Origin of the sequence: Deinococcus roseus (assembly GCF_014646895.1) — a bacterium.
GTDB classification, from domain to species: Bacteria; Deinococcota; Deinococci; order Deinococcales; family Deinococcaceae; genus Deinococcus_C; species Deinococcus_C roseus.
This window is the reverse complement of the sequence record NZ_BMOD01000030.1, coordinates 1-49747: the sequence shown is the minus strand read 5'-3', so window position 1 is coordinate 49747 and position 49747 is coordinate 1. Positions and strand designations below refer to the sequence as shown.

The window sequence follows — 49747 nt, the reverse complement described above, 5'->3', positions numbered from 1 at the left end:
GTTAGGCCTGGGGCACCTGGTCAGAGTGCTCACCCAGCGGCGCTTTTACGCCCCTGCCATCAAAATTTTGTCCTGTACTTAGAGCGCAGAAATACCAGCGATAAGGAAGATTTTTTTCATACCACTTCATGATATTGAAAAATAAAAAACAAGCGACCATCAACCTATACAATTCAGCACGCGCATTGTGGATTGCTGGCTCTCAGCAATGAAATTGATTCTTCTTTTGGGTCAAATTCCTTTGTGGCATCACATCGAGCTGTTTCTATTGCATACAGATCCATGCAAGCAAGCTTTTGTTTTGCCCCAGATGCTGAATCATGGATTGTGCACATTAAATCATTCATCTTCACCGGGAAAACCAATCCCCACCATTGACATATGCTTTTTTGTGTCCAGAGCATCACTTTCTTTAAAACAACCCAGATCAATGGTCATGCTCAGGAGGGTCTTCAACACCAGAAAGCTCAAGATGTTGAGGTGAATGATCCCGCAAAACAGTTCATGGCTTCTGCATGGATGATGGCTCCATGACAGGGGACTTTCAGGGCTGGGTTGATCCCACATCATCCTTGCCCAGCCTGCACACCCACATCACCCTTCACCAGATCCCGGAGCCCTGGCACCAGACCCTCTGGCGTTTCTGGGAACGCACCAGCCTGCACCCTGTCCAGCACCCTGTGGACATCGAAATGGGGGAGGCTCAGGGCAAAGGAAGCCCGGTCACCCTGAACTGGATTCGCGGTCAGGTGACCGGCCTGCGAGAAGGGGGGGCGAATCAGCAGATGGCAGGGAATGCAGCTCAATGAAGGAGGATCAAACCGGTTCGAAGCCCAGGCTGATGCTGGTGGTCAGGTTTTGCCATTGCCCCACTTTCTACTGACCTGAGCAGATGTTGTTTAAACCTCGCTTTCGTGTCCTGACCTTTCCATTCGCTTTGCTCAAGCAGAAGTGAGTTAAACTCACTTCTGCTGAAAGCAGTAGAGGGTGGGAGGCTGGTAGGCAGGTCGGGGCTCTGCAGGGGAAAGGGCAAGTCCGTCGGTGCCGGATGGGGGTGGCCCTGACCCCCATGCTTTTCCTGATGGGCCTCTTCAGCATCGGGTTTTGCTCTTGAAGTTACCCTCTGGGTGCAGCCGTGGATTCCCGCACCACCAGTTCGGTGGGGAAAGGGCCAGGCTGTTCGGGGGTCTGGCCCTCGATCAGGGACACCAGCATTTGCACGGCCACCTCTCCCATCAGTTGCAAAGGCTGGCGAATGGTGGTGAGGGCTGGACGGGACGCGGCTGCAATGGGCAGGTCATCAAAGCCCACCACCGAGATGTCCCCAGGCACCTGAAAGCCCAGGTCCTGCGCCATGTGAATGGCCCCCAGCGCCATCTGGTCCCCGGAAACAAAAAGGGCTGTGGGAGGATCAGGAAGGGAAAGCAGATGACGGGCTGCTTCCTCTCCACTGAGCTTGGTGTAATCTCCGTGCCGGATGTAATTTTCGGGGACAGAAAAGCCTGCCTGCAGCATGCTGTCCAGGTAGCCCCTGTAGCGTTCGTCGGCGTCGTTGCGGTCCGGGTTGGGGGTGGGGAGCAGGGTGTCGGGTTCTCTGCCCTCGTCTTTCAGGCCGCTGATGAAGCCAATGCGGGTGTGCCCGAGTGAAAACAGGTGCTGCATGGCCTGACAGGCCCCACCGTAATTGTCCACCATGAGGGGGCGGTCTCCGGGTCCGTCCACGCTGACCACCTGATTGGGCAAATCGGTGTGTTTCCAGCGTCCTTCGCTGGAAGGCTGAATCAGCAGGGCACCGCTGGACAGGCGGGTCATCATGGAGAGGTCCGAGGTGTTGTTCTCCACCAGCATCATCACCACCAGGTCGTAATTGAGGGTTTCGGCTGCTCGGGCTGCCCCCTGCACCACTTCTGAAGCGTAAGGCTTGTTGAGCTGTGGGGTGAACACACTGATGATGCGGCTGCGACCTCCAGCCAGCGCACGGGCCATGGGGTTGACCCGGTAGCCGGTGGCCTGGATGGCTTCCAGCACCCGTTCACGGGTGGCGGGGCGCACGTTGGTTTTCCCGTTGATCACGTTGGAAACCGTCATGGGGGAGACACCCGCCTGTCTGGCAACAGCGTCCAGGGTCACGGGGGTGGAATCGGGAGGGGTCAGGGTCATGGCATCAAACCTCTTTCTCGGTCTGGCTGCATTCTCCCACAAACTTGAACGGTGCGCCAGTATTTTAGCGGTACAATTCCCCTCTTGCATTTTTTTCATTTTAGCGCTACATTACAGCAGTACACAGACAATTCTGCTTTCACTTTCCTGCCGTCTTTGCCCCTGCCAGCGGCCCGCTTTCATGCCCCAAATCGGCACCTTCAGACCTGCACTGCACTGGCCGGTCTGTGTGTTCCCTGAAAACACCAGTGTGTTTTTCAGACAGCTTTTTCAGCCATTCCAACAGGGCTTTGATTTGCCCTGAAGGCCCCTTCACGCCCATTTTTCTGCGCCCCCGATTTTGCGCACTTTTCTGGAGGATCCCATGCGTAAACACACCCTGCTGATGACTGGACTTCTCGCCCTGCTGGGCAGTTGCGGCACCCAGATTTCCCCCACCGACAGTGCTTTCAGCCAGCAAGCCGTCTGCAACACCGCCAACGTGGCCCTGGGCAAAACCTACTCTGCCTCCAGCATCGAAAATTCTGGGACCCCTGCCAATGCAGCTTTTGATGGCAACACCGGAACCCGCTGGTCCAGTCAGTTTTCCGATCCCCAGTGGATTCAGGTGGACCTGGGCAGCGTGCAGAACCTGTGTGAAATCAACCTCAACTGGGAAGCTGCTTACGGAAAGGCCTTCAAAATTGAAGTCTCCAACACCGGAACCGGCGGCTGGACCCAGATTTACAGCACCACCACCAGCACCGGTGGCAACCAGATTCTCAGTGTGACCGGATCTGGTCGTTATGTGCGCCTGACCGGAACCCAGCGCGGCACCCAATACGGTTACTCCCTGTGGGAATTCGGCATCAAAACGGCAAGCACCACCACCCTGCCCACCTCTGACACCCCGGACTTTGGCCCCAACGTCAGGATCTTCAGTCCCACCGAATCGGCAGCCACAGTTCAGGCAGCACTGGACAATGCTTTCACCCCTTACGTCAAGAATTCCAGTGCGCAATTCGGCAACCAGCGTTTTGCCTTCCTGTTCAAACCCGGCACCTACAATGTGTGGGCCAACGTGGGCTTTTACACCCACCTGGCAGGTCTGGGCCTGAACCCGGACGATGTGACCCTCACCCGCAACATCAACGTGGACAGCGGCTGGAACTTCGGAGACGAATCCAACGCCACCCAGAACTTCTGGCGCTCGGTGGAAAACCTCGCCGTGCTCCCTGAAAATGGCAGCACCCGCTGGGCCGTGTCTCAGGCAGCCCCCATGCGCCGCGTGCACATCCGGGGCAACATGGCGCTCGGTCCCTCCAACATGGACGGCGGACAGGGCTACGCCAGCGGTGGCTACCTGGCAGACAGCCGCGTGGATGGGCAAATTGTTTCCGGCTCCCAGCAGCAGTGGTACACCCGGGACAGCAACATCGGCAGCTGGGCAGGCGGCGTGTGGAACATGGTGTTCTCTGGCGTGACCGGAGCACCCGCCAACGCCTTCCCCAGCCCCGTGCACACCACCCTGGCCACCACCCCCGTCACCCGCGAGAAGCCCTACCTGTACATCCAGTCAGACGGCAAATACCGGGTGTTCCTGCCCAACCTGAGGACCAACAGCAGCGGAGCCACCTGGCCCAACACCGCTGGAACCTCTCTGCCCATGAGCCAGTTCTATGTTGCAAAACCCAGCGACAGCGCCGCCACCCTCAATCAGGCTTTGCAACAGGGCCTCAACCTGTTCTTCACCCCCGGCGTGTACCACCTGAACCAGACCCTCAATGTCACCCGTGCCAACACCGTGGTGATGGGGATTGGCCTGGCCACCCTGATCCCGGATGGCGGCATCAACGCCATGACCGTTGCAGATGTGGATGGTGTACGCATCTCTGACCTGCTGTTCGATGCAGGCACCACCAACTCTGCAGCCCTGCTGACCATCGGGCAGGCCGGAGCGAACACCAGCCACGCCGCCAACCCCACCAGCGTGCAAGACGTGTACTTCCGCATCGGGGGCGCAGTGGCCGGGAAAGCCACCACCAGCCTGATCGTGAACAGCAGCAACGCCATCATCGACCACATCTGGGCCTGGCGTGCAGACCACGGCAACTCTCCCACCGGCTGGAACATCAACACCGCAGACACCGGCGTGATCGTGAACGGCAACAACGTGCTGGCCACCGGTCTCTTTGTGGAACACTACCAGAAACACGAAGTGATCTGGAACGGCCAGGGCGGCAAAACCATCTTCTTCCAGAACGAAATGCCCTACGACGTGCCCAGCCAGGGCGTGTGGAGCAGCGGTGCTGGCACCAACGGCTACGCCTCCTACAAAGTGGCCAGCAACGTCACCAGCCACGAAGCCTGGGGGCTGGGCGTCTACTGCTTCTTCAACATCGGCGGAACCAGCACGGGCATTGTGGCTTCTCGCGGTGTGGAAGTGCCCAACAACGCCAACGTGAAATTCCACAGCCTGCTGACGGTTTCTCTGGGCAACAACGGCACCATCAGCAACGTGATCAACACCACGGGCGCAGCGGTGCCCATCCCTGGAACCAACACCGCCCCCAGCAACGTGGTCAGCTACCCTTAAGAAGTTTGAAGTTCACAGTTTACAAGTTCAAGCAGAAAGAGGCCCAGTGGGCCTCTTTTTTGTTCAGCATGTTGCTGTTTCCTGTTCAACTTTCTTTTCAGCTGCCTTCAGGACTTTTCCTGCGTGCTGGCTGGTTCCAGCTGGTCCGTGCCCGGCCTTCACGCTTGGACTGGTACAACAGCCCATCCACCTCTTCCAGCAGGGCTCTGGGACTGGAATGGGCCGCTGGCACGATGCTGGCCGCACCTATGCTCAGGGTCACCACATCGCTGACCTTGGACATTTCGTGTGGGATGGCGGCTTCCTGGAGGTGACGGTGCAGGCGCTCTGCCACGGTCAGGGCACCCGAAAGGCTGGATTCGGGCAGAATCAGCACAAATTCCTCGCCGCCATAACGGGCCACCACATCTTGCGGGTTGTGGGTGCAGCGCCGCAGCAGGGCCGCAATGTCTTTCAGGCACTGGTCGCCTTTCAGGTGGCCGTAATGGTCGTTGTAGAGCTTGAAAAAATCCACATCGCACAAGAGGACACTCAGCGGTTGCTGCCGTTCCAGATGGTCCTGCCACAGGCGCTGCAAATGGTCATCGAAAGCCGCCCGGTTGTACAGTCCGGTCAGGCCGTCCAGGAAAGCATAGCGTTGCAATTCAATGTTGGCTTCCTGCAGGCGCTGCTCGGCGTAGCGGCGTTCCCGCACTTCTTCTTGCAGTTGCCGGGTGCGCAGCAGAACCTGTTTTTCCAGCCCTTCGGTGTAATCGCGCACCGCCAGCGACTGGTCCAACCTGAAAAACGCGCCACTGAGCGCTTGACGGAACCCCTCCTCGTTGAAGTAGGGTTGTTCGGGCTGCTCGAAAAGCAAATAGCCAAAGTGCTCCTCACCAGAGAACAGGGCCGTCATCACCAGATGCCCTTCTTGCAGTTCTGACCACATGCTGCGTGGCAAAACATCACGGGTCACAAAAGATTCGCTGTCCAGTGAACCCTGGTGGCCTTCTGCAAGCACCACCCGCCCAAAAGGGGCAGGCTCCGGTCCGAAGAATTCATAGACCACCAGAAAATACCGCTTCAGGTCCAGGGTTTTCAGGTACAGACCCATCTGCTCGTACAGACCAGAGTAATTGCTCTGCGACATCAGGGCCATGTCCAGGTGCCATTTGGTGTCTGCATCGAAAGCCCGCAGCAACTTGTGGCGGGCCAGCACCATCTGCTGGGCATGGATCAGGAACTTCTGCAACTGGAAACACAACCGGTCAAAATCCCGCTGCTGCTGCACCGTGAGGGGCACAGCAGTGTCCTGGTACACCGCTTCCAGCCAGTCCTGCCAGATGTGGATGTCCTGCTGGCTGCGAACACAGGCCAGGATCATGCCTTTCCAGCGGGCCAGAAATCCCGCGTGGTGCACACCCTCGGTGAGGCAGGACAGCAGTTGCCGTTTCAGGTTGTCCTGCTCAAAAGGCCACTGCTGACCCTCAGCCTGGGCCGTGCCAGAACGCTGGTGACCGCAGGATTGACGCACCACCAGCTGGGTCTGGATGTGGGTGATCTCCGGGACAGACTGTCCATCCAGCACCTGCAGCAGAAGCTGCGCCGCCACTTCTCCCTGCTCATAAAAGGGAAGCCGCACGGTGGTGAGGGCCGGAATGGCGTAACGGAAATCCTCGTTGTCATCGAAACCCACCACCGCAATGTCTTCAGGCACCCGGATCCCCTGCTCTGTGAGGGCCTGGATGATGCCCTCGGTCATCTCGTCGTTGCAGGACACCACCGCCTCGAAGTCGCGGGTATGGACCAGCAGTTTCTGCATTTCCCGGTGGGCCAGAATCGACTGGAATTTCCCGGTGAGGATGTGCTCCGGGGGAACCTGCAACCCGTTTGCCTGCAGGTTGTCCAGAAAAACCTGTTCCCGCTCCTGAGAATCCACGTTGCCTTCAATGCCCCGCACAAACACGAACCTGCGAAACCCCCGCACCCGGATCAGGTGGTCCATCAAATCCTGCATCCCTGGTTTGTTGTCCGAAAGCACGCTGGGCATGCCCGCAAGCTCCACCCCGATGCTGATGGTGGGCAACCCATACTGCTGCAAGAACTGCAGGAAATCCTGATGGGTGGTGTGGGTGGAAAGAGACGCCGAGAGCGAAAGCAATCCACAGTGGTTTTCAGGGTTGAGCTGGGTGTACAGGTCGTTGGCTTTCAGCCATGAGGTGCGGGAGGTGCGCAGTTCCCGTCCCAGATACACCATGGAAGAGAGGCCCAACTGCTGCAACTGGCTGCGGATGCCGTTCAGGATGTGAATCTGGTAGTTGTACAAATGGTCCACCAGAATGGCAACGCTTCTGGGGCAGTCCGGCTGGGTCATGGCTTACCTCTGGAGGTCTAAGGCACAGTGCTGGAGTCGAGGGGAGATGCCTCAGTGTATGACAGCGTGGGAAAAGACACAATTGATAGACACAAGTCTTAAGATTCCGGCTTTTTCTTCTCAGCGGATGCTGGAAAAACGCTCATTCCAGCTCTGTTTTCTGTAAAAAACCTGAAGAGTGCATAAAATCCCGCTTTTGCAAATCAGCAGAGTCTATACGCTGAAACCAGCAAGCCAAACTTCAAGCATTGAATTCGTTCACCACACGTGAACACAGGAGGCATGACATGAACAACCGAATCACAGCCGTATTTCCCAGCCAGCAGCAGGCCCAGGAGGCCGTCAATGAGCTTCACACCCTGGGTGTGCATGAATCTGATCTTTCTTTCATTGCGCGTCAGGCCGATGGCACCGTCACCGATGGTCTTGTCGACCACTCCAACCATGAAGATGGCAAAGGTGCCGCCCGTGGTCTGGCCGTGGGGGCCAGTGCAGGTGCCTTGTTTGGTCTGGCCGCAGCGCTGATTCCCGGTGTGGGACCGTTCATCACTGCAGGCTTCCTGGCCAGCTCACTGGGTGCAGCCGCAGGTGGTGCAGTGGCAGGTGCCGTGGTCGGAGGCGTCACCGGAACCCTCGCAGGTTCCCTCGCAGATGCAGGTTACAGCCATGAAGAAGCCAGTTACTACGAACGCTCCCTCAACGATGGAGGCGTGCTGGTGGCCATTGAACCCCCAGCCCATGTGACCCGCGATCAGGTGACCGATGTGGTGACCCGCCACCAGGGCACCGTGCAGGGATGGAACGGAGAAACCAGCAACAGCCGCGCTTCTCTGGGCAACATGTCTGACACCCGTTCTGACACCTACACCGACACCAGCATGCGCACCGATACCCGCACCGACAACCGCAACGACACCAACATGCGCAACGACACCTACACCGACAACCGCAACGCCCCAATGGATTCCGATCTGGATGAAGCTGCCCGTCTGCGCCTGCACGAAGAGCGCCTGGAAGTGGACAAAGAGCGTTATGTGGCAGGCAGCGTGGAGGTGGGCAAACGCGTGGAAACCCGCACCGAGAATGTCGATGTGGATCTGGAACGAGAAGAAATCGTGATCGAGCGCCATCCCGTGACCGGAGAACGCCCTGTGGAAGGGGGCGTGCAACTGGGATCGGACCGCCAGCGCGTCCGGGTGGACCTGGAAGCCGAGCGTGCCGATGTCGAGAAACGCGCTTATGTCACCGAAGAAGTCGAGGTGGGCAAACGCACCGAAACCGAACGCCAGACCTTCACCGAAACCGTGGGCAAGGAAGTGCTGGAGGTCAACAAGACCGGGGATGTGGATGTGCGGGCAGACCAGACCGCCACCGGAAGCCTGCGGGAAAGCACCCGCGATCTGGACACCGAGCTGGAAACCGAGCGCCGCAACCAGCTGGACCGCGACAGCATCGAAGCCAATCGCCTGAATGAAGACGGCACCTTTCGCAAATGAGCCCTGAATCCAGAGAAGCAGCACATGTGCTGCTTCTTTTTGGTGTGAAGTTCAGGGTTCTATTCCTCATCTGGTTGTATCAGGCTGGCCACCAGGGCCGTCCAGCCTGTCTGGTGGCTGGCCCCCAGCCCTTTGGCATTTTCCCCATGAAAATACTCGTGGAACAAGAGCAGGTCTTTGAAATGGGGGTCGCTGGCGTACTTTTCCTGCCCTCCATGAATCGGGCGGTGACCGTATTCATCGGGCAGAAACATGCGGATCAGGCGGCGTTTGAGTTCGGCGGCCACCTCGCGCAGGTTCATGCGCTGGCCTGAGTTGGAAGGGCAATCCACCTGCAGGTCATCCTCGAAAAAGCGGGCATAATTTTCCAGTGCATCAATGATCAACATGTTGATGGGAAACCAGATCGGGCCGCGCCAGTTGGAGTTTCCCCCGAACATCGGGATGTCAGACTCGCCTGGAGCGTATTTCACGGTGTATTCCACATCTTCAATTTTGAGGGTGTAGGGGTGCTCCTCGTGGTACCTGGAAACCGAGCGGATGCCGTAAGGGGAGAGGAATTCCTTTTCGTCCAGCAGGTAACCCAGAACCCGTCCCAGGCGGTCTTTGCTTGGCAAGGCCAGCAGGCGGCGCGTCACCAGGTCCTGGGTGCTGAAGGTCATGTTGCTGATGTGGTCTCCCAGGTCCGGGCGGTTTTGCAAGAGCCAGTTCATGCGTTTGCTGAATCCGGGCAGGTGTTCCAGGGTTTTCTGGTCGAGTTGCACCACCGCAATCAGGGGGAGCAGGCCCACCAGGGAACGCACCTTCATGGGGAAGGTCACATCGCCAATGTTCAGGATGTCGTAATAAAAGCCGTCCTCCTCGTCCCACAGGCCGTTTCCCCCCAGGGTGTTGATGGCATCTGCAATCACCAGGAAGTGCTCGAAGTACTTGGAGGCCATGTCCTCATAGGCCGGGTCGTCTTTGGCCAGTTCCAGGGCGATGTTCAGCATGGTGGTGGCGTAAAAAGCCATCCAGGCGGTGCCGTCGGCCTGTTCCACCGTCCAGCCCTGCAAAGGCTTGCTGCGGTCAAACACCCCGATGTTGTCCAGGCCCAGAAATCCACCTGCGAACAGGTTGTTGCCGTCTTTGTCTTTGCGGTTCACCCACCAGGTGAAGTTGAGGGTCAGTTTCTGGAACACCCGCTTTAAAAACACGGTGTCCCGGTTTCCGGGGAGACCACTGGCCTGGTAGACCTTCCAGGCCGCCCAGGCATGCACCGGGGGGTTCACGTCGTTGAAGTTGAATTCGTAAGCAGGCAGCCTTCCGCTGAGGTGCATGTACCACTCGCGCAGAAACAGCACGATCTGCTCTCTGGCGTAGTCCCCATCGATCTGGGCCATGGGCAGCATGTGGAAGGCCAGGTCCCAGGCGGCATACCAGGGGTACTCCCATTTGTCGGGCATGGAGATGATGTCCCGGTTGTAGAGGTGTTCCCATTCGGCGTTGCGTCCCATCTGGTGCTTTAAAGGAGGGCGTGGCTGGGTCGGGTCTCCCTGCAGCCAGTCCTGCACCACGTACCAGTAGAACTGTTTGCTGTGCAGCAACCCTGCGTAAGCCTGCCGGGCCACTTTGCTCTCTGCTTCTGGCACCCCGTACAGCACCTGTCCGTAATACAGGTCGGTTTCCTGGATGCGCTGGGCAAAGACCTTTTCAAAGTCCTCTCCGAACAGCGCTGCTGGGGTTTCCTGGGTGTCGTGAAGCCGGAAGTGCAACACACGGGTTTCACCGGGGTCCAGTTCCAGGCGGTAATGGGCTGCAGCTCTGGTTCCGATCTGGTCCGGGTTCACAGCCTCTTTGTTCCCCTGCACCAGAAATTCGTGAAAGGCGTCTTTGGTGTGTGGGTTGGGGTTGGGTGTGCTGAACAGCCGCTCAAAATTGGTTTCGTTGTCGGTGAAGAGCCAGCGAAGGGGAGCATCCTGGGCATGCAGATGGAATTCTCCCAGGGTGGGATGTTTTGCCAGCAGGTGACCATCCTGCAAGGTCAGAGACGGCTTTGCCCAGTAGCCTTCTCCGGTGCGGCCCCAGGACCAGGTGTTCCTGAACCACAAGGTGGGCAGCACATGCACTGCGGCCCGCTCTGAACCCCGGTTGCTGATGGAAATGCGCACCAGCAGATCATCCGGGGTGTTCTTGGCATATTCTGCACACACATCAAAGTACCCCTGGTCAAAAATGCCCGTGTCCAGGATTTCAAATTCCGGGTCCTGGCGGGTGCGTTTGCGGTTCTCCTCCAGCAGCCTCTGGTAAGGAAAGGCCTGCTGCGGATACTTGTACAGCGACTTCAAATAACTGTGGGTGGGGCTGGAATCCAGGTGGTAATACAGTTCCTTGACGTCCTCGCCGTGGTTGCCTTCGGGTCCGGTGAGGCCATACAGGCGTTCTTTGAGGATGGGATCGTGTTCGTTCCAGAGGGCCAGCGCAAAACACAGGCGGCACTCCCGGTCGGTGATGCCCAGCAGGCCATCTTCCCCCCAGCGGTAAGCGCGGCTGCGGGCCTGGTCGTGGGTGAAACTGGTCCAGACGTTGCCATCTTCAGAGTAGTCTTCGCGAACAGTACCCCACTGCCGGTCTGACAGGTAAGGTCCCCAGCGTTTCCAGTTTTTTGTGCGTTCCCGGTCTTCGATCAGGCGTTTCTGTTCTGGCAGCAGCCGCATGCACAACCTCTTGCTGTCACCTTACCCTGCAGGTTTAAAAAACACCTGAACAAACCTCACGGTGTGCATGAGAGGGATCCGGGATGGCCGTCAAATGCCCCAGAGCGCCAACCAGAGCAACCCCTTTGAGTATTGGTTTGCCCGTTGAATCAGCAGGTGCATCAGGCGCTCTTTTTGCTCCAGATCCATGGGTCCATTGTACATCCCCGGGATTCTGGTCGGACTGAGGACACACACAATCATGAGAAAAACATGATGACCCAGAATGAACGACAGGGCACCTTCAGGCAATGCCCTGCACTCTGGGTCCATATGCAATGCAGAGTGCCTTAAAAGCCATTACAGCGGGAAACAGCACAAAACCCCGTGTTTTTCTACGATAAGATCAGTTATCGTAGAAAGAGCAGCTTTCCCATGGTTTTGAAACCATGGGAAAGCTGCTCAAATTTGAAATCACTTTTGTCGGAATCACTTCAGGGTGTTGATGGCCTGGGTGATCCACTTCAAAGCTGTGGGCACCTGCGCACGCATGTCTGCCACATCGGAACTTTTGCTCTCGTGGTTGAAGTAGCTGTAGGCGAATTTCCTGCCGCCCGGCAATTCCACATAACCCGTGAGGGCCATGAGCCGCCAGCCTGTTCCCAATTTGGCTCCCCAGTAATTCACCGGAAACGGCAGGGGTTTGGGTTTGCAACAGCCTTTGGCAAACGTGTCCCGGTAGAACTGCAAACTGCTCTGGCTGAGCTTGCCTGGAACAAAGGGATTTGCCACCAGCGTGGTGAATTCTCTGGGGGTGCTGACGTTCTGGGTGTTGAAATCAATTCTGGAATCGTAACGTCTGCGGAAATAACCGTTTTTGCCGTCCAGGGCTTCCAGCAAATCTTCTGCCTTCACATTGAAAGAGGTTTTCACCAGGTCCACCGCCATGGTGATCTGATCGGTGCGGCCAGCACTGGCAAAAGCCTGGGTGCTTTGCAAAAGGGTGACTTGCGGGAAATAGTGGCCTCCCAGTCCGGCCTGCGCGGTCCACCAGGCTTTGGTGGTGAGCATGATCCGGGTGTTGCAGAGCCCCAGGCTGTCTGCGGTCTCCTGAGGATGCAGGAGTCCGGTGGTGAGGTGCAGCATGTCGTTGGCGGTGTTCTCGGACACCCGAATGGCCTGTTCGGCCAGATGGGCGATGGTGTTGGTGCCTCTGGAGTAATCCAGAATGCTGCGCATGGCTTCGGTGGTGGTGAGGGTGCTGTTCAGGGTGTATTTTCCGGCATCAATGTCTTCCAGCACGTCATAAAGCACCACCTGCTTGTAGGTGCTGGCCAGCGGAAAAGCCTGGTCTGCGTTGTAGACCACCGCCCGCACAGGCTTCAGGGTGAGGCTGTCCAGCTCTGCCACAAACAGCCCGATCCGTCCGGTCAGCACGGCAGGCGGAGGAGGAGCTGCAAAAGTGGTGACCGGGGCTTTGTTGCTCAGGCAAGTTGAATTGAGGCCTGCAGGGCTGGTGGGTGCAGGAAGGGGAGCCAGGGTCGTGGGGGAATCCGCAGCTCTGGGCACGTCCAGAATCAGGCGCATGCCTTCTGTGGCATTGTCCAGGGTGCTGACCACGATGCCCTGCACCTGACCTGTCAGCACAATCTGGTTGCCTTTCTGCTGGTAACTCAGGTTCAGAATGCCCAGGGAACGGCCTTCTGCAGGCAGGTTGATCCCTGGCAGGATGATGGTGAGGGTGCTGGCGGTGCTGACCGTCTGGAAGGTGGTTTTCACATTCAGATCAAATACGATCCGGTATTTGTCCGGGTGCGCTCCAAGGCGTGGGGCAGCCTGTGCAAAATTCACCGTGGTGAGAACGACCAGAGGAACAAGAAGGGAAAAGGGGGCATTGCTCAACATGCAGCCCATTTTAGAGCCTTTGGCAGAAGAACAAGCGGCTTGCTTTCTGGGAGATGTTTTTTGAAATGGAAGAATTCCGTTGAATCCTTCCATTTCACCAAAAAAAGCAGTAGAGCCTTTGACAGAACAACAAGAGGTTTGGTCTCAGAACAGTGTTTTTTGAAAGGGACAAAAGCAGTAGAGGGTGCCTCCCTGCGCTTAAAGCCTCTCCTCCCTTCGACTTTCTGAAAGAAAATTCATGTTGACCGGTAAACCAGACAGGTGGCTCGCCTTTTTGTAAGAAATCTGTTATGGTCACTTCATTCCACATGGCATTTCAAGGAGGACCCCATGCACATCAGCACCTATGCAGCGAGCACCCATGCTTCAGCCCAGGCCGTCTGGCAGTTGTGGAGCAACCCCCAGAACTGGCCCCTTTGGGATCCCACACTGGAACGCATGGAACTGGGAGGGCCTTTCCGGCAACACGTGAAAGGAACGCTTTTTTACAAAGAGGGCAGACAGGTGCCCTTCGAGGTGGTCTCCTGCCACATGCTGGAAAGTTTTGTGGTCAGCATCCCCTACCTGCGCGGCACCCAGCTGGTCATCAAGCGCACCCTGACCCAGGATGGAGATCTGTGGGCCTTTGAACAGGAAACCAGCCTGCATGGCAGCAAATTTGATCTGCTGTTCCTGAGGGGCAAGAAAGCCGAGTTGCTGGAAGCCAGCGGTGTGCAACTCGGGCGGATGTTTGAAATTCTGGAAGAGGGCCTGCAGCCAGAAAGTGGCTCCATGCCTGCAGGACGCACCCAGAAAGGGTTCTGAATCTCTCTCTGGGTTCACCTGGATGGCAAATTCAGCTGGGTTATGAGTTCTGATGCTGCTGCCCGTCCTGCCCGGTTCGCCCCGATGGTGGAAGCAGAGGGACCATGGCCCACCAGATGAATCCTGGGGTCCCGGGCCACCTGGGTGGCCAGTCTTCCTGTGAGGGTGATGCCTCCCCCCTCTTCTCGCAAAAACAGGGGGTCCAGATGGTCCAGGCTGCTGCGAAACCCGGTGCACCACAAAATCACATCGGCCTGCAATTCACGGCCATCGTCCCACACCAACCCCTGTTCCGTGATGGCGCTGAACATCGGCAAACGGTGCAACACTCCCCTTTCCTGCATGGCCTGCACTGCTGGTGTGAAAGGCAAACCCGTCACCGACACCACCGATTTTGGAGAGAGCCCCTGCCGCACCCGGTCTTCCACCTGTTTCACTGCAGCCCTTCCGGCCTCTTCATCGAAAACCCCGCTGCGAAACCACGGCTCCTGGCGGGTCACCCAGGTGGTGCGGGTGACGTGTGAAATTTCATCCAGCAACTGCAAAGCAGAAATCCCACCTCCCACAATGACCACGTGCTGTCCTGAAAATTCTGCTGCTGTGTGGTAATCGTGGGTGTGCAGTTGCCTGCCCTGAAAACGCTCCCTTCCCGGAATGTCCGGGACGTAAGGGGCATTCCAGGTGCCTGTGGCATTGATGATGCCCTGGGCCAGCAGGGAAAACCGGTCGGTGCTGATTTTCAGGCGTTCCCCATGGCTGGTCACGCTCTGCACCTGCACAGGCCGGTACACCGGAAGTTGAAACCGCTCTTCGTACAGGGCAAAGTAATGCGGCACCGCCTGGCTGGCCTGCACGCTGGTCTGTCTGGACTCCAGGGTGTCTGCAAAAGCCAGCCCGGGCAGATCGTGAATCCGGTTCACCGTGCTGAGGGTCAAAGAAGGCCAGCGGAACTGCCAGGCCCCTCCTGCAGCAGGGTTTTCATCCAGCACCACAAAACCCCGTCCGGGTGCAAGACCAGCCTGTTTCAGGTGGTAGGCCGCAGACAGCCCGGCCTGTCCGGCCCCGATCACCACAATGTCCGTTTTGAAAGACACACCTGCAGGAGGAAACACACGGGTGGGGTTCTGCTGGTTGCTGGCCATGGGATCATGGTACCGGGAGGCGCGCTGCAGGATTGTGGGCACTGCACGCCCGCATCCTCCACAACGGGTATGCTGAAAACCATGCAAGCAGCCCGCATCCTGGTGGTGGAAGACGAACACAGCCTCGCAAGCATCATGGAAGCCTACCTGCGGCGGGAAGGCTTTCACACCGAGCGGGCCAGCTCTGGTAAAGAGGCCCTGCAACTGGCGCACACCTGGAAACCCGACCTGATCCTGCTGGACATCATGCTGCCCGAACTGGACGGCCTGGAGGTGCTGAAGCGCCTGCAAACCGCGCAACAGGACGTGCGGGTGATTTTGCTCACGGCACGCAGTGAACAGCTGGACAAACTGCTGGGTTTGAAGCTGGGGGCAGACGATTACGTGGTGAAACCTTTTGACCCCAACGAGGTGGTGCTGCGGGTGCATGCTGTGCTGCGCCGCTCCCAGCCACAACCCACCCCGGCCCTGCGTCTGGGCCAGCTGGAACTGGACCTGCAGGCCATGAACGTGCAGGTGTCTGGAACACGGGTGCACCTCACCCTCACCGAGTACCGCCTGCTGGAGGTGCTGGCCCGCCATCCGCAACGCACCTTCAGCCGAGAGGAGCTGCTGGAACGTTGCTGGGAAGGCGACGCCCTGGGACGCACCGTGGACGTGCACATGGGCACGCTCAGGCGCAAACTGGAACAGCACGGCATTGTGGGCATGCTGGAAACCGTGCGTGGGGTGGGGTACCGCCTGTGGATCCAATGACTGTGAATCCAGAAACTGTGAATCCAGAAACTGTGCATCCAGAAACTGTGCAACCAGCGAAGAATAAAAGCCGCTTTTTTCACAGCATTTCAGGGCAGGTGGTGGTGCTGCTGACCGGGGCCATGCTGCTCAGCAGCCTCAGTGTGATGGTGCTGATTTTGTTTGTGGTGCGAACCGAATTGCATCTGGTGGTGCAGTCTTTGCCTGCAGGGGTAAGGCAGGTCTTTGAGCAGCGCTGGCAGGCTTTGCAGCAGGGAACAGATCCCACCCTGGATTTTGACCTGCCCTGGTATGTGCTGGTGATGCTCTTGCTTCCTTTGCTGCTGTTGTTCTGGTTGTGGAAAAAAGTGCAGCAACACCTGGTGCGCCCCCTGCAACAGGTGTCCCGTGCCGCCCGCACCCTTGCCCAGGGAAACCTGCGCATCACAGGCCTGAACCCCACAGGCAGCGGAGAGGTGGGCCAGTTGCAGCAGGATGTGCAACACCTCAGCCAGCAATTGCAGCACCTGCAGCAGGAACGGGAGTACAGCACCGCCGCAATTGCCCATGAACTGCGCACCCCTCTGGCGGTGTTGCAGGCCAGATTGCAAGCCCATCTGGATCAGGTCTTGCCCCTGGACGATGAAGCCGTGGGGTTGCTGTTGCAACAGGTGCTGGCTCTGGGTCGCCTGACCGAAGACCTGCGAATCCTGTCCCTCTCAGAGGTGGGTCAACTGGATTTGAAGCCAGAGGTGCTGGACTTGAAAGCCTGGGTGCAGGGCTGGCATGCTGGCACGGCTTTGCACCTGCAGGGATCCATCGAACTGGTGCTTCCCAGAGCACCTTTGCAGGTCCGGGTGGATGCTTCCAGGCTCAGGCAAATCCTGGGCAACCTGTGCCAGAACGCTGCCGTGCATGGCGGGTCTCACGGCATCCAGATTCACCTGCAGCAAGACGGGCCTTTTGCCTGTTTGCAGGTGCTGGACCAGGGACCGGGATTTCCAGCAGGCGAAGAAGAGCGGGTGTTCCAGCGTTACCACCGCACAGATGCCTCCCGTTCCCGCCACACCGGAGGGAGCGGTCTGGGTCTCAGTGTGGTGAAATCGCTGGTGGAACTGCATGGAGGGCGCGTGCAGGCCACCAACCGCCCGGAGGGTGGGGCCTGTGTGATGGTGTGGCTGCCGCTGCACATGTGACCGTGCATGTGAATTGCCCAGAACCGTCAGGACAGGAAGGCCACATGCTGGAAGTTCTGAACCCACACCAAAAAAGGAGGGCATGGACCCCCCTCTGCTGACACCCTTTGAATCCTGCTAAAACCCTTCCGATTTCACATAACACCAGACGCGTTTCTCATCCACGCAGAACTGCGGGGCTCCGGTCCACCAGCGGAATTGCACGGTGGGGTAAAGCATGGAATTGAAGAACAGCCATTTGAAGGGTTTCTGGGTTTCTGTGCGGGCTTTGAGCAACAGGCCACTGCGGACCTTCCACTTCCAGTAACCGATCTGCTCCACTTTGCCATCGGCTTCCCGGTACACCCCTCCCCCACGCAAAGTGAACGAGGTGGCTTTGGGGCAGGTGCTCATGCAGGTCCAGGTGCCACTCAAGTCACTGCTGGTGGCCAGAAAAGTGTTGACCACCGGGAGGCCCATCATGGCAATCAGGATCACCAGTCCAATGGAGAACAACGCCCAGAAGGTGCGGTGGTCCCGGCGCGGTCTGGGAAGGGGTTTTTGCAGTGCAATCCCAGACATGTGTCACCTGCCCTTCTGCAGGCAGGTTCTGTGAAAATCAGCAGGAAAATTCAGAATCATCATGCCACCTCTGGGGTGTTCTGGCAGGCGCAACCCCCCTGACCAGCAAGAAACAGGCTTGTAAAAGTTTCGCAAAGGTCCTGTTTCCATGATGATCCGCTCTGGTCAGGCAAGAAAGGAGAAAAGCACTTGACAGATGGTCGCTTTGCAGGGTTTCTGTCAAGGTGGAGCAAAGCACAAGGTCAGGTGAAGGGTTCAGAGCATTTCTGTGGGTTGTCTGTGCTGCAAAGACAGCGGATAACGCCGCCACAGGGCCTGCAAATGGGCATGCACTTCTGCAGGATCGGCAGGTTTGTACACGCAATCGTCTGCTCCCAGGTCCAGCAGTTGAGCGGTTTTCGTGCGGTCCAGGCGGGAGGCCAGCAGCAGGATGGGGATGTCCCAGCTGGACCGCAATGCAGGCAGCCACTCTTTCAGGCGCAAGCGGTCCTGCACCTCCACAATCAGGGCATCCGGGACGGGAAAACCCTCCAGTGCATCCGTCTGGGTGCAAAGCATCACGGCCATGTTATGGTCTTCAAAATAAAGTTGCATCCTCAGGGCATTCACAGAGAGATCACCCAGCAGCACAATGTTTTTCATGAATCCTCGCTTCCGAACCCTCAGGAGGTCTGACTGTTCTGACTGTAGGGTAAAGTCAGGGTGTTAACATCCTGTTAAGGCCCAGCCGGGAACTCAGTCTTGCAGGTGCATGATCACGCTGTAGTTGCTGAGGATCACTTTGAGTTTGCCTTCAAAGGTGTGGTCGGTCAGGGTCCCAATCAACTGGGCTTTGACGGTGGTTCCGGCACTCCATCCAGCACCAAACAGCCTGAATTCGTTGCCCAGCACCTCGGCTTTGCTCTGGTAGGAGGTGCCTGCCCCGGCCCCCTGCGAGAGGGTGAGGTTGAAATCCAGCTTGCCACTGGTTCTCAGGGCGTAACCCGACACATCGTAATTGTTGTTGCCAGAGATGTTGTAAAAAACGCCCCGCACCTGCAGGTCTTCCTGGCGGAGCACCAGCACCATGCGGTAATCGGCACTGGTGAAGGTGCCGGAACCTTTCCCGGTGAATTCCAGGGTCTGGTAGGTGTACTGGCGTTCCTGGTTGCCCTGCACAGTGGTGGGGGCATTGATCAGGACTGGAGCGCAGCCCATGAGCACTGTGGCCAGCCCTCCGGCGGTCAGCAAAACATTGAAAATCCGGCGCATGGCTTCACCATAGCAGGCATCAGGAGCATCCGGGTGGAGGGATGATGAGGAAAATTCCCTCCCAGTCTGGAACCGGGAGGGGCGTGGGCAAATCGGGATCAGCAGCACTTCTCAGAAATACTTGACGGTTCCTGCAGCGTACATCTTGTTCAGGGCAGAGACATCTCCGGCATCCAGGGCCACCCGCTGTCCGATGGCGCTCAGGGCCACGCCGTTTTTGGGAACGATGGTGGGTTTGCCGTTGCTGCTGAAACCGTAAGCCCCGTAGTGCATCACGCTGTTGTAGTTGTAGGCTCCGTAATCGCTGACGGTGTTTCCGCAAGCTTTGTTGAAGTTTCCAGAGTAACCGCTCTTGATGTTGGCCCACTGAATGGTCACATAGTTGTCGCGGTCGCAACGGCTCTGCTCGTGGAAGAGGCCTGCTGCGTGGCCCATCTCGTGCTGCACCACACCCTGGCTGAAGCATTGCAGGCGAAGTTGTTGCACGCCCCCCTTGTACCCGATGCTGCTGTGACCGCAAGCGTTGGGGTCGGTTTCGCGGGTGAAGGCCACCCGGTTGGCTGCTGCAGGCTGGTAAATCCACTTGACTCCGGTCACCCGCATGTTCCAGTCTGCCAGGGCCACCGCAATGGACTGCTTCTCGGTCTGGGTGAAGGTGTTGTCTACAGAGTAGTAGATCTTGCCGTCTTTCCAGCGGGAGTCCTGGCAGGTGGTGAAGAAGAAGGTGATGTCACAGTTCTTGATGATGCCCACGCCCTGCGGACTCACCTTGTTGTTCTGCGCTTCGGGGTCCTGTCTGGCCACCAGAATTTCTTCGTACTTGCTGACCATGCCAGAGAATTCCTGCTCGGTTCCCACGATGATGTCATCCGAGATGATCAGGCCGTCCAGAACGCGGTAATTGAAGGTCTCTCCGTTGCTGAAAGTCTGGGTTTTGATGTCTTCGGCTTTTTCCTGCACGGCAGGTTTTCCACAAGAGGCGAGGACAAGGCTGAGGGTCAGGGTGGCGATCAACAGTTTTCCGGGGTTCATTTTGCTGGTTTTCATGGTGTTCTCCTGGGTGGTGCTCTGGATTTCAGGGGAGTGTGCGTGCTTCCCTTTTGATGCTTAAACTTTAGAACACCACCCCTGAAAGACCTTTGAACGAACCCTGAACGCTTTAAAGGGGTGTTCAGAGGCATTTCAAAATCACGAAAAGGGCTTCTGGGTCAGGCTCTGGAAATTTTCAAGTTTCAGGCCTGCCCACCCAGCGCAACACGACAACATCCAGCACTCCAGTCCAGACCCATCTAAACAACCCCTTCCGTTCAGACTTCTGAAAGGGTGTAAAACTTACTCTAAGTCCAGCGTTCCTGCTGCAGGAACCGACTTCACTTCCGGTTTTCGCCCTCTCTGCCCCAGCTTTTTCCCAGACGACGTTCCCTGATCCTTTCCATTCCCAGGAAGGCAGGCCGTTCAACGTGTTTTTCAGGCGAAAACCCCTCACAACCCTTCCCCAGCAGTTGCTGCCCAGGGCTGGCCTGTTGCAGGAGACCCTGAGCAAACTGCGCAGCAAGTGGGTTGTGCTGGAAAACATCCAGATTGACCACCTGCATTCCTGCACCGTGTTGATTGCCGGGCAAGGGTGTTTTGTGTTGTTCTTGCAGGACACCGCCGGGGTGATCCTGCACAATCCCAGATCCCTGATCGTGAACGACCAGAACCTGATGCCGCAGGTGGCCCTGGTCCAGCAGGGCACCGCCTCGCTGGAAACCCGTCTGGGGCATCGTGTTCATGCCGTGATGGTGTTCAGGCAGCTCATCGAACCTGCTGAACTGAAAAGCCGCAGCCTTTCCGCCAGTGTCACCCGTGAATGGGAAATCGACAGTGTGAAGATCGTCACCTGGGACAGTTTGCTGCCTTACCTGTCCATGTTCACCCGCAAAACCCTCTCTGAAACCGAAGTTCAGGGCATGCAAAGCCGCATTGCGAGATTGGAGTTCTGATGACCCGACTGACCCCCGCCACCGCTGGAATCCCTTTCAAACACGACCACCTGCCCACCTTCCGCATTCAGGGTCTGTCCAGATGGCAGATGGATTACTTTGCCCGCCTTGCCGACATCCACCAGTTCTTTCACCCGGAGGGTCCTGAGCCCATTGCTGCCGATCTGGTGGGTTATGCCTACCGGAACTTTGACATTTACGTGTCCAAAGAAACCGTGTATTCCTCTCAGGAGCGGCAAAACAGCCTGCTGAGGCAGATTCTGGACCGGGTGGCCCTGGAGAGAACACACGCACTGTATGTGCTTCCCAGCAAAGACCACCCTGGTGCAGGGTGCTGCTGCCTGATCAAACGCCGCTGGGAAGACGAGGTGTTCAGGCTGCTGGAGGAATTTGATTTGAAACGGGAGTGGGTGCGGTGAGCAGGGGGTCAGGCTTTTAGAAAACATGGAAGCAATGCCCTTATACTGAATTCCATGAAATGGATCCCGATTGTATTGCTGGCCTGCTTGTCTTGTATGGCCACAGCCCAGTGTGTTGAAAAGCCTGAAACGCCTCTGTTCGACCTGGGGCTCAAAGAGCCCCGCCTGGTCAAGAGTGTTTATGACTACAAAACCATCATCATTGATGAAAATGGAAAGTCTTTGAATGCAGCATACGCGGAGGATTGGACACTTCGAAATGGCAAAGTTGTTTCATATATGGCTTACAGGGTCTCATCCCATGAGAAAGTTGCCGTCAAAAACTACATCTACCAAAATGAACGCATGGTTCGTTACAGCGAGTAGTATGGTGATTATGAAAACCAATATACCGAATACTTATACGATGCAGCAGGACGACCAGTTAAGGCCAGTACTTATAGATTGAAAGTCGATAAAAAAGCCGAGTATATTTATTATCTCGCATGCGATTACGACAAAGACACCATCACAGAAATAAGATATGACCCTGACAAAAATTAAAAGTGGCAGATTTCTTCCAAAACCATTTATACCTATCAGGGAGATCGGCTTATCAGAAATATTGATCAATTTCCTGGTGGTGTAACCCCAGAATTGACTGTAACAACCGCCTATCAGTATGATTCGCAGGGCCTTAAAGTCAGAGAAACCACTGTCTTCTCCACTTCCAGCAAAGAAAAATCCACAACATTCCGCTACGATTCACAGGGGTTGCTGAGCACCTACGATTTCGTCAGTGTGGAATACCAGCTGGATGCACATGGCAACTGGCTCACCCGCACCACACTGCTCAAAGAGGGAGGCAAAGCCCAGGAGTCCCGCAAAATCGAGTATCTGAACAAATAAACGCCCCTGCACCCACAGGCTTTGCATTTTCGGGCGCTTCTTCCTATACTGAAACCGTGTTGATCCGTAGGAGTACTGTGGCGATCAGCCCCAGCGAGTCAGGGACGGTGTGAGCCTGACGGTCAGAGCCACAGGAAGGGCGACGGGGAGCAAAACAACTGCATAAAAGTGCCCGAAATTTTCGGGAACTGGGGTGGGACCGCGGGTGTCCTGTTACACATGACAGCATTCGTCCCCAGGTGGAACTTCAAGCCACCTGGGGACGTTTTTTTGTTTTCCGGTGAGAGATGCAAAGGAGAAACGGATGCAATACTTTCAGGACCTGATTCTGGAACTGGACAAATTCTGGGCCGAGAACGGCTGCGTGATCACCCAGCCTTACGACACCGAGGTGGGGGCAGGAACCTTTTATCCCTCGACCTTTTTGCGTGCCCTGGACAAGAAACCCTGGCGCACCGCTTATGTGGCCCCCAGCCGCAGACCTGCAGACGGGCGTTACGGCGAGAACCCCTACCGCTTCCAGTACTACTTTCAGTACCAGGTGATTCTGAAGCCCAACCCCAGCGACGTGCAGGAACTGTACCTGCAGAGCCTGTACCGCCTGGGCATCGACCCCAACAAGCACGACATCCGCTTTGTGGAAGACAACTGGGAAAGCCCAACCCTGGGGGCCTGGGGCCTGGGCTGGGAGGTGTGGCTGGACGGCATGGAAATCACCCAGTTCACCTACTTCCAGCAGGTCGGGAGCATCGACGTGTTCCCTGTGACGGCAGAAATCACTTACGGTCTGGAGCGCATCGCGCTGTACCTGCAGGGGAAAAACCATGCCTTTGATCTGGAGTACGCTCCGCCACCAATCACCGGAGCGCCTCCGGTCCTGATGGGCGACATCCGTCGGGATTTCGAGTGGCAGCACAGTGATTACAACTTCAACGGGGTGAACAAGGACCTGCAGCGCCAGAACTTCGAGAATTACGAATCAGAGGCCAACCGCCTGCTGGCTTCCGGTCATGTGTACCCCGGTTACGAGTTCGTGATGCGGGCTTCCCATTGCTTCAATCTGCTGGACGCTTCCGGCAGCATCTCCCATGCAGAGCGTCAGGCTTACATTGGCCGGGTGCGCAAAATTGCTGCAAAAGCCGCCCAGGCCTACGTGGACCATGAGAACAACAAAGAAGCCCAGAAACAGGCCAGCCAGGAGGTGCAAAAATGATTCTCTTGTTTGAAATTGGCACCGAGGAACTGCCAGCCTTCTATGTGGATGAGGGCCGTGAAGGGCTGGAAAACCTGCTCTCAGAACGCCTGAAGCAGGCCCGTCTGCAGTTTGACCAGATTGAGCTGTTCTCCACGCCGCGCCGCCTTGCTGCACGGGTGTCTGGTCTGCCCGAACGCCAGGAGCGTCAGGTCACCGAGCGCCGTGGACCCAGCGTGAAAGCCGGGGAAAAAGCCGCCCAGGGCTTTGCAGGCAGCATCAGCAAGACCCTCTCGGACCTGACCGAGAAAGACGGCTATTTTTACGTCACCCTGACCGATGAAGGCAAAACCACTGCAGAACTGCTGCCAGAGCTGCTGGCAAACGTGGTGCGCGATTTGCCAGCAAAACGCAAGATGCGCTGGGGTGCCGTGGAAGACTGCCAGTTTGTGCGCCCCGTGCAATGGCTGGTGGCTTTGCTGGACAGCGAAGTGCTGCCTGTAGAGGTGGCCGGATTGACCGCAGGCCGCACCACCAAGGGGCACCGCTTCATGGCCCCCACCCCGTTTGACATCCAGAGCCCTGCCTCTTACGAACAGCAACTCTCTGATGCCTATGTGATTGCCAACCAGCAGAAACGCCATGACGCGGTGATCGAAGCCGCAAAAGGAGCACTGGAAGAAGGCCAGGCTCTGGAATGGCACGCCGATCTGGTGGGTGAAATCGTCAACCTGGTGGAGTATCCCACCGCCTACCTGGGCCGCTTTGACGAGAAATACCTGAAACTGCCTGATGAAGTGCTGGCCGAAACCATGATGGTGCACCAGCGTTACTTCCCGGTCAAAGGCGAAAGCCGTCTGGTGAACGGTTTCGTGGTGATCTCCAACAACCGTGTGCCTGACGTGTCCGTGCCCATGAAGGGGTACGTGCAGGTGCTCGATGGCCGGTTGTCAGATGCACTGTTCTTCTGGAACAACGACACCCAGAAAACCCTGCTGGAACACCGGGACCGCCTTTCTGGCATGGCTTTCCAGAAGGGTCTGGGGAACATGCTGGACAAGCAGACCCGCCTGCGTGAACTTTCCCAGAAGCTGGCTGCACTGCTGGGGGCAGACTCCGGGGTGGTTTCTCAGGCTGCGGAAGTCTTCAAGGCAGACCTTGCCACCCAGCTGGTTTACGAGTACGCAGATCTGGCCGGAGTGGTGGGCAAAGCCTACGCCCTGAACGAAGGCCGCATCCCAGAAGTGGCAGATGCGCTGGAACAGGGCGTGAAACCCGTCACGGCAGAAGCCGAACTTCCAGCCACCCTGGAAGGCGCAGTGCTGTCCCTGGCAGACCGTCTGGACACCCTGGTCGGGTTCTTCTCCGTGGGCAAGGCCCCCTCGGGCAGTGCAGATCCTTTCGGGCTGAGAAGGCTGGGCATTGGTGCTGTGCGCCTGATTGCTGCTTTCGGGTTTGAAGTGGCTTTGCTGGATGTGCTGAAAACTGCAGCAGAGGTCTACCAGAACCAGAACATCGAGGTCAGCGAAGCCTCGCTGAATCAGCTGGAAACCTTCCTGTGGGAGCGTTTCTCGGGCCTGATGACTTCTGCCGGGTACAGCGTGCAGACCGTGCGGGCCGCCCGTGAAGCCGCCAGCAACTTCTATGGCGCAGCCTGGAGAATTGCCCTGCTGAAAGAGCTTTCCCAGCAACCCGAATTTGAAGACCTCGCCACGTTGTACAAACGCGCAGCCAACCTTTCCAGGGAGGTGGAGGTCAGCGAAGTCCGTCTGGACCTTGCAGAGCACGACGCTGAACGTGCCCTCTTTGCCGCCCTTTCCGAACTGCAGGACTCCAGCATCCAGTTGCAGAACGCGGCGAAAGCCTCCTTCCCGGCCTGGGACATCTCTGAAGTCACCGAAAGCAAACTGCCCCTGGATTCCCAGATCCGTCAGGTGGTGCTGATCAAACCCATCCTGGACGCCTTCTTCAACGATGTGATGGTGATGGTGGAAGACGAGCAACTGCGCAGCAACCGCCTCGCTGCCCTGGCACAGGTGCGACAGGCCGTGCAGGGTCTGGCCAGACTCGAACTGCTGTAATCAATCGTCCAGCTTCCTCTTCAGGCAAAAAGCAGCACCGTTTTTACACGGTGCTGCTTTTTGGCCCTTCACAGACCAGCCTCAAGCCTGCAAAAGGTAGTTCAGCACATCACGGGCAGTGTAATTCACCCCGTACAGGTCAAGGAAGGGTTTGAGGTGGGCCAGATCGTCCCCTGCAGTCAAAAGGGGGGCCTCGACCTCACCTCCTTTGCGCACCTGGGGCAGACCAACACTGGCAAAAAGGGTGTTGCACAGACACTTTCTGCCCACCGTGTCTTCCCGTTTTCCTCCTCTGGAGAGGTAGAGGTCCACAGGCTCAGCGGCACAGCGGAAACCCACTTTGCCTTCCGGGGTGGTGTAGGTCTGGCGCAGGTAGCCCAGATCGCAAACCCGTGTTCGCCCCTCGTAGACCTGCGGGTCGCTGAGGGTGCCTGCCTGTTGCACCGATTTGAAGGGAAATCCGGTGGGCGACAGCCTGGCATCGGTGTACACCTCAAGGGTGCCCTGCTGCACCTGTTGCAGAGCGGCCTTTTTGAGCCCTGAAGTGAGGCCAGAGTCCTGGCTGTAGGCGAAGAGGGTCCCCACCTGAATGCCCCTGGCCCCTTCCGAGAGGGCATGCTGAAGACCCGCAGGGGATCCGGTTCCTCCGGCCAGCCAGAAAGGCAAACCCAGGTCCCTGAGCACCCCAAGGTCCACCCGGTCCCGTTCACCATAGATCGGCTGCCCCTGTTCATCCTGGGCTTTGCCTCTGGCAGGTGCATTGTGTCCTCCTGCAGTGGGACCTTCCACAATGAAACCCTGGATCCCCCCTGGACAGGAACGGAAAAGCATCTGGGCGAGCGTGTGGGCAGAAACGATCGGGACGAACTGGGGCTTTTGCACCGGAAAATGTCTTCCGAAGGCCCTCTGGGGGTCAAATTCCAGCCTGAAATCCGTTCCTTCCAGACGGATGGAAGCCGCCTGTCCATGGGAAAGCCGCTCCAGGGCTTCCGGGATGTCTCTGGGGATTCCGGCCCCCATCAGGACCACATCCACTCCGGCCAGCATCGCACCGTAAAGGGCTGGCAGGGTGGGGGTCTGGATCTTGGTGAGCAGGTTGATGCCCACCTTCCCGGTGTGCCCTTCCCTGGCCAGCCACACCTCCACAAAGGTGGCCATCACCGTCAGGAGGTCCAGGTCTGAAGGCTCCAGGTTCTGCCTGAGCGGCAAGACCGGATAGGGTGTGCCCGCTGTTCTTCCCCCTGGACGGTGGTGTTTCTGATGGATGCTGCGGGCCAGGTCTGGATCTGGAAAGTGTTGCAGGGCACGCCAGATGTGTCCTCCTGGATCTCCATCTGCAAGCCGTCTGACCATCACGGTGTCGAGGCTGGTGCCTGACACCACCCCCAGCTGTCCAGCCTGCGAAACCGCACGGGCAAGTTCCCAGCTGGACACCGCAATCCCCATGCCTCCCTGAATGATGCGGGGCAATTCAGCATGCCGGAGGTCAGAAGAGGGTGGGCTGGATGAAGGGGAAGGTTGTGAATTCAGAAGACCTTTGTGGGGCATGACAACTCCTTTGATCCTGAAGCAGAGGTCCAGACAGCAAGGTCCTGCCTGGACGAATCTGGTCCTGTGGTGAGGCCAGCTGTGCAAAATGATCCGGGAACAGCATGAGGCTGCCAGATGTCCTGGGAACAGGTGTCGCTTGACCTTTCGCCTGAAGCCTACCCAACAGGCATTACACGACCATTACCGGGTGACACCCACAGACACCCACACCTTTTTGGGCCGCTCCAGGGTTTGCTGGTGGGTCGCTCTGGGAACCAGCAGGATGAACGCTCTGCCGCAAAACGGCAAGCCACATCATCATTGTGAATGCCCTGAGCCAGCAGCATGTCTGCAGGTGTCATGGAAGCCTTTGAACCAGACAGCATCAAAACCACAGGAAAGCATCCATCCTGCACCAACAAAAAACAAACCCCTGCAATTTCGCAGGGGTCAGGCAAGCAGGGCAGCAAACTCAGATTCCGGCAACAGCTCTGGGCTGGTACGGCTCCTGCAAAGACGCAATGTCCTCTGCAGAAAGTTGCACGTCCAGCGCAGCTATGGCCTGCTCCAGATGGGGCATCTTGCTGGCCCCCACAATGGGCGCAGTGATGCCCGGTCTGGACAGCATCCAGGCAATCGCCACCTGAGACGCAGACACCCCCAGGCGTTCTGCCACTTCAGACACCCGCTCTGCAATCTGGTAATCGGCCTCGCTGCCATACAGGCTGTGGGCAAAAGCGTCGCTCTTTGCACGGGTGGACTGGGCCTCTCCCCCCTTGCGGTTCCCGGTCAGGAAACCCCGTGCCAGTGGGCTCCAGGGGATCACCCCGATGCCTTCTTCAATGCACAGGGGAATCATTTCCCGTTCCTCCTCGCGGTAAACCAGGTTGTAGTGGTTCTGCATGGAGACAAACCGGGTCCAGCCTTTCAGGTCTGCCAGATACAGGCTTTTTGCAAGCTGGTAGGCGTAGGTGCTTGAGGCCCCGATGTAACGCACCATTCCCAGTTTCACCAGATCATGCAAAGCAGAAAGGGTTTCTTCCAGCGGGGTTTCCGGGTCATAACGGTGAATCTGGTAGAGGTCGATGTAATCGGTGCCCAGACGCTTCAGGCTGGCATGCACCGCCTCCATGATGTGCTTTCTGGACAGGCCCCGGTCGTTGACCCCAGCGCTCATGGGCTGGTAGACCTTGGTGGCAATCACCACATCCTCACGGCGGGCAAAGTCTTTTAAAGCACGGCCCACCACCTCTTCGCTCTTGCCCAGCGAGTACATGTCTGCGGTGTCAAAAAAGTTGATTCCGGCTTCCAGGGCCCGCTGGATGAAGGGGCGGCTCTGCTCCTCGTTCAAAACCCAGTCGCGCCAGCCAGGATCACCATAGGTCATGGTGCCAAGACAGATGCGGGAAACCTTCAGGCCACTTTTTCCAAGTCTGGTGTATTGCATGCAAGTTGTCCTTTCAAAATTGCGTGTGATGGTGCAGTTGGAGGGTGCAAAGAAGGTGCTCCGTGCAGTGTACTGAAATGCCCTGAACCCAAAAGGAAGGCAAAAATCATTTTGCCTTCCCGATCTGCATCGGGGATGAAATCAGAACAAACAAAACAACCCCTGGCGCAGGACTGTAAAGCCAGATGCCAGGGGTTGTGGAATTGCGGTCAGTTCACCGGACAGGAAGTCCAGATGCTTTCAGCAGGCCAATGGTCTGCTCCACCAGGACTGAAGGGGCGGCAGGGGTGTCTGTCAGGCGGTAAGGCAAATCCAGTGCCTGCCATTTGTGCTCTCCCAGCTTGTGAAAAGGCAGCACCTCCACCTGTTCCACCCCCTCCAGGGTGGCCACAAACCGCCCGAGTTCCCGGATGTCTTCGGGGTCATCGGTCACACCGGGCACCAGCACGTAACGGATCCACATCTTCTTGCCCAATCTGGAGAGCCGCTGTGCAAAATCCAGGGTGGGCTGCAGGTTCACTCCGGTCAGGTCATGGTATTTCTCAGGCCGGATGTGCTTGATGTCCAGCAGCACCAGATCCACATTTTGCAGCCATTCGTCGGAAATTTTGCTGTGCAGGTACCCCTGGGTGTCCAGGGCAGTGTGCAGGCCCAGGGCTTTGAGTTCTTTCAGCACCTCCCCCACAAATTCAGACTGCACCAGAGGTTCCCCTCCAGAGATGGTCACTCCACCTGCACGTTTCAGGAAGGATTTGTAGGGCTTGACCTCGTCCAGCACATCCTGAACGGTGTACTCCCTGCCCTGACGCATGGCCCAGGTGTCGGGGTTGTGGCAGTACCAGCAGCGCAGCATGCACCCCTGCATGAAGAGCATGAAGCGCATGCCTGGACCATCCACGGCGGCGGCGGTTTCAATGCTGTGAATGAATCCTGTGGTGGGCATGGTCCTGGTCATGGTGGGGTCTCCCTGTCACATCCGCGTGTGGAACGTCCGGTTGATCACGTCCTGTTGCTGTTCACGGGTGAGTTTCACGAAGTTGACGGCGTATCCCGACACCCGGATGGTCAGCTGGGGGTACAGTTCGGGGTGGTTCATGGCGTGAATCAGGGTGTCACGGTTCAGCACGTTGACGTTGACGTGGTGTCCGTTTGCTTCTGCGAATGCGTCCAGACAGTGGGTCAGGTTGCTGATGCGCTCGTCCAGGGTCTTCCCGAGGGCGTCGGGGGTGGCGCTGGCCGTCCAGCTGATGCCGTCCTGGGCGTATTCGTAGGGGATTTTGGCCACGCTGGCCCCGGTGGCGATGAAACCTTTTCTGTCCCGTCCGCTCATGGGGTTGGCTCCGGGAGCGAAAGGGGCACCTGCGCGTCGACCGTCGGGGGTGTTGCCGGTTTTCTTGCCGTACACCACGTTGCTGGTGATGGTCAGGACGCTCTGGGTGGGAATGGCATTCCGGTAGGTGGGGCACTGCTGGATCTTCTGCATGAAGGTCTGGACCAGTTCCACTGCGATGCGGTCTGCCCGCGCATCATTGTTGCCATATGCGGGGTATTCTCCTTCAATTTCATAGTCGATGGCGATGCCGCGTGCATCCCGGATCACTTTGACTTTTGCGTGCTTGATGGCGCTCAGGCTGTCTGCGGTGACGCTCAGGCCCGCAATTCCACAGGCCAGGGTGCGCAGGATGTCCCGGTCATGCAAAGCCATTTCAATGCGCTCGTAGGCGTATTTGTCGTGTGAGTAGTGGATGGCATTCAGCGCCTGCACGTAGGTGCGGGCCAGCCAGTCCATCATTTTGTCAAACTTAGCGTACACCTCGTGGTATTCAAGGTGTTCGCTGGTGATGGGTTCAAATCCGGGGGCCACCACCGCGCCAGAGAGTTCATCCCGACCTCCATTAATGGCGTACAGCAGGGCTTTTGCGAGGTTGGCACGGGCACCAAAGAACTGCATTTGTTTGCCAATGCGCATGGCGCTCACACAGCAGGCAATGCCATAATCGTCTCCCCAGTAAGGGCGCATCAGGTCGTCGTTTTCGTACTGGATGCTGCTGGTTTCAATCGAGACTCTGGCACAGAAATCCTTGAAGCCCTGGGGCAGGTTGATGCTCCACAGGACGGTCAGGTTGGGTTCGGGGGCAGGTCCGAGGTTGAACAGGGTGTTCAAGATGCGGAAACTGCTTTTGGTCACCAGGGTCCGTCCGTCTTCGCCCATGCCGCCCACGCATTCGGTGACCCAGGTGGGGTCTCCACTGAACAGCTGGTCGTATTCGGGGGTGCGCAGGAACCGCACGATGCGCAGTTTGATCACCAGATCGTCAATCAATTCCTGGGCTTCTGTTTCGGTCAGGATGCCGGCCCTCAGGTCACGCTCGAAGTACACGTCCAGGAAGGTGGAAATCCGGCCAATGGACATGGCGGCCCCGTTTTGCTCTTTCACCGCAGCCAGGTAAGCGAGGTACAGCCACTGCACGGCTTCGCGGGCATTTTCAGCAGGTCTGGAAAGGTCAAAACCATAACCCTGGCCCATCTGCTTGAGTTCCTGCAGGGCACGGTACTGTTCGGAGAGCTCTTCCCGCTGCCTGAGCACATCGTCGGTGAAAGCGACCCCATCGAGTTCGGCGTATTCTCGCTGTTTGTCTTTGATCAGGAAGTCCACGCCATACAAAGCCACCCGGCGGTAATCCCCGATGATGCGCCCACGTCCGTAAGCGTCGGGCAGTCCAGTGATGATGCCCGATTTGCGCGCGGCACGGATCTCCTGGCTGTACACATCGAAGACCCCTTTGTTGTGGTCTTTGCGGTACAGGTTGAAGGCTTTTTCCACTTCAGGATCGAGGGTGAAGCCGTACGCCTCCAGGCCCGCTTTGACCATGCGGATGCCGCCATTGGGCATGATGGCCCTTTTCAGGGGAGCGTCCGTTTGCAGGCCCACGATGATTTCCAGGTTTTTGTTGATGTAACCGGGTTTGTGCGCGGTGATGCTGGAACCGATGTCGCTGGAGACATCCAGCACCCCTCTTTCCCGTTCCTGTTTCAGCAGTTCAGAAAGTTCGTTCCAGAGGTGAATGGTGCGTTCAGTGGGACGGGCCAGGAAGGTGTCTGTTCCGCTGTAGGGGGTGCAATTGTCCTGAATGAACTGGCGAACATTCACCGTGTTTTTCCAGGTGTCTCCTGCAAATTCGCGCCATGCATGGGGAGTGGGTTGGAAAATCTGGGTCATGGGGATGTCTCCTTTCCAGCAGGCTTTGTGCGTTAATTCACTTGCCTGAGTTCATTCTCTCACCTTACAAAGGGCTTAATGTCCCACAGACACCAATTCAGCAGACCTCATCCAGGCCCATGCTGGAAGGCCCTGACCCAGACAGAACATTCTTGCTTTCTGATCCCATCTCTCCAGAGGTTTTCATTCATCAAATCAGCAAAAACAAAAACAGCCGGCCCTGCTGTTCCAAAGCAACCCAAAAACACAGGACCCAGAACACCAAAGGGCCTGACATCGAAATCAGGGATCAGGCAAAGCCCAGCATGCGCCATTTGGCAATGGGAACAGGGAAACGGTTTGGATATGATCAGGGAAAGACTTCTGGAGGCAAAGACCAACCATGCAACATGTGATTTTCGATTTCGATGGCACCCTGGTGGATTCCAGAAAGGTCTTTCTGACGGTGTACAACCAGCTTGCCCGCCAGAACCGCTTCGTGCCCCTGACCGACGACAACCTGGAGGCCATGCGCAGCCTTTCCATCCGGGAACGCTGCCAGCAAATGGGCATTCCGATGTACCGCCTTCCCTGGCTGGGATTGCAACTGGCAAAGCAGTACAGGCAGCACCTCGACCAGATCCAGTTCAATCCTGGCATCAAAGAGATGCTGCAGGACCTGCATTCCAGAGGGCATCCCATCTGGGTGCTGTCCAGCAACAGTGAAGACAACATCCGTCAGTTCTTCAGGCAAGAAGGCATCGAAAGCTGGCTGCGTGGCGTGTACAGCAGCAACCGCATTTTTGGAAAAGCCCAGCAACTGCAACAGCTGATGCGCCGCGAAAAAGTCCAGAAAAACGACATGCTCTACGTCGGAGATGAAGAACGGGACATCCTGGCCTGCCAGCAGGCAGGGGTCAAAATTGCCGCCGTGACCTGGGGCTACGATCCCCTCTCGCTGCTGCAAAAAGCCCGACCTGATGTTTTGATTTCGGATCCCCAGGAGTTGCTGGGGCACCTGGGGTGAGCATTTGCCGAGGGTCCAGAGCCGAGCGCTGAGAGTCAGGAGGGCGAGGCGTGCCTCGCCCTCCTGACTCTCAGCGTCCCCTGTCAACGTCAGTGGGCAGGATTTGCAGGGGCCAGAATTCGGGTCACCAGGGTTTCCAGCAAAGCCAGCGATTTTTCTTTTTGCTGGATGGAAACCGTGAGCAAATCCAGCAACAGTCCATCCAGAGCAAAGTGCAAGAGGGCCACTTCAGGCGCGTCTCCGGGCAGGCGGGCTTGCCTGTGAAACATCAGGTCCAGCTGAAAATTGCGGACCAGGGTGTCTTGCAGGACCTGTCCCAGATCCGGGCGTCTGGCCGCTTCGAGCCTGAGTTCAAACAGGGCCAGGGTCAGTTCAGGATGCTCGGTGGTGCGCCGCACGATGTCCTGGATGTAATGCAACGCAGTCTCCAGGGTGGGAGGCAGGGTGCCCACCTGATGGAAGACCTCAGGGGGCGGGGCAAGCCGTTCGAAGATGCGGGTGCCCAGGGCCCCCAGCAGGGCCTCACGCGTTTTGAAGTAGTTGGCTGTGGTTCCTGTGGGAACCTGTGCTTCCCGGTCCACTGCCCGGTGGGTGAGTCCCCGCGCCCCTTCACGGGCCAGAATGCGCAGTCCAGCATCGGCAAGCAAATTTCGGCGGGAGGGGTTGGCAGACACCCCCTGACTCTAGCACAACCACTACAAGTGTTGTAGTATACCACTACACCAGTGGTGGTAAGGAGATCCCATGCGAAAACTGATTTACTACATCGCCAGCAGTCTGGACGGTTTCATTGCGGGTCCAGACGACAACACAGACCTCTTTCCGCTGCCCGAGTCTTACCTGCAGCATCTGATCGAGCACTTCCCTGAAACCCTGCCCACCCATGTCAGAACCGCCCTGAACATCCAGGCCAGCGGAACCCTCTTCGACACGGTGATCATGGGCCGCAAAACCTATGATCCGGGCCTGAAACTCGGCATCACCAGTCCTTACCGTCACCTCAAGCAGTACGTGGTCAGCCGCAACCTTCCTGACCCGGAGGACCCCGAAGTGACCCTGGTCCGGGAGGATGTGGTCGGGCTCGTGCAGCAACTCAAACAACAAGCCTCTGAAAAACACATCTGGCTTGCTGGAGGAGGGCAACTGGCCTCCCACCTTGCTCAGGAAATCGACGAGGTCATCCTGAAACTCAACCCCCTGGTGTTCGGTGAGGGAACGCCGCTTTTTGCTGCAGGCGTTTCACTGCAACAGTTCGAACTGCTCTCCTGCGAACCGCATCAAACTGGTCCGGTTCTGCTGCGCTACCGGGCTTTGCACAGCCAGAAATGACCTGATTCTGCAGGGAGATGGGTGTTCGTGGAAAACAGCCTGACCACATCCCTGACCACCCTTTCGGAGTTGAGCATCCTGTGTAAAGTTCACCTCTGTGTACAAGAGACGGCATGCCTCGCCCCACACCAGAAATCTCCGTCAAGACCTGCAATGCCTCGCCCACTGGTCGAAATCCCAAAAGAGATTTGTCTCGTCTCCTCTTTCAGTCCATCCAGAATAACGTTATTCTAACCAGAAAACCCTGTCTGACATAACAAATTCCTTCACAAAAACTCAGCGGATCAGCAACGCTCTGGCCTCTGAAACCTTCAGTTCAGCCAGCAAATCAGACACCTGATCCAGCCTCCCCTGTTCTTCGGTGTTGCCTGCGTGCTGCTTGCGCTGTTTGTAGAGTTCCAGCACCAGTTCCAGGTCTGCTTTGTTCAGGTTTTTCACACCCAGTTTCTGCTGCAGGTAAGTCAGAAAATCAAACCCGAACTGCTCGGTGGGCTCGATCATGGTGCCTTCTCCGTAGTCGTTCCAGGTGACCAGTTGCACCGCTTTCAGGTCAGATTGCAAAGCCAGATCCAGGGTGGTTTTGAAGGTGTCCAGACCCACAGGGATGTTGAAATAACCTGCACCCCAGCCGCCTTCCTTGTAAAAATCATGGAACCCAGGATAGGCCGATCCAACCTTGACGCGGCCCAGTGCCGGACTCCTGTAAAAGGCGCTCAGCAAATCCAGATGCGACTGCTCGTTTTGCAGCACCCAGGAAAACTCCCCCTTGCAGGCAGAGGCCACCTGACTGCCTTCCCGCCAGATCGCCAGCAAACAGGGCTGCTCTGGAAGGTCTGCAAAGAGGGTTTTCCATTCTTCGGGATTTTCAAAAGTCTGGGGGCCAAAAACCGTCAGGAAGGGGTGCCCCTCCATCTGGATGTAATTGCTGCTGGAAAAGTGGTTCTGGACCAGATCCTGCACATCCTGTCTGGCCTGGGCCATTCTGTCCGTCACCACCCCTTTCTCAAAAGCAATGTTGATGTTGTGGTCCTCGTAAACCATGGCGTACTTCAGGCCAAAACGCCCCAGTTGCCCGATCAACGCCTCTGCATTGGATTTGTTTCTGGGGTAATCGTAAAGGTCGGTGGTTCCGGGCCAGTCGATCATCACCCCATCAATTCCAGACAGTTTCATCAGGAGAAGCTGGTACTCGATGATGTCTGGATCAGCAGAAGCATAAGGACCAGTCAGGGGATAGTAATGCGTGGCGATTTGCCTGTGTCCGGTTTCATCCTGGGTGTCCGGGTAACGGGTGCCCATGGTCCAGTGTGCCCCCCAGTACCCCGAGAAATCCTTGCTCTCAAACCAGGGCATGAAGTGCACGTAGATGGGCATGGCCTCGGTTTTCTGGACGGGTTGCGGGGTGGCCTGGGAAACCCCGGCCAGCACAAGCCCTGCGGTCAAAAGGTGGGTGAGGTGTTGTTTGAAGTGGTTCATTGGGGGTTCCTCTGGGGTTGAGCGATCAGCGGTCAGCCGTCAGCGATCAGCCAGAACACATCTGGGGAAAGGCCTTGGGAGAGCGAATTGTTGCGGTCTGGGGTTTCTGATTTTGGGCGAGGCGTGCCTCGCCCCTACAAACTCGTCTGAAATTTCTTCCATTGGGCGCAGCACGCTGCGCCCCTACATTTGCCTTCTGCCTTCTCTTCTGCCTTCTCTTCTGCCTTTAGCCCTCGGCCCTCGGCCCTCAGCCCTCGGCATGCTTCACATCATGCAAAATGCACCTCACCTGATGCTCCCGTCCCGGAATCCCCACACTGTACATCGGGGGCAGGGCCTCGCTGCAGGCGGGCATGGCGTGGAGGCAACGGGGAGCAAAAGGACAACCTCTGGGCAGGTTTTTCAGATCCGGGATTTCGCCTCTGGCCTCCACATTGCCCTGTTTGAGGTGCGTGTCCGGGTTGGGGGCGGCGCTTTTCAGGAGCTGGGTGTAGGGGTGTCTGGGGCGCTGGATCACCTCGTCTGCAGGGCCAATTTCCACGATGTGGCCTGCGTACATCACCGCCACCCGGTCAGACATGTAGCGTGCGCCTGCCAGATCATGGGTGATGAACAGCATGGCCAGGCCTTCCTGGTCTTTGAGGTCCAGCAAGAGGTTCATGATGTCCAGTCGGATGGACACGTCCAGGGCACTGGTGGGTTCATCTGCCAGGATGACTTCGGGTTGCACAGCGAGGGCACGGGCAATGCTCACCCGCTGACGCTGGCCCCCCGAGAGTTCGTGGGGGCGTTTGGGAGCGTAACTTGCTCCGGGAGAGAGGCCCACCCGGTTCAAAAGCCCCTCCACTTTTTCCCTGACCCGTCTCCCTCTGGCAATCCGGTGAATCTGGAACGGCCTGGACAGGATGTAGGCGAGGGGCTGCTGGGGGTTCAGGCTGGCGTAGGGGTCCTGAAAGATCATCTGCACTTTCTTGCGAAACCCGCTGAGGGCAGCGCCTTTCAGGTGCAGCGGCACCGCCTGACCGGAAAGCTGGATGCTGCCACTGGTGGGGGTGTACAGCTGGGAGATCAGGCGGGCAATGGTGCTTTTTCCAGATCCCGATTCACCCACCAGTCCCAGCACTTCTCCTTTGTGGATGCTGAAACTGACGTTGTTCACGGCGAAAATGCTGCGTCCACTTTTGCCCACCTGGAAAGTTTTGGTGAGGTTGATGACTTCCAGGGCAGGCCGGGGCTGCACTTGCTCAAGCACGCTTGAAGGTTTCACGGGAAGGCTCCTTTCCGCTGGTTTCGTGCAGGAAGCAGGCCACAGCGTGGTCGGTTTCGGTTTCGCTGCGCTGTGGCTTGAAGGTGTCGCAGGTGCCCGCCATGCGCAAATCGCAGCGCTCGAAGAAGGGGCAGCCTTTGAGTTCCTGACTGAGCGCTGGAGGTCGGCCCGGAATGCCATCGCGCCGTTCTTTTGGTCCGGTGAGCGGAGGAAAGGCGTTCATCAGTTTGCGGGTGTAAGGATGCTGGGGGTGCTGGTAGAGCTTCTGGGCGGGGGCCTCTTCCACAATTTCCCCGGCGTACATGATGCAGATGCGGTCTGCCATCTCCACCAGGAGGGACAGGTCATGGGTGATGAACACAATGGAGATCCCCAGTTTGCGCCGCACCTGATCGATTTCCTGCAGGATGGAGCGCTGCACCACCACATCAAGTGCTGTGGTCGGTTCGTCCATCACAATCAGTCTGGGTTCCAAGGCGAGTGCAATGGCAATCACCACCCGCTGTTTCATGCCTCCAGAAAGCTGGTGTGGGAAGCTGTCCAGAAATTCGGGCCGGATGCCCACCAGCCTGAAGAGTTCTCTTGCGCGGCTGTCCAGGCGCTTTCTGTCGGTGACCCCGTGGAACAGCATGGCGTCGTAGACCTGTTCGCGCACCTTGATGATGGGGTTGAGGATGTTCATGGAGGCCTGGAACACCACCGAGTAATCCCTCCAGCGGGTTTGCCTGAGTTGTGCTTCGGGCAGGGACAGCAAATCCTGACCGTTCAGGAGGGACTGTCCAGAGAACACCTCTCCGGGGGCTTCCAGCAGTCTGGTGGCCGCGAAGGCCAGGGTGGATTTTCCGCATCCTGATTCTCCGGCCAGGCCCACAAATTCACCGGGTTTGACGGTCAGGCTGACTTCCCGCACAGCCCGGACCTGGCCTTTGGAGGTGCGGTATCCAGCGTTCAGGTCCCGGATGTCCAGCAGCACTCCGGGCAGGGGTGCCGCTGCAGTCTGGCGCTGCACAGCTTTTTTGCGGCGGGCGGGCCCCACCATGAGTCTCGGGTTTTGAAGCTGGTCGATGGTGAAATTCAGCAGCGCAAAACTGGTGCCCACCAGCGAGATGCACAGTCCGGGGGCAGCAATCCACCACCATGCGCCTTGCAAGAGTGCCCCCTTGGCCCCAGCCCAGAACAGCATGGTGCCCCAGGTGACCAGCCCCACATCTCCCAGGCCAATAAAAGACAGGGCGGCTTCGCTCAGCACGGCATACAGCGCTGCACCAAAAAAATTGGCGGCGATCAGGCCGGTCATGTTGGGCATCATTTCAAAGAAGATGATGCGCCAGGGGCTTTCACCAATCACGCTGGACGCATGAATGAAATCCCGGCTTCTCAGCGCCAATGCCTGTGAACGGATCACCCGTGCCCCGAACGCCCATCCGGTAAAGGAAATCACCAGAATGATGGAGTACAGCCCGCCCCCTTGCAGGAAGGTGCTGGCCACGATCAGCAGGGGAAGGCCGGGCAGCACCAGAAAAACGTTGGTGAGGGTGTTGATGGTCTCATCGATCCAGCCCCCAAAGTAAGCCGCAGTGAGGCCCAGGGTCACAGCAATCAGGGTGGTGGTGATGCCAGCCACAAAACCCACCAGCAGGGTGAGCCTGGACCCGTAAAGCATCTGGGAGAAGATGTCCTGGCCCAGTGCGGTGGTGCCCAGCAGGTGTTCTTTTGATGGAGGAAGCCAGAACGGCAGATCCCCTCTGTTGGGGTTGAATTCGGTGAGCAGGGGGGCAAACACGCCCATCAACACCAGAACGCCGAGCAGCACCATGCCTGCAATCGCTCTGGGTTGCCTGAAAAGGTCCTGGTTCATGCTGCACCTCCATCCCGCACGCGGGGGTCAAGCACGCTGTAGAGCATGTCCACCACAAAGTTGGCCAGCAGAACGGCGGCAGCAATCATCAGAAAAATGGCCTGCATCAGGGGGTAATCCAGCGCATAAACCGCATTGTTGAGGTACAGGCCCAGACCGGGGTAGGAGAACACCACCTCGACGAGCACCGACCCGCCCACCACAAAACCCAGGGCCATCCCGAATCCCGTGAAGCTGGGAATCAGGGCGTTCCTGAGCACATAACGGCTGAGGATTCTTCCGTTGGGAAGCCCTTTGGCCCTGGCGAAGGCCACGTAGTCTTCGGACATGACGCTGATCACGTTGTTGCGCATGGTCAGGAGCCAGCCTCCGGCAGAAGTCACCACGATGGTCAGGGCAGGCAAAGTGCCGTGCCAGAGCAAGGATTTCCACCAGCCCGCACTGAAAGCAGGACCGGGGAAAGGATCGAGTGCACCACTGAGCGGAAAGAGGCTGAGTTTGTAGGCCAGGAAGAACAACAAAAGCAAAGCCAGCCAGAAGTAGGGCATGCTGTTCAGAAAGAGGGCCAGCATGGGCAGGTTGTCTGCGATGAGGTCTCCCCTGCGCCACGCGCTGTACACGCCCATTGCGCTCCCAAGCAGAAAGGCCATCACGGTGGCAAAGCCCACCAGACCGATGGTGTAAGGGGCGATGGTGCCCAGCACCTCTACAACCGGGGTCGGGTACAGGCTGATGGAGCGGCCCAGGTCTCCGTGCAGCAACTTCCACAGGTAGGTGAAGTACTGCTGGATGGGGGTGCTCTTGTCATCCAGGCCATATGCGACCCTCAGGGCGTCAATGGAATCCAGCGTGAAGCGGCCCTGGTATTTGGCCAGCATCGCCCCGATGGGATCTCCGGGCACCAGTCGGGGCAGGATGAAATTCAGGGTCACCGCCACCCACAGGGTGAGCAGCAGGAACAGCAATTTGCGGAGCAGGTAAGGCATGGATCTCCTTTCAGGGGAGAGAACCCCCCGGTTCGCCTGCCGCGCGAAACCGAGGGGGAAGAGGAATGAAGAAGCATGCTGTGGAAAGGGAGATGCTCAGGGCAGGTCAGAATTTGGCTTGCATGGTCAGCTCCTGTCTCAGCGGGGTTTGACGTTGAGGAACAGCAGGCGGGTTCCGGCCTGATCGTCGACGTTGCCGTCGTAGTAGGGGTTCTTGTCGCTGGGGAAGTTGGTGAAGCGGGTGGTGTTGAAGATGCCGAACTGGCTTCGGTCCGTGAGGGGCAGCCAGGGCAGGTCTTTCATCACCTGGGTGACGGCGGTGGAGAGGGCTTTCTTCTGGGCTGCAGCGTTGCTGGTGGCGCGGAATTCATCGAGCGCTTTGGTGACCACAGGGTTGGTGTAACGGGTCAGGTTGCTGGGAGAGGTCTGGCCCACCGGAGCGGTGTTGTTGGGGTGGAAAGACTGGTAGAACAGGTAGTAGGGGGTGGGTCCGGTGCCCCAGCTCCAGGACACGCCCATGTCGTAGGTGCCGGTCTGGAAGCCGGTGATGTACCCGCTGAAGGCCTGCTGGTCCACGGTGCTGTTGATGCCCAGCACCTCCAGGTTGTCGCTGACCACCTGGGCCAGGGTGATGTAGTCGGTCCAGCCTGCGCCCACCAGGATCTTGAAGGTGGGGAGGGGCTTGCCGTCTTTGCCCAGACGCTTGCCACTGGCGTCTTTCTTGTACCCGGCAGCCGTGAGGGCTTTGTCTGCTGCAGCAGGGTCAAACTTCAGGTCGATGTCTGCAGGGGTATTGGGGAACCAGACTTTCTTCTGGGCGGGAATCACAGCGCTCACGTCTGCACCTTTGAGCACCCCGGCGTAGGCTTTGAGGGCAGCTTCACTGGTGTTGATGCCCTGCGCAATGGCCCTTCTGAAATCTGCATCGCTGAAGGGGGCCTTGGCGTTGTTGAAGTACAGGAAGTTGGTGCTGTTCACAGGCCACCAGTAGGTGTTGTTCTTGCCTTTGCTGGCGTACTGCGCTTTGGGGTCGGTCAGGCCGATGTAGGAGAAATCCCCCTCGGCTTTGAGCATCTTTAAAAGCGCTGCGTCATTGCCGTTGGTGGGCAGCCACACGATGGCGTCGATGTAGGGCTTGTCTCCCATCCAGTAGTTGGGGTTTTTCAGAACGCGCAGGGCCTGCTGGCTGTAGCTGTCAAACACAAAGGGTCCGGTGCCCACGGCTTTCTGGTTGGTTTCCATGGTGGGGTTGGCAATCTTGCTCCAGATGTGCTCTGGCACGATGGCCTGGGTGGCAATGAAGGGGAAGATGGGGGCATTGGGTTCTTTGAATTTGAACACCACAGTGTTGTCGTTGGTGGCGGTCACACTGGTGAGGCCACTGCTCCAGATGCTGGACAAATTGTTTTTCTTCAGGTAATTGAAGGTGAAAGCCACATCTTCTGCGCTGAAGGCTTTGCCGTCGTTCCACTTGACCCCGTCTCTGGTGTTGACCGTGAGGGTCAGGTTGTCCTTGGACCACTTGTATTTGGTGCCCAGCACGTTGGTGACTTTGCCGTTGAGGTTGTTCACAAAGAACAGCGTTTCGTAGATGGCAGAGAGGGTGGGGGGCAGGTGCTGGTCGTTGGGCGTGAAGGGGTTGAGGTTGAAAGACCCCCATTGCAGGGTGCGCACCACGGTGAAGGGGCGCTGGGGCTCAGCAGCAAGGGCGGTGGCAGACAGACCGATGGTGAGCAGGGCCAGGGTGGACAGCACGGTTTTCTTCATAAGAACCTCGAATTGGGGGAAAACTGGGGTTTCGGCAAAAGGGAGGCTCCACCCATCAAAGCGGTTGAGGGTGAGGTGGGCACTCGGGATTTTACTGAACGTTCAGAATTTTATGAAGTCGCAAACGAATACACCATTGGAATGGCGCTATAAAGGTATTCGTCTGAACGTTCAGTTTTTACATTACCCAACTCTTGAATCCCTGTCAAGAGGGGAATGTGCTGCATCACGGAAAAAACTTCATTTGCGTGCGGGTCAGCACAAAGGCAGCTGAACGTTCTGGATCCATTTGATCCAGAACGTTCAGAATTGACTGTTGAATGGTGTTGAAATGTGCTGAAAAGGGAAACTACTGCACCAGATCCAGCTGCTGTTCTGAAACCCCGCTTTCCAGCAGCACTTCATCTGCAGTCCAGTCCAGTTTCACCGGACCTGCAGCGTCCAGACCGTAGACCCACAGCACTTCGCTGGACCGCTGGCGGCCTGCTCTGGTGATGCGCACCCGACCTGCCAGATGCTCAATGCGCACAGTGGTGCGGATTCCAGGCTGGTTTCCTTCTCCCTCGTCCTCGTAAAGCACAAATTCCCCCTCTGATCCCACATGCACATGCCATTCCAGGGTGTCCCAGAAAGCCGTACTGGTGCTGGAAGCCGGGTCTGTCAGGGGCACAATGCCTCCGGGTTTCAGAAAGACCGGAATCCGGTCCAGACCTGCCGAAACCAGACCGTACCCTGCATCGTGCTGCTGGCTGTCCTCTGCAGCGAAGTCCATCCAACCTGCAGACGGGAACAGCACACTGCGGTGGGTGTGGTAAGGGCGCAGAATTGGAGCAACCAGCAAACTTTCCCCGAACAGAAACTGGTCCGAAAGGTGGTTCTGGTGCTCAGGATGGTGCAAACTGATCGCCCGCATGGGGGGCAGTCCGGTCTCCTCTGCTTCTTTCATCAGGGTGTACAGGTAAGGCAGCAGACGGTAACGGAATTGAATTGCAGAGCGGATGTGAGGCAGGTGCTCAGGGAAGGCCCAGGGCTCCTGGTAATCCGTCCCAATCGAGCTGTGGTTGCGCATGAAGGGGAAAAACGCCCCGAGCCAGGTCCAGCGCGTGACCAGTTCACCACTGGCATTGGAGAGAAAACCCCCCAGATCGCTGCCCACAAACGGCACCCCGGAAAGCCCCAGAGAGAGCAGGAGTTGCAAATTCATCTCCATGTGTTCCCAGTGGGCAGAATTGTCTCCGGTCCACACTGCAGAATAGCGCTGGATGCCTGCGTACCCTGCACGGGTCACAATGAAAGGGCGCTTCTCGGGTTGCAGGGTCTTCAGACCTTCAAAGGTGGATTTGCACATCCCCAGCGCATACAGGTTGTGCGCCTCCAGATGCCGCATGTTGCCGTGCCGCACATCGTCTGGCAGGGTGTTCCCAAAACGCAAAGCAGGGTCAACGGGAGAATGGCAGGAGAAGCAACTGGGTTCGTTCATGTCGTTCCAGAAGCCAGCAATGCCACTTTCCAGCATTCCAGCATGTTTCTGGCCCCACCACTTCTGCACGTCCTCACGGGTGAAATCCGGGAAAACCGCAGGGTCAGGCCAGACCTCACCCACAAAGACATCTCCCCGATCGGTCTTGACCAGAAAATCCTGTGCAGCAGCTTCTTCGTACATCGGGTACCTGGCTTCTTTCTTGATGCCAGGGTCCATGATGGTGATCAGTTTCACCCCATGCCCTGCGGCCCAGTCCGATAGAGTTTTTGGCTCTGGGAAGCGGTGCCTGTCAAAAGTGAAAACCTTGTAGGCATCCATGTGGTGGATGTCCAGATGGATGGCGTCCAGGGGAATCTGGTGGCTGCGGTAGCTCTGGATCACCTCCTGCACCTCTTCAGCAGTTTCGTAGCTGTATCTGGACTGGTGCAGGCCCAGGGACCAGAGTGGGGGCAAGGGGGTGCGCCCGGTCAGGGTGGTGTAGGACTTCAGAATGTCTGCGGGGGTGTCTCCCAGCACGAAATACAAATCCAGTTCACCGCTTTCTGCAGTCCAGACGATGCGTTCGGGGTGGTTTTTAGCGACATCCACTGTGGACCGGGCACTTTCATCCAGAAAAAAGCCCCAGGCTTTACCCTCACGGATGCCCATGAAAAAGGGAATCGACTGGTACAGCGGATCGGTGTCCGGGTGGTGCGGTTGCACGTCGGTGTTCCAGAAGGTGAATTTCATGCCCCGTTTGTTGAGGGGGCCGACTTTTTCGCCAAAACCCAGGTAGGCTTCACCCAGCGAAGCCTGCAAGGTCACGCTGGTGCGCTGGCGGTTGACCGGCACTGCAGGCTGAAATTCTCCCTGGATGCCCTCAATGAAAACCACCTCGGCACCTTTGTGACGCACCTGCACGCTGCCATTGCGGAACACCTGCAAACTGCTCTCTGCTGTGCTGAACAGCCAGCTTTCCGGGTCGGACTGGAACTCTAGGTGCTCCAGAGGAAGCACGGCCATGCTGCGTTTTTCAGGGAGGGTTTCGCCCCTCAGGTAGCCTCTGGGACGGATGCGGAAACGCCAGATTTCGGGGGCAGGGTGGCTGATTTCTGCCCGGCTGTGCAGGCCTGAAAGCTGAATCAGCCTGTTGTTGACCTCGATGCGATTGAACATGAAAACCTCAAGTCAGAGGCGAACACGATTCACAACACCTGTCAGGGGTTTGTTTGTGTTGTGGTTGCCTGCTTCGCAGCTTAGCGGGCGTGCAGGGCAATTGCGACCTGAAGTTTTGTTTTTTATTGCAAAATGCCCCGCTCCATTTGGGCAAAGCACGACGCTCTGGCTGCACAACTTTTGATTTGCATCGTTTCTGACATCCCACTACAGTGAGGCCATCCAAAACACGTGAATGCCGGGAACACAGCCTGCTGTGTTTTGGCTGGTCTTTGACCCAGGAAAGGTGCACCATGTCGAACAAAATGCAAAAACGGTCTTCTCAAGCCCTGGTCTGGCTGCTCACTGCGGCCCTCGCTGGCAGTGCTGCCCACGCTGCCGGAGTCACCCTCACCATTGCCTGTGATGGCAGCGGAGCAGGTTTCGAGCAATGCAAATCCGGTGCAAATGTCTGGGCCAAAAAGACCGGCAACACCGTCAAGGTCTTCGAGTCTCCCCAGCTTTCCAACGACCGTCTGGGCCTCACCCAGCAGCAGATGGCCGCCAGGAGCGACACCATCGATGTGTACATGATCGATGTGGTCTGGCCCGGCATCCTTTCGCAGCACTTTGTGGACCTGAAGGGCAAGGTGCCCCAGAGCACCCTGAACCAGTACTTCCCGGCCATGATTCAGGCCAACACCGTGGGAGGCAAGCTGGTGGCCATTCCCTGGTTCACCGATGCAGGCCTCCTGTTCTACCGCAAAGATTTGCTGGAAAAATACGGCTACAAAACCCCTCCCAAATCCTACGAGGAACTGGCCCGCATGGCCCAGAAAGTGCAGGCGGGTGAGCGCAAAACCAACAAGAACTTCCAGGGCTTTGTCTTCCAGGGCAAAGACTACGAGGGCCTCACCTGTGACGCTCTGGAATGGATTTATGCCTACAAGGGCGGCACCATCATTGATGATGAAGGAAACATCACCATCAACAACACCAATGCGGCCAGAGCCCTGACGCAGGCCGCCAGCTGGGTGAAGAAAATCGCTCCCGAAGGCGTGACCACCTACGCCGAGGAAGATGCCCGTGGGGTGTTCCAGTCGGGCAATGCGCTGTTCATGCGCAACTGGCCTTACGCCTGGTCCAACGCCCAGAACCCCGACAGCCTGATCAAAGGCAAGGTGGGCGTGGCCCCCATGCCCAAGGGTGGCGCTGCAGGACAGCAGTCCGCCACGCTGGGCGGCTGGGGACTGGCCGTGTCCAGCTACAGCAAAAACCAGGCTGCGGCCATCGATCTGGTGCTGTACCTGACCGGAGCCGAAGAACAGAAAGAGCGTGCACTGAACATCGGGGCCAACCCCACCCTCAAAGCCCTCTACACCGACAAAGACATCCTGAAAGCCAACCCCTTTGTGGGCAGCCTGTACGACGTGTTCATGAATGCCGTGCCGCGTCCTTCTGCCCCCACCGGACTGAAGTACAACCAGGTGTCTCAGGCCTTTTCTGGGGCAGTGCACGACGTGCTGACCGGAAAACAGAAAGCCCCTGCAGCCCTGAAACAACTGGAAGCCGACCTCAACCGCATCAAAGGCCGGGGCTGGTGATCTTCCTGAGGGGGAGGGGCTTTCCCTCCCCCCTTGTTGCTGTTCTGGCAACAGGAAGCAGGTGACTTCATGAAAACACAGACTGTTTCCACACCCCCGAAAACCCGGTCCAGAGGCGTGCATGCCGCACGGGCACGGGTGGCCTTCTTCTTTCTGCTGCCTGCCCTGCTGGCGATTGCCCTTACCGCAGGGTATCCGCTGTTCAAAACCTTCCAGTACAGCTTCACTGACGCATTGATCACCGATCCCTCCAGTGCAAAACCCATTGGACTGGGCAACTTCTGGTACACCAACGAAAAGGGCGTGGAACTGGGATTGTTGCAGGATCCCAAGTGGTGGGGCGCAGTGCGCAGCACTTTCACCTTCACTTTTTTATCGGTGGGACTGGAATTTGTGCTGGGGATGGTGATTGCACTGGTGCTGAACAGCGAGTTCAAAGGCCGCTCTTTTCTGCGCACCGCCCTGCTGGTGCCCTGGGCCATTCCCACGGTGGTGTCTGCCCAGATGTGGAGTTTCATGTACAACGACTCCTTCGGTTTGCTGGGCACCCACCTGGGCGCAGTGCTGGCAGATGCAGACAAAACCCTGTGGGCCATCATTGCCGTGGATGTCTGGAAAACCACCCCTTTCATGGCCCTGATGCTGATTGCAGGCCTCTCCATCATTCCCGCAGATCTGTACGAGGCAGCAGATGTGGACGGGGCCAGCAAATGGACCCAGTTCTGGCGCATCACCCTGCCGTTGCTGAGACCTGCCATTCTGGTGGCGGTGGTGTTCCGTGCCCTGGACGCTTTAAGGGTCTTTGATGTGATGAACGTGATGCTGGGTCCAAACCGGGCCAGCGAACTGAGCATGACCGCCTACGCCAGACTGCACATGATCGACAACCAGTTGCTGGGCTACGGAAGCGCTGTGGCCGTGATGATCTTTCTGATCATTCTGGCTTTCACCGTCCTGTACGTGGCCTCGCTGCGGGTGCGTTTCGACTAGAAAGGAGTTGCCCCATGACCCTCAAAAGCCACACTTCCAGCGGGCGCTCCCTGCCCACTTTCAAAAGAACCCTCTTTTACCTGATGCTGGCCGCAATCACGGCTTACCTGCTCTTTCCCTTCGTCTGGGCGGTGATCACCAGTTTCAGGCATGCCACCGATCTGTTTTTGCCCCCCATGAAGTTTTTGCTGGCCAAATGGACCATCAAGAACTACATCGAGGTGCTGGGCTACCCCTCTTTCTCCAGAGGCTTTCTGATGAGCGTGCTGGTCGCAACAGGTTCTGTGGCGGTTTCCCTGCTGCTGGGGGCTTTTGCTTCCTACGCACTGGGGCGTTTCCGATTTAAAGGCAAATCGGTGATCCTGTACGTGATTCTCTCGGTCACCATTTTTCCGCAGATTGCTGTGCTGTCCGGGCTTTTCACGCTGATCCAGCAGTTCGGGCTGTACAACAATCCGCTGGGTTTGATCTTCAGTTACCTGATCTCTTCCATTCCGTTCAGTGTGTGGGTTTTGACCAGTTTCGTGCGGGAAATTCCCAGCGAACTGGAAGAAGCGGCCATGGTGGACGGCGCGACCCCCTTGCAAACCCTGTTCCGGGTGCTGCTGCCCGTGATGGTCCCGGCCCTGGTGACCACCGGACTGCTGTCTTTCATTGCGGTCTGGAACGAGTATTTGTTTGCCCTGACCTTCACCAGTGACAACCGCACGGTTCCCGTGGTGATCGCCAATTTCTCTGCAGCCAGCCAGTTTGAATTGCCCTGGGCCAACATCATGGCAGGCAGCATGCTGGTCACGGTGCCCTTGATTGTGCTGGTGATGGTGTTCCAGAAGAACATCATCTCTGGCCTGACCTCTGGAGCCGTCAAAGGCTGAACTCCCCCTTTCACAATTCCACGCCACCTTTCCTCTAAATCCCCACCGTCAGGCAAGCGGTGGGGCAAGTTGTGGATCATGGGTCATGACAGGGGTTGTCTAAGACCAGCGATCAGCAACCTGACCAGCTGTTTTGCATCATCGTTGGGGTCCCTGGCGGCCCCTATGCAAAGGCCACCCACCCCGCGCATGAAGGGTTTGGGGTGGATGTCACTCTGGACCTCGCCTGATGCCCGTGCAGCTTCCAGAAGGTCCTGACACACCGGTGCCAGTCGCTCAAAGAGGTAAGCCTGCAGGGCTTCATAGGTGGGGTCTCCCGCTTGCAGGACATGTGCAAGGCCGAATTTGGTTTTCAGAAAATCCACAAAAAGATCGGTCCATTGCTGAAGGGCCACATAAGGACTGGGGGCGCTTTTCAGCAGGGCGGGTCCTGCTTCTGCGCAGGCCTCAACCTGGTGACGGTACACGGCAATGATCAGGTCGGATCGGGTGGGGAAATGTCGGTAAATGGTGCCGGTTCCGACTCCGGCTTTTGCGGCAATGTCCCGCACGGGCACATTCACACCCGAGGTGACAAAGAGAGAAGCAGCAACGGAGAGCAGCGCCTGTTCGTTGCGCTGTGCATCGGACCGTTTGGATTTTCCTGTTTTTGAGGTGGCCTCTGGCTGCTGGGGGTCGGGTTGGGGGGGTTCAGTGCTCATGCCACTCCTGTTTGACAAACGGAACATTGTTCCGTATCATATCGGAACGTCGTTCCGTTTGTTTCCGTCAGTGTACCATGGCGGCGAAGTCTCATTCAGTCCCCCCTTTCAAAACCCCAAGGAGCACACCATGCAACAGCACACCCAGCCCGTTGCCCTGGTGACAGGTGCCAACACTGGCATTGGTCATCAAATCGCCAGAGACCTCGTTTCCCACGGATTCACCGTCCTGGTGGGCGCACGCAACCCTGAAAAAGGCAAACAGGCCGCACAAGACATTGGACCGGATGCCCACCCCCTTCACCTGGATGTCACCGATCAGGCCACCATCGACGCAGCAGCAGAACACATCCGCAACACCTTCGGGCGTCTGGATGTGCTGGTGAACAACGCTGGCATCTCACAACCCGACAACGCTGCAGAGGTCTTCCCTGCCACCGTACAGGCCGGAATGATGACAGTGGCCTCCCCTGAGTACATTCGGACGGTCTTTGAAACCAACGTTTTCGGGGTCATTGCCGTTACACAGGCCATGTTGCCCCTGCTGCACGAAGCACCCGCAGGACGCATCGTCAACCTGGGAAGCGGTGCTGGCTCACTGGCCCTGAACGCCGACCCCGGCAACCCGGGCCGGGCCATGTTTGGGACCTACTCCGCCTCGAAGTCCGCCCTGCACGCGGTCACCCTCGCCCTTGCCGTTGCCCTGGAATCCACACCCATCAAAGTCAATGTGGCCTGTCCCGGTTTCACCTCCACCGCCCTCAACAACTTTTCGGGCACCCGCACGGTTGAACAGGCGGCACGTGAAGCGGTCCGTCTTGCCCTGCTTGGCCCCGACGGACCGACAGGCACCTTCTCCAACGAAGACGGTCCCATGCCCTGGTGATGGTGTTGGTGATCCAGAAGAACTCTGGGTCACATCAGGCAGCTCCCATCTGCATTTCAGGTCAGCACACCTTTAAGGGTGGTCTGAAAGGAAACGGGAAAAACATCCCTTTTGCCCCAGCAAAAACCTGAGGGCCGGGCATGGTCTCTAGACTGCTGGCTGGTGCTTTGCCCATCATGCCCTCAAAATGTTCATCTTTGTTCAAAAAACAATCCCTGGGAAGCGGTTTTGTCCAGAAGTGTAAGAACCGGGTTATAAATCTCTAAAAACCGCCCTTTCAAATTGTGTTTTTCAACTCTCTTCGACAATGAGAAACTTTTTTTCCCATCCACCACACACTTCCTGAAATCAAGCTGAAATCATTGATCTGCACGAAGAAATTGTTATGAGAACGCACAATCCCTGTTCCCAGAACGGATCTTGACTTTGAAAAGGCAGGATCGTACATTGAATCCATGTTCACAACCTGAGCATTGGGGCACCGTCCAGTTGCCAGACCTCCTCTTCAGGTTCAATCCTGCCCTCCCTGTCTGGCACAGACGCTCCAGTGTGAACTGCGTGCACCCTCAACAACACAACCTGGAGGATCCATGAAGCGTCAAACCCTGATGACCCTTGCCCTGACCACCCTGTTTTCGTCTGCACTGGCAAGAGACACCGTGACCATCTGGTACCCCTGGGGCGACATCGACGGACAGACCATCCTGGACGCCGCCGCAGACTACAACAAAGCCCAGGACAACGTCACCATCAAAGCCGTGTTGGTCAGT

At 57.5% G+C, this 49747-nt stretch carries 40 protein-coding genes; 19 read left to right on the top strand and 21 right to left on the bottom strand.

The window, feature by feature from the left end; translation table 11 throughout:
- Positions 1-530: 530 nt before the first annotated feature.
- Entirely contained in the window at positions 531-809 is a 279-nt protein-coding gene (locus IEY52_RS23000) for a hypothetical protein (protein ID WP_189007660.1), read from the top strand.
- A gap of 307 nt (positions 810-1116) precedes the next feature.
- Here IEY52_RS23000 and IEY52_RS22995 read toward each other — a convergent pair whose 3' ends face one another.
- Positions 1117-2160, bottom strand: a complete 1044-nt coding sequence (locus IEY52_RS22995; RefSeq protein WP_189007657.1) for a LacI family DNA-binding transcriptional regulator — start codon at positions 2158-2160, stop codon at positions 1117-1119.
- A 364-nt stretch (positions 2161-2524) separates the two neighbouring features.
- On the opposite strand from IEY52_RS22995, the gene IEY52_RS22990 reads away from it, so the two are divergent.
- Positions 2525-4735, top strand: coding sequence for a discoidin domain-containing protein (locus IEY52_RS22990; protein ID WP_189007654.1), 2211 nt, complete (start codon positions 2525-2527; stop codon positions 4733-4735).
- 97 nt (positions 4736-4832) lie between these two features.
- Here IEY52_RS22990 and IEY52_RS22985 read toward each other — a convergent pair whose 3' ends face one another.
- Positions 4833-7088: a diguanylate cyclase domain-containing protein gene (locus tag IEY52_RS22985; RefSeq protein ID WP_189007651.1), complete on the bottom strand. Its 2256-nt coding sequence runs from the start codon at positions 7086-7088 to the stop codon at positions 4833-4835.
- Between the two features lie 287 nt (positions 7089-7375).
- Here IEY52_RS22985 and IEY52_RS26815 point away from each other — a divergent pair, with 287 nt between their 5' ends.
- Entirely contained in the window at positions 7376-8584 is a 1209-nt protein-coding gene (locus IEY52_RS26815) for a YsnF/AvaK domain-containing protein (RefSeq protein ID WP_229684933.1), read from the top strand.
- Between the two features lie 59 nt (positions 8585-8643).
- On the opposite strand, the gene IEY52_RS22975 is transcribed toward IEY52_RS26815, so the two are convergent.
- Together IEY52_RS22975 and IEY52_RS22970 are read right to left on the bottom strand one after the other, a co-directional pair.
- Positions 8644-11280, bottom strand: a complete 2637-nt coding sequence (locus IEY52_RS22975; protein ID WP_189007634.1) for an MGH1-like glycoside hydrolase domain-containing protein — start codon at positions 11278-11280, stop codon at positions 8644-8646.
- A 468-nt stretch (positions 11281-11748) separates the two neighbouring features.
- Entirely contained in the window at positions 11749-13164 is a 1416-nt protein-coding gene (locus tag IEY52_RS22970) for a serine hydrolase (RefSeq protein WP_189007631.1), read from the bottom strand.
- A gap of 330 nt (positions 13165-13494) precedes the next feature.
- On the opposite strand from IEY52_RS22970, the gene IEY52_RS22965 reads away from it, so the two are divergent.
- Positions 13495-13968 carry an SRPBCC family protein gene (locus tag IEY52_RS22965; protein WP_189007628.1) on the top strand — a complete coding sequence of 158 codons (474 nt, stop codon included), beginning with the start codon at positions 13495-13497 and terminating at the stop codon, positions 13966-13968.
- A gap of 14 nt (positions 13969-13982) precedes the next feature.
- On the opposite strand, the gene IEY52_RS22960 is transcribed toward IEY52_RS22965, so the two are convergent.
- The gene (locus IEY52_RS22960; RefSeq protein WP_229684932.1) at positions 13983-15152 is read right to left on the bottom strand and encodes an NAD(P)-binding domain-containing protein; all 1170 of its coding nucleotides are present in this window, start codon (positions 15150-15152) and stop codon (positions 13983-13985) included.
- Positions 15153-15191: 39 nt separating this feature from the next.
- Between IEY52_RS22960 and IEY52_RS22955 the strand changes: the two genes are divergently transcribed.
- Together IEY52_RS22955 and IEY52_RS22950 are read left to right on the top strand one after the other, a co-directional pair.
- Complete coding sequence (locus tag IEY52_RS22955) at positions 15192-15866, top strand: response regulator transcription factor (protein ID WP_229684931.1); 675 nt, start codon at positions 15192-15194, stop codon at positions 15864-15866.
- A 98-nt stretch (positions 15867-15964) separates the two neighbouring features.
- Positions 15965-17041, top strand: a complete 1077-nt coding sequence (locus tag IEY52_RS22950; protein ID WP_189007621.1) for a sensor histidine kinase — start codon at positions 15965-15967, stop codon at positions 17039-17041.
- 117 nt (positions 17042-17158) lie between these two features.
- Here IEY52_RS22950 and IEY52_RS22945 read toward each other — a convergent pair whose 3' ends face one another.
- The 4 genes from IEY52_RS22945 to IEY52_RS22930 all read right to left on the bottom strand — a co-directional run bounded on the left by IEY52_RS22945 (position 17159) and on the right by IEY52_RS22930 (position 19900).
- On the bottom strand, positions 17159-17602 hold the full coding sequence (locus IEY52_RS22945; RefSeq protein ID WP_189007618.1) for a hypothetical protein: 444 nt from the start codon (positions 17600-17602) through the stop codon (positions 17159-17161).
- A gap of 255 nt (positions 17603-17857) precedes the next feature.
- Positions 17858-18244, bottom strand: a complete 387-nt coding sequence (locus IEY52_RS22940; protein ID WP_189007615.1) for a response regulator — start codon at positions 18242-18244, stop codon at positions 17858-17860.
- A 93-nt stretch (positions 18245-18337) separates the two neighbouring features.
- On the bottom strand, positions 18338-18853 hold the full coding sequence (locus IEY52_RS22935) for a hypothetical protein (RefSeq protein ID WP_189007612.1): 516 nt from the start codon (positions 18851-18853) through the stop codon (positions 18338-18340).
- 111 nt (positions 18854-18964) lie between these two features.
- Positions 18965-19900, bottom strand: coding sequence for a M12 family metallopeptidase (locus IEY52_RS22930; RefSeq protein WP_189007609.1), 936 nt, complete (start codon positions 19898-19900; stop codon positions 18965-18967).
- A 413-nt stretch (positions 19901-20313) separates the two neighbouring features.
- Between IEY52_RS22930 and IEY52_RS22925 the strand changes: the two genes are divergently transcribed.
- From IEY52_RS22925 to glyS, 6 genes are all read left to right on the top strand, one after another.
- Positions 20314-20838 carry a hypothetical protein gene (locus IEY52_RS22925; RefSeq protein ID WP_189007605.1) on the top strand — a complete coding sequence of 175 codons (525 nt, stop codon included), beginning with the start codon at positions 20314-20316 and terminating at the stop codon, positions 20836-20838.
- On the top strand, positions 20838-21257 hold the full coding sequence (locus IEY52_RS22920; protein WP_189007602.1) for a hypothetical protein: 420 nt from the start codon (positions 20838-20840) through the stop codon (positions 21255-21257). The genes IEY52_RS22925 and IEY52_RS22920 overlap by 1 nt, the downstream gene beginning before the upstream one ends.
- 54 nt (positions 21258-21311) lie before the next feature.
- Positions 21312-21623, top strand: a complete 312-nt coding sequence (locus tag IEY52_RS22915) for a hypothetical protein (RefSeq protein ID WP_189007599.1) — start codon at positions 21312-21314, stop codon at positions 21621-21623.
- A gap of 270 nt (positions 21624-21893) precedes the next feature.
- Positions 21894-22145 carry a hypothetical protein gene (locus IEY52_RS22910; RefSeq protein WP_189007596.1) on the top strand — a complete coding sequence of 84 codons (252 nt, stop codon included), beginning with the start codon at positions 21894-21896 and terminating at the stop codon, positions 22143-22145.
- 304 nt (positions 22146-22449) lie between these two features.
- Positions 22450-23358, top strand: a complete 909-nt coding sequence (locus IEY52_RS22905; protein WP_189007593.1) for a glycine--tRNA ligase subunit alpha — start codon at positions 22450-22452, stop codon at positions 23356-23358.
- The gene (gene glyS / locus IEY52_RS22900) at positions 23355-25418 is read left to right on the top strand and encodes a glycine--tRNA ligase subunit beta (RefSeq protein ID WP_189007590.1); all 2064 of its coding nucleotides are present in this window, start codon (positions 23355-23357) and stop codon (positions 25416-25418) included. The genes IEY52_RS22905 and glyS overlap by 4 nt, the downstream gene beginning before the upstream one ends.
- Positions 25419-25499: 81 nt before the next feature.
- Here glyS and IEY52_RS22895 read toward each other — a convergent pair whose 3' ends face one another.
- The 4 genes from IEY52_RS22895 to pflB form a co-directional block, all read right to left on the bottom strand.
- On the bottom strand, positions 25500-26966 hold the full coding sequence (locus IEY52_RS22895; protein ID WP_229684930.1) for a nitronate monooxygenase: 1467 nt from the start codon (positions 26964-26966) through the stop codon (positions 25500-25502).
- Positions 26967-27420: 454 nt separating this feature from the next.
- Positions 27421-28395: an aldo/keto reductase gene (locus IEY52_RS22890; protein WP_189007587.1), complete on the bottom strand. Its 975-nt coding sequence runs from the start codon at positions 28393-28395 to the stop codon at positions 27421-27423.
- A gap of 214 nt (positions 28396-28609) precedes the next feature.
- Entirely contained in the window at positions 28610-29350 is a 741-nt protein-coding gene (gene pflA, locus IEY52_RS22885) for a pyruvate formate-lyase-activating protein (RefSeq protein WP_189007585.1), read from the bottom strand.
- Positions 29351-29365: 15 nt separating this feature from the next.
- Positions 29366-31615: a formate C-acetyltransferase gene (gene pflB / locus IEY52_RS22880; protein ID WP_189007583.1), complete on the bottom strand. Its 2250-nt coding sequence runs from the start codon at positions 31613-31615 to the stop codon at positions 29366-29368.
- A 382-nt stretch (positions 31616-31997) separates the two neighbouring features.
- Between pflB and IEY52_RS22875 the strand changes: the two genes are divergently transcribed.
- Complete coding sequence (locus IEY52_RS22875) at positions 31998-32621, top strand: HAD hydrolase-like protein (RefSeq protein WP_189007581.1); 624 nt, start codon at positions 31998-32000, stop codon at positions 32619-32621.
- Between the two features lie 89 nt (positions 32622-32710).
- On the opposite strand, the gene IEY52_RS22870 is transcribed toward IEY52_RS22875, so the two are convergent.
- Positions 32711-33295 (bottom strand): TetR/AcrR family transcriptional regulator, encoded by a 585-nt coding sequence (locus tag IEY52_RS22870; protein ID WP_189007579.1) that lies wholly within the window; start codon positions 33293-33295, stop codon positions 32711-32713.
- 70 nt (positions 33296-33365) lie between these two features.
- Between IEY52_RS22870 and IEY52_RS22865 the strand changes: the two genes are divergently transcribed.
- Entirely contained in the window at positions 33366-33950 is a 585-nt protein-coding gene (locus IEY52_RS22865; protein ID WP_189007577.1) for a dihydrofolate reductase family protein, read from the top strand.
- A gap of 276 nt (positions 33951-34226) precedes the next feature.
- On the opposite strand, the gene IEY52_RS22860 is transcribed toward IEY52_RS22865, so the two are convergent.
- From IEY52_RS22860 to IEY52_RS22835, 6 genes are all read right to left on the bottom strand, one after another.
- Positions 34227-35426, bottom strand: a complete 1200-nt coding sequence (locus tag IEY52_RS22860) for a glycoside hydrolase family 99 protein (protein ID WP_189007575.1) — start codon at positions 35424-35426, stop codon at positions 34227-34229.
- 247 nt (positions 35427-35673) lie between these two features.
- Entirely contained in the window at positions 35674-36693 is a 1020-nt protein-coding gene (locus tag IEY52_RS22855; RefSeq protein ID WP_229684929.1) for an ABC transporter ATP-binding protein, read from the bottom strand.
- The gene (locus IEY52_RS22850) at positions 36671-38551 is read right to left on the bottom strand and encodes a dipeptide/oligopeptide/nickel ABC transporter permease/ATP-binding protein (RefSeq protein WP_189007573.1); all 1881 of its coding nucleotides are present in this window, start codon (positions 38549-38551) and stop codon (positions 36671-36673) included. Before IEY52_RS22850 ends, IEY52_RS22855 begins: the two co-directional genes overlap by 23 nt.
- A complete protein-coding gene (locus tag IEY52_RS22845; protein ID WP_189007570.1) occupies positions 38548-39537 on the bottom strand; it encodes an ABC transporter permease in 990 nt (329 codons plus the stop codon). The genes IEY52_RS22850 and IEY52_RS22845 overlap by 4 nt, the downstream gene beginning before the upstream one ends.
- Positions 39538-39675: 138 nt before the next feature.
- A complete protein-coding gene (locus IEY52_RS22840) occupies positions 39676-41304 on the bottom strand; it encodes an ABC transporter substrate-binding protein (protein WP_189007568.1) in 1629 nt (542 codons plus the stop codon).
- A 349-nt stretch (positions 41305-41653) separates the two neighbouring features.
- Complete coding sequence (locus tag IEY52_RS22835) at positions 41654-43942, bottom strand: glycoside hydrolase family 31 protein (RefSeq protein WP_189007565.1); 2289 nt, start codon at positions 43940-43942, stop codon at positions 41654-41656.
- A gap of 293 nt (positions 43943-44235) precedes the next feature.
- Here IEY52_RS22835 and IEY52_RS22830 point away from each other — a divergent pair, with 293 nt between their 5' ends.
- The 3 genes from IEY52_RS22830 to IEY52_RS22820 all read left to right on the top strand — a co-directional run bounded on the left by IEY52_RS22830 (position 44236) and on the right by IEY52_RS22820 (position 47390).
- A complete protein-coding gene (locus IEY52_RS22830; protein ID WP_229684928.1) occupies positions 44236-45525 on the top strand; it encodes an ABC transporter substrate-binding protein in 1290 nt (429 codons plus the stop codon).
- A gap of 69 nt (positions 45526-45594) precedes the next feature.
- Entirely contained in the window at positions 45595-46515 is a 921-nt protein-coding gene (locus tag IEY52_RS22825) for a carbohydrate ABC transporter permease (protein ID WP_189007562.1), read from the top strand.
- A gap of 14 nt (positions 46516-46529) precedes the next feature.
- Positions 46530-47390, top strand: coding sequence for a carbohydrate ABC transporter permease (locus IEY52_RS22820; RefSeq protein ID WP_189007559.1), 861 nt, complete (start codon positions 46530-46532; stop codon positions 47388-47390).
- Between the two features lie 83 nt (positions 47391-47473).
- Here the strand turns inward: IEY52_RS22820 and IEY52_RS22815 are convergent, their stop codons facing one another.
- Positions 47474-48091: a TetR/AcrR family transcriptional regulator gene (locus tag IEY52_RS22815; RefSeq protein ID WP_189007556.1), complete on the bottom strand. Its 618-nt coding sequence runs from the start codon at positions 48089-48091 to the stop codon at positions 47474-47476.
- Between the two features lie 130 nt (positions 48092-48221).
- Between IEY52_RS22815 and IEY52_RS22810 the strand changes: the two genes are divergently transcribed.
- Positions 48222-48977 carry an SDR family oxidoreductase gene (locus IEY52_RS22810; protein ID WP_189007553.1) on the top strand — a complete coding sequence of 252 codons (756 nt, stop codon included), beginning with the start codon at positions 48222-48224 and terminating at the stop codon, positions 48975-48977.
- A gap of 590 nt (positions 48978-49567) precedes the next feature.
- Positions 49568-49747: hypothetical protein (locus tag IEY52_RS22805; RefSeq protein ID WP_189007550.1), on the top strand; the 180-nt coding region annotated here is incomplete at its 3' end.

What these genes read in the sequence shown, in the direction of transcription:
- IEY52_RS23000 (WP_189007660.1), top strand. Translation starts at nt 531, where the DNA reads ATGACAGGGGACTTTCAGGGCTGGGTTGATCCCACATCATCCTTGCCC.
- IEY52_RS22995 (WP_189007657.1), bottom strand. Translation starts at nt 2,160, where the DNA reads ATGACCCTGACCCCTCCCGATTCCACCCCCGTGACCCTGGACGCTGTT.
- IEY52_RS22990 (WP_189007654.1), top strand. Translation starts at nt 2,525, where the DNA reads ATGCGTAAACACACCCTGCTGATGACTGGACTTCTCGCCCTGCTGGGC.
- IEY52_RS22985 (WP_189007651.1), bottom strand. Translation starts at nt 7,088, where the DNA reads ATGACCCAGCCGGACTGCCCCAGAAGCGTTGCCATTCTGGTGGACCAT.
- IEY52_RS26815 (WP_229684933.1), top strand. Translation starts at nt 7,376, where the DNA reads ATGAACAACCGAATCACAGCCGTATTTCCCAGCCAGCAGCAGGCCCAG.
- IEY52_RS22975 (WP_189007634.1), bottom strand. Translation starts at nt 11,280, where the DNA reads ATGCGGCTGCTGCCAGAACAGAAACGCCTGATCGAAGACCGGGAACGC.
- IEY52_RS22970 (WP_189007631.1), bottom strand. Translation starts at nt 13,164, where the DNA reads ATGTTGAGCAATGCCCCCTTTTCCCTTCTTGTTCCTCTGGTCGTTCTC.
- IEY52_RS22965 (WP_189007628.1), top strand. Translation starts at nt 13,495, where the DNA reads ATGCACATCAGCACCTATGCAGCGAGCACCCATGCTTCAGCCCAGGCC.
- IEY52_RS22955 (WP_229684931.1), top strand. Translation starts at nt 15,192, where the DNA reads ATGCAAGCAGCCCGCATCCTGGTGGTGGAAGACGAACACAGCCTCGCA.
- IEY52_RS22945 (WP_189007618.1), bottom strand. Translation starts at nt 17,602, where the DNA reads ATGTCTGGGATTGCACTGCAAAAACCCCTTCCCAGACCGCGCCGGGAC.
- IEY52_RS22940 (WP_189007615.1), bottom strand. Translation starts at nt 18,244, where the DNA reads ATGAAAAACATTGTGCTGCTGGGTGATCTCTCTGTGAATGCCCTGAGG.
- IEY52_RS22935 (WP_189007612.1), bottom strand. Translation starts at nt 18,853, where the DNA reads ATGCGCCGGATTTTCAATGTTTTGCTGACCGCCGGAGGGCTGGCCACA.
- IEY52_RS22930 (WP_189007609.1), bottom strand. Translation starts at nt 19,900, where the DNA reads ATGAAAACCAGCAAAATGAACCCCGGAAAACTGTTGATCGCCACCCTG.
- IEY52_RS22920 (WP_189007602.1), top strand. Translation starts at nt 20,838, where the DNA reads ATGACCCGACTGACCCCCGCCACCGCTGGAATCCCTTTCAAACACGAC.
- IEY52_RS22915 (WP_189007599.1), top strand. Translation starts at nt 21,312, where the DNA reads ATGAAATGGATCCCGATTGTATTGCTGGCCTGCTTGTCTTGTATGGCC.
- IEY52_RS22905 (WP_189007593.1), top strand. Translation starts at nt 22,450, where the DNA reads ATGCAATACTTTCAGGACCTGATTCTGGAACTGGACAAATTCTGGGCC.
- glyS (WP_189007590.1), top strand. Translation starts at nt 23,355, where the DNA reads ATGATTCTCTTGTTTGAAATTGGCACCGAGGAACTGCCAGCCTTCTAT.
- IEY52_RS22895 (WP_229684930.1), bottom strand. Translation starts at nt 26,966, where the DNA reads ATGCCCCACAAAGGTCTTCTGAATTCACAACCTTCCCCTTCATCCAGC.
- IEY52_RS22890 (WP_189007587.1), bottom strand. Translation starts at nt 28,395, where the DNA reads ATGCAATACACCAGACTTGGAAAAAGTGGCCTGAAGGTTTCCCGCATC.
- pflA (WP_189007585.1), bottom strand. Translation starts at nt 29,350, where the DNA reads ATGACCAGGACCATGCCCACCACAGGATTCATTCACAGCATTGAAACC.
- pflB (WP_189007583.1), bottom strand. Translation starts at nt 31,615, where the DNA reads ATGACCCAGATTTTCCAACCCACTCCCCATGCATGGCGCGAATTTGCA.
- IEY52_RS22875 (WP_189007581.1), top strand. Translation starts at nt 31,998, where the DNA reads ATGCAACATGTGATTTTCGATTTCGATGGCACCCTGGTGGATTCCAGA.
- IEY52_RS22865 (WP_189007577.1), top strand. Translation starts at nt 33,366, where the DNA reads ATGCGAAAACTGATTTACTACATCGCCAGCAGTCTGGACGGTTTCATT.
- IEY52_RS22860 (WP_189007575.1), bottom strand. Translation starts at nt 35,426, where the DNA reads ATGAACCACTTCAAACAACACCTCACCCACCTTTTGACCGCAGGGCTT.
- IEY52_RS22850 (WP_189007573.1), bottom strand. Translation starts at nt 38,551, where the DNA reads ATGAACCAGGACCTTTTCAGGCAACCCAGAGCGATTGCAGGCATGGTG.
- IEY52_RS22845 (WP_189007570.1), bottom strand. Translation starts at nt 39,537, where the DNA reads ATGCCTTACCTGCTCCGCAAATTGCTGTTCCTGCTGCTCACCCTGTGG.
- IEY52_RS22840 (WP_189007568.1), bottom strand. Translation starts at nt 41,304, where the DNA reads ATGAAGAAAACCGTGCTGTCCACCCTGGCCCTGCTCACCATCGGTCTG.
- IEY52_RS22835 (WP_189007565.1), bottom strand. Translation starts at nt 43,942, where the DNA reads ATGTTCAATCGCATCGAGGTCAACAACAGGCTGATTCAGCTTTCAGGC.
- IEY52_RS22830 (WP_229684928.1), top strand. Translation starts at nt 44,236, where the DNA reads ATGTCGAACAAAATGCAAAAACGGTCTTCTCAAGCCCTGGTCTGGCTG.
- IEY52_RS22825 (WP_189007562.1), top strand. Translation starts at nt 45,595, where the DNA reads ATGAAAACACAGACTGTTTCCACACCCCCGAAAACCCGGTCCAGAGGC.
- IEY52_RS22820 (WP_189007559.1), top strand. Translation starts at nt 46,530, where the DNA reads ATGACCCTCAAAAGCCACACTTCCAGCGGGCGCTCCCTGCCCACTTTC.
- IEY52_RS22815 (WP_189007556.1), bottom strand. Translation starts at nt 48,091, where the DNA reads ATGAGCACTGAACCCCCCCAACCCGACCCCCAGCAGCCAGAGGCCACC.
- IEY52_RS22810 (WP_189007553.1), top strand. Translation starts at nt 48,222, where the DNA reads ATGCAACAGCACACCCAGCCCGTTGCCCTGGTGACAGGTGCCAACACT.